Origin of the sequence: Microcoleus sp. Pol1C5, assembly GCF_036701115.1 — a bacterium.
Lineage (GTDB): Bacteria > Cyanobacteriota > Cyanobacteriia > Cyanobacteriales > Microcoleaceae > Microcoleus.
Genome location: NZ_JAUBQE010000010.1, coordinates 1 through 57,671, shown reverse-complemented (window position 1 = coordinate 57,671; position 57,671 = coordinate 1). Strand labels below are relative to the sequence as shown.

General features: G+C 47.0%; 50 protein-coding genes. 19 read left to right on the top strand and 31 right to left on the bottom strand.

Features of this window, described 5'->3' with window-relative positions:
- Nucleotides 1-87 precede the first annotated feature (87 nt).
- The gene (trxB, locus tag QUA23_RS08050) at nucleotides 88-1,458 is read right to left on the bottom strand and encodes a thioredoxin-disulfide reductase (RefSeq protein WP_333075109.1); all 1,371 of its coding nucleotides are present in this window, start codon (nucleotides 1,456-1,458) and stop codon (nucleotides 88-90) included.
- Nucleotides 1,459-2,042: 584 nt separating this feature from the next.
- Here trxB and QUA23_RS08045 point away from each other — a divergent pair.
- A complete protein-coding gene (locus QUA23_RS08045; RefSeq protein ID WP_333075108.1) occupies nucleotides 2,043-3,059 on the top strand; it encodes a methyltransferase domain-containing protein in 1,017 nt (338 codons plus the stop codon).
- 260 nt (nucleotides 3,060-3,319) lie between these two features.
- Nucleotides 3,320-3,559, top strand: coding sequence for a helix-turn-helix transcriptional regulator (locus QUA23_RS08040; RefSeq protein WP_333075107.1), 240 nt, complete (start codon nucleotides 3,320-3,322; stop codon nucleotides 3,557-3,559).
- 18 nt (nucleotides 3,560-3,577) lie between these two features.
- Here QUA23_RS08040 and QUA23_RS08035 read toward each other — a convergent pair whose 3' ends face one another.
- The gene (locus tag QUA23_RS08035; protein WP_333075106.1) at nucleotides 3,578-4,690 is read right to left on the bottom strand and encodes a diguanylate cyclase domain-containing protein; all 1,113 of its coding nucleotides are present in this window, start codon (nucleotides 4,688-4,690) and stop codon (nucleotides 3,578-3,580) included.
- A 389-nt stretch (nucleotides 4,691-5,079) separates the two neighbouring features.
- Complete coding sequence (locus tag QUA23_RS08030; protein WP_333075104.1) at nucleotides 5,080-5,574, bottom strand: DUF427 domain-containing protein; 495 nt, start codon at nucleotides 5,572-5,574, stop codon at nucleotides 5,080-5,082.
- Between the two features lie 113 nt (nucleotides 5,575-5,687).
- Between QUA23_RS08030 and QUA23_RS08025 the strand changes: the two genes are divergently transcribed.
- Together QUA23_RS08025 and QUA23_RS08020 are read left to right on the top strand one after the other, a co-directional pair.
- Complete coding sequence (locus QUA23_RS08025; protein WP_333075102.1) at nucleotides 5,688-6,938, top strand: GH25 family lysozyme; 1,251 nt, start codon at nucleotides 5,688-5,690, stop codon at nucleotides 6,936-6,938.
- 500 nt (nucleotides 6,939-7,438) lie between these two features.
- On the top strand, nucleotides 7,439-9,397 hold the full coding sequence (locus tag QUA23_RS08020; RefSeq protein WP_333075101.1) for a cation:proton antiporter domain-containing protein: 1,959 nt from the start codon (nucleotides 7,439-7,441) through the stop codon (nucleotides 9,395-9,397).
- 140 nt (nucleotides 9,398-9,537) lie between these two features.
- Here the strand turns inward: QUA23_RS08020 and QUA23_RS08015 are convergent, their stop codons facing one another.
- The 7 genes from QUA23_RS08015 to QUA23_RS07985 all read right to left on the bottom strand — a co-directional run bounded on the left by QUA23_RS08015 (nucleotide 9,538) and on the right by QUA23_RS07985 (nucleotide 17,737).
- Nucleotides 9,538-9,936 (bottom strand): response regulator transcription factor, encoded by a 399-nt coding sequence (locus QUA23_RS08015; RefSeq protein ID WP_333075099.1) that lies wholly within the window; start codon nucleotides 9,934-9,936, stop codon nucleotides 9,538-9,540.
- A gap of 139 nt (nucleotides 9,937-10,075) precedes the next feature.
- Nucleotides 10,076-10,804 carry a response regulator transcription factor gene (locus QUA23_RS08010; RefSeq protein WP_333075097.1) on the bottom strand — a complete coding sequence of 243 codons (729 nt, stop codon included), beginning with the start codon at nucleotides 10,802-10,804 and terminating at the stop codon, nucleotides 10,076-10,078.
- A gap of 632 nt (nucleotides 10,805-11,436) precedes the next feature.
- On the bottom strand, nucleotides 11,437-13,563 hold the full coding sequence (locus tag QUA23_RS08005) for a CHAT domain-containing tetratricopeptide repeat protein (protein ID WP_333110336.1): 2,127 nt from the start codon (nucleotides 13,561-13,563) through the stop codon (nucleotides 11,437-11,439).
- Entirely contained in the window at nucleotides 13,508-13,894 is a 387-nt protein-coding gene (locus QUA23_RS08000) for a tetratricopeptide repeat protein (protein ID WP_333075091.1), read from the bottom strand. The genes QUA23_RS08005 and QUA23_RS08000 overlap by 56 nt, the downstream gene beginning before the upstream one ends.
- A gap of 5 nt (nucleotides 13,895-13,899) precedes the next feature.
- Entirely contained in the window at nucleotides 13,900-14,679 is a 780-nt protein-coding gene (locus tag QUA23_RS07995; protein ID WP_333075090.1) for a DUF928 domain-containing protein, read from the bottom strand.
- 322 nt (nucleotides 14,680-15,001) lie between these two features.
- On the bottom strand, nucleotides 15,002-16,957 hold the full coding sequence (locus QUA23_RS07990; RefSeq protein WP_333075088.1) for a CHASE2 domain-containing protein: 1,956 nt from the start codon (nucleotides 16,955-16,957) through the stop codon (nucleotides 15,002-15,004).
- A 108-nt stretch (nucleotides 16,958-17,065) separates the two neighbouring features.
- A complete protein-coding gene (locus tag QUA23_RS07985; protein WP_333075086.1) occupies nucleotides 17,066-17,737 on the bottom strand; it encodes a response regulator transcription factor in 672 nt (223 codons plus the stop codon).
- Nucleotides 17,738-18,036: 299 nt separating this feature from the next.
- Between QUA23_RS07985 and QUA23_RS07980 the strand changes: the two genes are divergently transcribed.
- On the top strand, nucleotides 18,037-18,858 hold the full coding sequence (locus QUA23_RS07980; RefSeq protein ID WP_333075084.1) for a methyltransferase domain-containing protein: 822 nt from the start codon (nucleotides 18,037-18,039) through the stop codon (nucleotides 18,856-18,858).
- A 593-nt stretch (nucleotides 18,859-19,451) separates the two neighbouring features.
- Here the strand turns inward: QUA23_RS07980 and QUA23_RS07975 are convergent.
- The 6 genes from QUA23_RS07975 to QUA23_RS07950 all read right to left on the bottom strand — a co-directional run bounded on the left by QUA23_RS07975 (nucleotide 19,452) and on the right by QUA23_RS07950 (nucleotide 25,171).
- Nucleotides 19,452-20,063, bottom strand: a complete 612-nt coding sequence (locus QUA23_RS07975) for a Uma2 family endonuclease (protein WP_333075082.1) — start codon at nucleotides 20,061-20,063, stop codon at nucleotides 19,452-19,454.
- Nucleotides 20,064-20,130: 67 nt separating this feature from the next.
- Nucleotides 20,131-22,371 (bottom strand): phosphoketolase, encoded by a 2,241-nt coding sequence (locus tag QUA23_RS07970; RefSeq protein ID WP_333075081.1) that lies wholly within the window; start codon nucleotides 22,369-22,371, stop codon nucleotides 20,131-20,133.
- Between the two features lie 210 nt (nucleotides 22,372-22,581).
- Nucleotides 22,582-23,805 carry a COP23 domain-containing protein gene (locus tag QUA23_RS07965; RefSeq protein WP_333075079.1) on the bottom strand — a complete coding sequence of 408 codons (1,224 nt, stop codon included), beginning with the start codon at nucleotides 23,803-23,805 and terminating at the stop codon, nucleotides 22,582-22,584.
- Nucleotides 23,806-23,904: 99 nt separating this feature from the next.
- Complete coding sequence (locus QUA23_RS07960; RefSeq protein WP_333075077.1) at nucleotides 23,905-24,219, bottom strand: hypothetical protein; 315 nt, start codon at nucleotides 24,217-24,219, stop codon at nucleotides 23,905-23,907.
- Nucleotides 24,220-24,264: 45 nt separating this feature from the next.
- Nucleotides 24,265-24,429: a hypothetical protein gene (locus QUA23_RS07955; protein ID WP_333075075.1), complete on the bottom strand. Its 165-nt coding sequence runs from the start codon at nucleotides 24,427-24,429 to the stop codon at nucleotides 24,265-24,267.
- Nucleotides 24,430-24,604: 175 nt separating this feature from the next.
- Nucleotides 24,605-25,171, bottom strand: coding sequence for a COP23 domain-containing protein (locus tag QUA23_RS07950; RefSeq protein ID WP_333075074.1), 567 nt, complete (start codon nucleotides 25,169-25,171; stop codon nucleotides 24,605-24,607).
- Nucleotides 25,172-25,851: 680 nt separating this feature from the next.
- Here QUA23_RS07950 and QUA23_RS07945 point away from each other — a divergent pair.
- Nucleotides 25,852-26,457, top strand: coding sequence for a hypothetical protein (locus QUA23_RS07945; protein ID WP_333075072.1), 606 nt, complete (start codon nucleotides 25,852-25,854; stop codon nucleotides 26,455-26,457).
- A 138-nt stretch (nucleotides 26,458-26,595) separates the two neighbouring features.
- Nucleotides 26,596-27,972: a cytochrome P450 gene (locus QUA23_RS07940; RefSeq protein ID WP_333075070.1), complete on the top strand. Its 1,377-nt coding sequence runs from the start codon at nucleotides 26,596-26,598 to the stop codon at nucleotides 27,970-27,972.
- A 539-nt stretch (nucleotides 27,973-28,511) separates the two neighbouring features.
- On the opposite strand, the gene QUA23_RS07935 is transcribed toward QUA23_RS07940, so the two are convergent.
- Entirely contained in the window at nucleotides 28,512-28,799 is a 288-nt protein-coding gene (locus QUA23_RS07935; protein ID WP_006632921.1) for a hypothetical protein, read from the bottom strand.
- Between the two features lie 494 nt (nucleotides 28,800-29,293).
- On the opposite strand from QUA23_RS07935, the gene QUA23_RS07930 reads away from it, so the two are divergent.
- From QUA23_RS07930 to QUA23_RS07920, 3 genes are all read left to right on the top strand, one after another.
- Nucleotides 29,294-29,554, top strand: a complete 261-nt coding sequence (locus QUA23_RS07930; RefSeq protein ID WP_333075068.1) for a MoaD/ThiS family protein — start codon at nucleotides 29,294-29,296, stop codon at nucleotides 29,552-29,554.
- 370 nt (nucleotides 29,555-29,924) lie between these two features.
- The gene (thrC, locus tag QUA23_RS07925) at nucleotides 29,925-31,223 is read left to right on the top strand and encodes a threonine synthase (RefSeq protein WP_333075066.1); all 1,299 of its coding nucleotides are present in this window, start codon (nucleotides 29,925-29,927) and stop codon (nucleotides 31,221-31,223) included.
- 135 nt (nucleotides 31,224-31,358) lie between these two features.
- On the top strand, nucleotides 31,359-31,634 hold the full coding sequence (locus QUA23_RS07920; RefSeq protein ID WP_006632924.1) for a MoaD/ThiS family protein: 276 nt from the start codon (nucleotides 31,359-31,361) through the stop codon (nucleotides 31,632-31,634).
- A gap of 227 nt (nucleotides 31,635-31,861) precedes the next feature.
- Here QUA23_RS07920 and QUA23_RS07915 read toward each other — a convergent pair whose 3' ends face one another.
- From QUA23_RS07915 to QUA23_RS07905, 3 genes are all read right to left on the bottom strand, one after another.
- The gene (locus tag QUA23_RS07915; RefSeq protein ID WP_333075064.1) at nucleotides 31,862-33,745 is read right to left on the bottom strand and encodes a ribonuclease J; all 1,884 of its coding nucleotides are present in this window, start codon (nucleotides 33,743-33,745) and stop codon (nucleotides 31,862-31,864) included.
- Nucleotides 33,746-34,012: 267 nt separating this feature from the next.
- The gene (gene dapA, locus QUA23_RS07910; protein ID WP_333075062.1) at nucleotides 34,013-34,936 is read right to left on the bottom strand and encodes a 4-hydroxy-tetrahydrodipicolinate synthase; all 924 of its coding nucleotides are present in this window, start codon (nucleotides 34,934-34,936) and stop codon (nucleotides 34,013-34,015) included.
- Between the two features lie 107 nt (nucleotides 34,937-35,043).
- Nucleotides 35,044-36,087: an aspartate-semialdehyde dehydrogenase gene (locus QUA23_RS07905; RefSeq protein WP_333075060.1), complete on the bottom strand. Its 1,044-nt coding sequence runs from the start codon at nucleotides 36,085-36,087 to the stop codon at nucleotides 35,044-35,046.
- 327 nt (nucleotides 36,088-36,414) lie between these two features.
- On the opposite strand from QUA23_RS07905, the gene QUA23_RS07900 reads away from it, so the two are divergent.
- The 4 genes from QUA23_RS07900 (at nucleotide 36,415) to clpX (ending at nucleotide 40,456) form a co-directional block, all read left to right on the top strand.
- Nucleotides 36,415-36,654 carry a hypothetical protein gene (locus QUA23_RS07900; RefSeq protein ID WP_333075059.1) on the top strand — a complete coding sequence of 80 codons (240 nt, stop codon included), beginning with the start codon at nucleotides 36,415-36,417 and terminating at the stop codon, nucleotides 36,652-36,654.
- Nucleotides 36,651-38,066 carry a trigger factor gene (gene tig, locus QUA23_RS07895; RefSeq protein ID WP_333075057.1) on the top strand — a complete coding sequence of 472 codons (1,416 nt, stop codon included), beginning with the start codon at nucleotides 36,651-36,653 and terminating at the stop codon, nucleotides 38,064-38,066. Before QUA23_RS07900 ends, tig begins: the two co-directional genes overlap by 4 nt.
- 347 nt (nucleotides 38,067-38,413) lie before the next feature.
- Nucleotides 38,414-39,103, top strand: a complete 690-nt coding sequence (gene clpP, locus QUA23_RS07890; protein WP_333075055.1) for an ATP-dependent Clp endopeptidase proteolytic subunit ClpP — start codon at nucleotides 38,414-38,416, stop codon at nucleotides 39,101-39,103.
- Nucleotides 39,104-39,112: 9 nt separating this feature from the next.
- Nucleotides 39,113-40,456, top strand: coding sequence for an ATP-dependent protease ATP-binding subunit ClpX (gene clpX / locus QUA23_RS07885; RefSeq protein ID WP_333075054.1), 1,344 nt, complete (start codon nucleotides 39,113-39,115; stop codon nucleotides 40,454-40,456).
- Between the two features lie 90 nt (nucleotides 40,457-40,546).
- Here clpX and QUA23_RS07880 read toward each other — a convergent pair whose 3' ends face one another.
- Entirely contained in the window at nucleotides 40,547-42,625 is a 2,079-nt protein-coding gene (locus QUA23_RS07880) for a DNA polymerase III subunit gamma/tau (RefSeq protein ID WP_333075053.1), read from the bottom strand.
- Nucleotides 42,626-43,161: 536 nt separating this feature from the next.
- Between QUA23_RS07880 and QUA23_RS07875 the strand changes: the two genes are divergently transcribed.
- Nucleotides 43,162-44,073, top strand: coding sequence for a hypothetical protein (locus tag QUA23_RS07875; protein ID WP_333075052.1), 912 nt, complete (start codon nucleotides 43,162-43,164; stop codon nucleotides 44,071-44,073).
- A 17-nt stretch (nucleotides 44,074-44,090) separates the two neighbouring features.
- Here QUA23_RS07875 and QUA23_RS07870 read toward each other — a convergent pair whose 3' ends face one another.
- The 4 genes from QUA23_RS07870 to QUA23_RS07855 all read right to left on the bottom strand — a co-directional run bounded on the left by QUA23_RS07870 (nucleotide 44,091) and on the right by QUA23_RS07855 (nucleotide 48,689).
- Nucleotides 44,091-44,813 (bottom strand): DevA family ABC transporter ATP-binding protein, encoded by a 723-nt coding sequence (locus QUA23_RS07870; protein ID WP_333075050.1) that lies wholly within the window; start codon nucleotides 44,811-44,813, stop codon nucleotides 44,091-44,093.
- A gap of 91 nt (nucleotides 44,814-44,904) precedes the next feature.
- Complete coding sequence (devC, locus tag QUA23_RS07865; RefSeq protein WP_333075048.1) at nucleotides 44,905-46,065, bottom strand: ABC transporter permease DevC; 1,161 nt, start codon at nucleotides 46,063-46,065, stop codon at nucleotides 44,905-44,907.
- A 171-nt stretch (nucleotides 46,066-46,236) separates the two neighbouring features.
- Entirely contained in the window at nucleotides 46,237-47,880 is a 1,644-nt protein-coding gene (locus QUA23_RS07860; protein ID WP_333075047.1) for an HlyD family efflux transporter periplasmic adaptor subunit, read from the bottom strand.
- A gap of 71 nt (nucleotides 47,881-47,951) precedes the next feature.
- The gene (locus tag QUA23_RS07855) at nucleotides 47,952-48,689 is read right to left on the bottom strand and encodes a phycocyanobilin:ferredoxin oxidoreductase (RefSeq protein WP_333041658.1); all 738 of its coding nucleotides are present in this window, start codon (nucleotides 48,687-48,689) and stop codon (nucleotides 47,952-47,954) included.
- A gap of 128 nt (nucleotides 48,690-48,817) precedes the next feature.
- Between QUA23_RS07855 and tatA the strand changes: the two genes are divergently transcribed.
- Nucleotides 48,818-49,009, top strand: a complete 192-nt coding sequence (gene tatA / locus QUA23_RS07850) for a twin-arginine translocase TatA/TatE family subunit (protein WP_190734631.1) — start codon at nucleotides 48,818-48,820, stop codon at nucleotides 49,007-49,009.
- 61 nt (nucleotides 49,010-49,070) lie between these two features.
- Here the strand turns inward: tatA and panB are convergent, their stop codons facing one another.
- The 5 genes from panB to QUA23_RS07825 form a co-directional block, all read right to left on the bottom strand.
- Nucleotides 49,071-49,847 (bottom strand): 3-methyl-2-oxobutanoate hydroxymethyltransferase, encoded by a 777-nt coding sequence (gene panB, locus QUA23_RS07845; RefSeq protein ID WP_190660554.1) that lies wholly within the window; start codon nucleotides 49,845-49,847, stop codon nucleotides 49,071-49,073.
- A 510-nt stretch (nucleotides 49,848-50,357) separates the two neighbouring features.
- A complete protein-coding gene (locus QUA23_RS07840; RefSeq protein WP_333075046.1) occupies nucleotides 50,358-50,822 on the bottom strand; it encodes a hypothetical protein in 465 nt (154 codons plus the stop codon).
- A gap of 21 nt (nucleotides 50,823-50,843) precedes the next feature.
- The gene (locus QUA23_RS07835) at nucleotides 50,844-51,677 is read right to left on the bottom strand and encodes a hypothetical protein (RefSeq protein ID WP_333075044.1); all 834 of its coding nucleotides are present in this window, start codon (nucleotides 51,675-51,677) and stop codon (nucleotides 50,844-50,846) included.
- A 96-nt stretch (nucleotides 51,678-51,773) separates the two neighbouring features.
- Complete coding sequence (locus QUA23_RS07830) at nucleotides 51,774-52,208, bottom strand: hypothetical protein (protein ID WP_333075043.1); 435 nt, start codon at nucleotides 52,206-52,208, stop codon at nucleotides 51,774-51,776.
- Nucleotides 52,209-52,272: 64 nt separating this feature from the next.
- A complete protein-coding gene (locus tag QUA23_RS07825; RefSeq protein ID WP_333075042.1) occupies nucleotides 52,273-54,030 on the bottom strand; it encodes a serine/threonine-protein kinase in 1,758 nt (585 codons plus the stop codon).
- A 629-nt stretch (nucleotides 54,031-54,659) separates the two neighbouring features.
- Here QUA23_RS07825 and QUA23_RS07820 point away from each other — a divergent pair.
- From QUA23_RS07820 to QUA23_RS07810, 3 genes are all read left to right on the top strand, one after another.
- Nucleotides 54,660-56,090, top strand: a complete 1,431-nt coding sequence (locus QUA23_RS07820) for a form I ribulose bisphosphate carboxylase large subunit (protein ID WP_190660564.1) — start codon at nucleotides 54,660-54,662, stop codon at nucleotides 56,088-56,090.
- Nucleotides 56,091-56,226: 136 nt separating this feature from the next.
- Entirely contained in the window at nucleotides 56,227-56,637 is a 411-nt protein-coding gene (rcbX, locus tag QUA23_RS07815) for a RuBisCO chaperone RbcX (RefSeq protein ID WP_333041668.1), read from the top strand.
- Between the two features lie 45 nt (nucleotides 56,638-56,682).
- On the top strand, nucleotides 56,683-57,018 hold the full coding sequence (locus tag QUA23_RS07810) for a ribulose bisphosphate carboxylase small subunit (RefSeq protein WP_333041670.1): 336 nt from the start codon (nucleotides 56,683-56,685) through the stop codon (nucleotides 57,016-57,018).
- A gap of 122 nt (nucleotides 57,019-57,140) precedes the next feature.
- On the opposite strand, the gene QUA23_RS07805 is transcribed toward QUA23_RS07810, so the two are convergent.
- Nucleotides 57,141-57,518: a hypothetical protein gene (locus QUA23_RS07805; RefSeq protein WP_333075041.1), complete on the bottom strand. Its 378-nt coding sequence runs from the start codon at nucleotides 57,516-57,518 to the stop codon at nucleotides 57,141-57,143.
- Between the last annotated feature and the right edge of the window lie 153 nt (nucleotides 57,519-57,671).

Sequence of the window (57,671 nt, the reverse complement as noted above, 5' to 3'; positions counted from 1 at the left end):
GAAACCGGGTTTTTGGCAGGCGGTACGCAAGTCGAGTTTAGGTTAAATCTCTCTGGGCCAACCTCAAATCTAAACTCGCTCGAATTCCTACAAATTACTGGCAATTAACTCGCGGTACTGGCTTTTTGGCTTAACTCCCTTGAGCTCAGCCACCAAATCTTGGTCTTTGAAATACTGAATCGTCGGCGTACCAATCACGCCAGCATTTTCAGCAATTTCTGGGTCTTCTTCGATGTCAATTTCCACGTAGTGGATTTTGCCCTCGAACTCATCTACTACTTTGCTCAAAATCGGCTTGAGGCTGTGGCAAGGCCCACAACTCGGAGAGGCATATTTGACAACAATCAGTCGATCGCTATCGTGGAACAACTTCCGCAAAGCATAACCTCCTTCGTGGCGCGTGTCTTGGATATCAAAGTTCGCGCTGGTTTTGCGTACTTTTTGAGCTTCCGGCGCTGCGACGGGTTGCTCGGATTCCTCGGTTTGGCGGAATTCCTGAGCTAAACCATTGGACGACAGCCACCTTTCTGCCAGCATCGCCCCCATACAACCGCTACCGGCGGCGGTGATGGCTTGGCGAAACTCGTGGTCTTGTACGTCGCCGACGGCGTAAACTCCCTCGACGCTGGTTTCTACCGAACCGTGTTTGGTAACGATATAGCCTACTTCGTCGAGTTCTAACTGACCTTGGAACAGTTGAGTGTTGGGAGTGTGACCGATCGCGTAAAACAATCCTTTCACCAGCAAATCGCTTTCGGCACCGGTCTCGATATTTCTAATTCTCACCCCGTCCATTTTGCCGCCCGGTTCGCCCAAGATATCCACTGCTTCGGTGTTCCAGTGCACGGTAATTTTAGGATTGCTCAGCACTCGGTCTTGCATGGCTTTGCTCGCGCGCATTTGATCGCGCCGCACCAGCATATGTACGTGAGAGCCGTATTTTGTCAAATAAATAGATTCTTCCGCTGCGGTGTCGCCCGCGCCTATGACAGCTAAATCTACTCCCTTAAAAATTGGGGTAGCGCCGTCGCAAATCGCACAGGCAGAAATGCCGTGACTCCAAAATACGTGTTCGCTAGGCAGCCCCAGCCTTTTCGCCGTCGCGCCTGTAGCTACTACTATCGTGTGGGTTTTGATTTCTCTGTCTTCCGATCGCACTGTAAACGGCCGCTGGCTCAAATCTACGTAAGTTACATCTTCGGTGTATAATTCTGCACCCCAGCGCGCTGCTTGAGCTTTCATCCGATCCATGAGCTGCGGCCCGGTGATGCCTTCGGGAAAGCCGGGAAAGTTTTCGACTTCTGTGGTGGTCATCAGTTGACCGCCGGGGACGCCTCCGGCTTGGTAGCCTTCAAAGACTACGGGTTTCAGGTTTGCCCTCCCGGCGTAGATGGCTGCTGTATAGCCTGCGGGCCCTGAGCCGATAATTACTAGGTTTTCTACGGTTTCGTTGGTCATAGCTATTTACTTAAACTCATAACGACTTCGTTTTACTAATTCTAGCAGAGTTCGATCGAGTTTGGTTGGATGTCATTGCGCGATCGAGCATCTGTATCTATTTTTGAGGGTCGATCGGTCTTCGGGGCAATTTCAACTACTTTAATAAGCAAAAACAATCTAAAAGTCGATTTAGTTTTAAATGTTCGATCTATTTTGACTGCTGAAATCTTAAGAAAATCTAAAGATGACCAAAATTATTGACTTCATTCTCAATTATTTTACCTATTTACTTGCTTTGAGGCTTGTGGTAAGATTTTCACAATCCAGCGGCATTATGACAAATTTAAATTTTTGGCGCTGAAAGCTTTTAAAATCGTAAAATTAACGAACTCTGCAAATGTAACAAGTACAATTGTTTATGCAAAATCCGCATTTTATGGTTTAAGAATTGTAAAGGAGATTTGGGTTAATTTGACAAAGTACATGATTTGTGGTATGTAAGGTGCGATCGGGGGGAAATTCGATCGAGCTTTTTAACCGCAGATGTGGGCGGATGAACGCGGATGAACGCGGATAAAATAGCATTTTGTATTTGTGTCTGAATGGATAAAATCAAGATATTGTTTGTGTGCAGCCGGAATAAGTGGAGAAGTTTGACTGCCGAGAAGATATGGGAGAATGTTAGCGGCTACAGCGTGCGATCGGCTGGAACGGAAAAAGGTGCAAGAATTAGAGTAACTGAGGGTCTTGTCGGTTGGGCAGATGTGATATTTGTGATGGAGAAGAAGCATGGCGATCGACTCCGCAGCAAATTCCCGGAAAGTCTCGAAGGCAAGAAAGTTATTTGCCTGCAAATCCCAGACAATTACGAATATATGGAACCGGAGTTAGTCGAGCTTTTGCAGGCGAAACTTAACCCCTATATAAAAATGCCAGATAACGAGATAAATTTTATGCAGCGAGTTTTGGAACCTGAAGTGATGGATTCCTTGGAAGAGGCGATCGAATACGATTCGATGGATTTTGCTGAGGTTAATGCTGCTTTTGCTCAAAGTGCTGTGGCGTTGGGGCCGGTTTTTGGAAACGTTTTGGATGCGGGGACGGGTACGGCGAGAATTCCGATCGCCCTTTGTCAACTCCGGCCAGCATGGAAATTGACTTGCATCGATTTGTCGGCAAATATGCTGAAGGTCGGGGCCCAAAATGTGGAAAAGGCGGGCGTGCGATCGCAAATTCGTCTCGAATTAATTGATGCTAAGGCAATGCCTTACCCTGACAATTATTTTGACATGGTGATTTCCAACAGCATTATCCACCATTTGCCCGATCCGCTGCAGTTTTTGCAGGAAGTCAAGCGGGTGTTGAAGCCGCAGGGAGCAATTTTTTTGCGGGATTTGCTGCGGCCGGAAAAAGCGGAAATCAGGGATAATTTAGTCAATCTGTATGCGGGAGATTGCAACGCGCATCAGAAACAGTTATTTAGCGATTCGTTGCAAGCAGCATTTACGCTGGATGAAGTTGAGGAGATGATCCAAAATGCCGGGTTGGATGGGTTGAGGATTTATGAATCTTCAGACAGACACTGGACGGCAGAACGTGCTTGGTGCGAGTCTTTGTAGACTGGGGACGATCGTCCGATAATATTTTATAGGCAGTATTGCACACCTTCAAGCTAAATACTTGTCCAAATCCGACCAACTGCGATACCGACCCAGGACGCTTCTATTGTCAATTGGGAACCAGGCGAACAATAACCTAGGAATTCAGACGCTGTTTGTAAGGCATAATCGATTCATGCTCGTTTCCAAAATTTTCTAATCAATTTATTGTTTAGTCAAGATGATTAAGCATCTTATATAAAAAATGTGCGCTCAAAGTTATGCCGAAAAAGCCCGTTCCGCGACCCGAAGATGAAGAGTCGCATTTGAAGAAGCTCAGGGAAGAACTGGAGATGAGTCAGGAAGATTTGGCGCGAGAGGTTGGCGTTTCGTCGCAAACAATCAGTCGTTGGGAGTTGGGAAAGAACGTACCGACGTTCACCGTCAAGCAGATGAAAGCTTTGGAGAAATTGCTCGCTAGCATCGGTAGGTCGATCGGCGATTTGCCAGACAATCTGTGATGGAAACGATTTTCCAATCTAAAATCCATCCGTATCTAAAATTACTCGATCGCGCCCTTTGTCTTTAGCTTGATAAAGCGCACGGTCTGCGGCTGCAAGTAGGTTTTGCTGAGAAGTTGCGGGCTGAGGAAACGTGCTCGCTACCCCCAAACTCAGCGTCACGAAAGAACACACCGCTGAATTAAGGTGTTCGATTTCTAGTTCTTTTACCCAAACTCGAATTTGCTCTGCAATCCAAACAGCTATTTCAGGCGAAGTCCGAGGCAAAATCACTGCAAATTCTTCGCCTCCGTAACGGGCTACCAGAGTCTCTCCCGAAACAGCGCCTGCTGAGTAATTTACCGCTGCCAAAATAGCTTGGGCTACCTGTTGCAAGCAAGCATCTCCCGCCTGATGTCCGTAAGTATCGTTGTATTTCTTAAAAAAGTCAACATCGCATAAAATTAAAGATATTTCTGCTGCTGCTTCTCCCAATTCTTGCCATGTTTTATGTAAGTATTCGTTAAAACAGTGGCGGTTGGCAATCTGAGTTAAGCCATCTAAGTTGGCAAGGCGATACAATTCGGAATTAGCTGCTTTTAATTGAGAATTAGCTGCTTCTAACTCCGATTGCGTAAGCGATAAATTGTAATAAAGTTCGCTCATAGACCAAGTAGCTTGTTGGTGAATTTGGGATAAAGCTACCCACAGTTGATGCACGTCTAAAAGTCGGTAAACTTGAGGTTCTAACTGCACAACAATCGGCTCGTAAAGCAGTTCCGGCGGTCGCTGGACGGAGCGCTGGGCTGCCATGACAATTAAGGCTACTCCTGGTAAAATCAAAATATCGGTTTGAGCTATTTGATACAAGGCTATAATCGGTCTGCAAGCAAATATATCTACTCCGTAAGGGCGGCTCATGCGTTCCATAAATCGCCGACGCGATATCATCCCTAAAAATTCCCCATTTACGGTCAAGATAACTCCCGGAAGCAGCGGGTGAGCTTGAAAAAACCGAGCTACTTCTTTGGCGAGATATGATGAGTCAACCCCAAAATTGAATAGATCCAGATCCTTAAGAGTAGACTCTAAAGATAAATTTTTGGGTGATTTTTCTGGCGAGTTAGACGGCTCAATAAATTCAACAGACACAGCGCAGATCCGAATAAATAATAAAGCAGCAACGAAGCTAGTGTCAACTATTAACTTATATTAGTATTTATTTGTTACCATTGGTTGTATGATTTACTACATTATTTTTTATAATGGAATAAGCTACTGCGTGAGTTTTTGCCGTACCTGCATTGCATTGATTCATGCTCAATAAATTACAAATTTATTAATTATTATCAATTTTTTACTATGGGCTTTTTACGGCGTAAAAAAAACGATTGCGGCGCCAGTCCTCCGCTCATTGACGCTGCACAAAAACTAAAGAAACCGGGTTTTTAAACCTGAGTCGAGGCTGTAACGAGGTTTTGCATAAAAAAACGTGGTTTCTGCCCCTGTTCTCAACTCAAAATTCAAAACTCAACCTTCCCTCACCACCCCCAAGTTCCTGGCCCTCCCTTAAACGGGCCGACAATATCTTTGGTAATCCAGCCGCCGTAAAAATCCCCTGGTTGAGATTGCACTAATTCTCCGTCCACATAACAGGCATCCATCTTGCTCGGATAAAAAGCTACATAATCTTTAATAGCTGCAAAAACCTGATTAGGATTGGGATAAAACCAAGCAGCATTTACTACTTCCTTTTCTCCCACCGTCACAGTGTAATAACCGGCTTGTCCCTTCCACTCGCACCAAGAACCCCGTAAAGTTTTGTGCAAATATTCCATTTTGATGTCATCGGGGCAGATATAGTAGGCAGGAGGGTGACTTGTCTCCAATACCCGCTGAGGACGGCGCGTATCGGCGATCGTCACTCCATTAAAAATTATCTGTACGTGTTTGGTCGATTCCTCAAGCCGAGGGGGACGCGGGTAATCCCAAACAGACTCTTGACCGGGGCCGGGATCTATTCGATCGAAGTTCATTTGCACCATCTCCCCTGCAAAAAAAACACTTAGCGACTTAGCATTACAATTTAATGTACCCTTAATCGAGTCGCTGCTTCAGAGCAAACCAGCTTTTTTCAACTCTTCGTAATATGAGTATTCGCGGTATAGATGTTTCCGACTACCAGCCCAATGTCAATTGGCAAGCAGTTGCCCGGGATGGTATTGTCTTCAGTTTTGTCAAATCGACGGAGGGTGCAACGTTAGTTTCCCAAACTTTCGCTCGCAATTGGGAGGCGATGAAAGCGGCGGGGATTCAACGCGGTGCTTACCACTTTTTTCGACCTGCAAGCAGCATTCAAGGACAAATAGATTTGTTCTTGAAAACTGTAAAACTCGAACCGGGGGATTTGCCACCAGTCTTGGATGTGGAAACTACAGGCGGTTTGAGTGTGGATCAATTGTGCGATCGAGCCGCAATTTGGTTAGAAGCAGTCGAAAAAGCCACCTTGATGCGGCCGATTATCTACACCTACCCAGGTTTCTGGGACAACCTGGGGACAAAACGGTTTGCCGATTACCCACTGTGGATTGCTCACTATACCACTGCTGAGGAACCTTGGGTTCCCGGCGGCTGGAAAACTTGGACTTTTTGGCAGTACAGCGACACAGGCACCGTGTCGGGCGTTTCGGGCAATGTAGACACCAATATTTATGAAAGTGTCCGAGAAGGCGCCGTAAGTTATAAAGTTGCAGACATCCAGAGGGAATTAAGAATTAAAGGTTTTTATCCAGGTGCGATGGATGGTAAATTTGGAGCCACTACCACAGCGGCGCTCATCTCGTTTCAGAAATCTCAAGGTCTCAATCCAGACGGCATTGCAAGTCTCCAAACCTGGGCCGCTTTGATGCGAAAATCTCCCAAAGTAGTTGTCCCCCCTCCAGCGCCGACTCCCACTCCCATATCAGACGTACGACTGACTCAGGTATTTTCGTCTTATAAAGCTAGTGCTAGCCAAGATACAGCCTTAATTTGGCTGCAAAGTCAAGTTTCTACCTCTATTTTAGGGGAATTCGCTCAAAAATGGCGGGCAACTACCTTACCTCAAGATAGTAATTTGCGATTGATAGATGTGGGGAAATTTTATCGCGGTTTAGCACAACAAGACCAAGCTTTAGATTGGCTGCAAAAACAAATTTCTCCAGCTATTATTACCGAGTTTGCCCAAAAGTGGCGCTCTCAATCTACTGTCACTAATTCTCCGATTCGGCTAATAGATGCGTGCAAATTTTATCGGGCCGCACCCCAGCAAAACCAGGCTTTAGATTGGTTGGAAGAGCGAATTTCGCCGACCATTCTATCGGAGTTTTTTCGCAGGTGGCAGAATGCCAGTCGATTATAGATTATAGATTTTAGATTTTAGATTTTAGATTGACTCTACAGATGAATCTTGCGGTTTGACATTTTAGAGGGGAAATCTACTCTAAAGATGAGTCTGGGGGTGTTCGATTTGAGATGTGAGCTTTTTGATTGGAGATTGACTTCACAGATGAATCTGCGGGTTGAAGCCCTCTATAATGGAAAAGCCGGGAAATCTTGGTATTTGAGATGTAAGATTGACTCTCCATCAAAATTCGTCAAATCCTCTCCCTCTGTGCCCGCATCCCCATCGGACTCTCTAACATAACAGACAATCTCTCGCTTAGCTACAGCTTACTGCCATCTTTGACGCCAAGAGAATTATCTGATAAAGTTATAGCCAATATCAAGGTTTTTTAATCTTATTCGCAAAAATCCAGGGCCGTGCCGAGTTTGTAAGCTGCGCCGAAAATAGCGCCTGCACTCCAATTACCCGCGATCGAACATTTAAAACTAAGCGGGCAGCCTGTAACAATTATCTCTATGGAAATCCCCTTTAACATCACCATGTTGATGGTCATGACCGTCATCTGTGGCATCAGCGCTCAAGTTCTCGCCGCCTATCTGAAAGTTCCGGCGATCGTCTTTTTGCTGCTGTTTGGAATTTTAGCTGGCCCAGACTGCTTGGGAGTGCTGCACCCGAATCTGCTGGGCAGCGGTTTGGAAGTTATGGTATCCCTTTGCGTAGCTTTAATTCTGTTTGAAGGCGGCTTGAATTTGGAATTGCGAGATTTAGGAAAACTTTCGGGCAGCATCCGCAATTTAGTTACGGTAGGCACTTTAATTACGCTAATTGGCGGCGGAATGGCCGCACACTGGTTGGGGGAATTTCCCTGGCCGATCGCATTTTTGTATGCTTCTCTAGTAGTCGTCACCGGCCCGACAGTAATCGGCCCTTTGCTCAAACAAGTATCTGTTGACAAACAAGTCGCGGCTTTGCTAGAAGCTGAAGGCGTTTTAATCGATCCTGTCGGAGCAATTCTGGCGGTATTGGTGCTGAATATTATTTTAAACGGCAATGCTGATTTGGTGGTTTTGTTCCGAGATTTAATCGTGCGGCTTTTCGTTGGCGCAGTCGTCGGAGTTGCGGGCGGTTGGTTGCTGGGATTCATTCTCAAGCGATCGCAATTTCTCTCAGAAGACCTCAAAAACTTAGTAGTTTTAGCCGGTTTGTGGGGATTTTTCGGCTTAGCAGAAGAAATCCGCAGCGAATCGGGACTGATGGCAACTGTCGTATCGGGCATCGTCCTCAGAGCCGCTGCTGTGCCGGAAGAAAGGCTGCTGAGGAGGTTTAAAGGTCAACTGACAGTCCTGGCTATTTCCATGCTGTTCGTGCTGCTGGCGGCAGATTTATCCCTCGCTAGTGTGGTCGCCCTCGGTTGGGGAAGTTTGTTTACAGTTTTAGCTTTAATGTGGGTAGTGCGGCCGATAAACGTTTGGCTGTGTACTTGGAACAGCGGACTGAATTGGCGGCAGAAATTATTTGTTTGTTGGGTAGCGCCGAGGGGAATTGTCTCAGCGTCGATCGCATCTTTATTTGCAATTTTGCTCACCCAGCGGGGAATCAACGGTGGCGACTCGATTAAAGCCTTAGTTTTCCTAACAATTATTATGACAGTTTTCGTCCAGGGACTAACGGCCGGACGGATCGCTCAACTTTTGGGTATCACCTCAAAATCGGCAACCGGTGCTGCAATTGTGGGGTCAAATCCTTTGAGCAGATTAATTGCTCGCTTGTTTCAAGAACGCGGAGAATCGGTGGCAATTATCGACACCAACCCCGAAGCTTGTGCACAAGCAGAACGAGAGGGTTTGCGGGTGTTTTTGAGCAGTGCTCTCGACCACAGCGTGTTAGAAGAAGCCGGACTGGAATCGATGGGAACTTTTTTGGCAATGACTAACAACGGCGAGGTAAACTTAGTGTTAGCTCAGCGAGCGGCAGAAGAGTTTGCACCGCCGAGGGTTTTGGCACTATTCCCCAAAGATCCGCAAGCAAATACGCCTGCAAATCCGACTAAAATCAATCAAGCCTTTGTCTCAGATTTGTCGCTGAAGGATTGGAACGAATATTTGAGCGACGGCGAAGTGAAATTGGGGGAAACTGAGTTAAAAACAGAGGGATTGCAGTTTCAGATTGCTCACTTACAAGCTTTGGTTAAAGCCGGGGAGTTGGCGCCCTTGCTGGTGGAAAGGCAGGGGTACTTGCAAGTAGTGTCGGCGACCCAGATTTGGCAAGCAGGCGATCGAATTATTTATTTGCTGTACGATCCGACACCGAAATTGTTGAAAAGATTGTCTGGTTCGTCTCAGTCTCGTTTGACTTTGGAAAAGCATCAGGTAGTTGAAGAAGTGCCGATTCCTTCTCCGGTTTTAGAGCAGGTTTTGGAGTCAGCGGAAATAGCAAAGGATGCTAAAGTTTTGCAGCCGCCTGTTTCGCGGTAGGAGCAGTATCCCCGATCGTACTCTGTAATCTGCTTGTCGCGATCGTGGTTCTGCTTTTCTCGCTCGGCATAAAAATACAGTAGGTAAATTGACCAGACTATAGCGGTGTTCAAATTACCTGATATAATAATGATGATTCTTCAATTACAAACTACCGTGTGATTCCGAGCGATCGGATTGAAAATGTAACCGTATCCTTGAGTAGTTTTAATGAAATTCGGCACTGCGGCATCGACTTTAGCCATTTTCCTGCGAATCAGACGGATATACACGTCCACTACTTGCTCGTCTCGTGCGTCATTGCATTTCCATCCCCAAACTTTTTCGATTAGCTGTTGGCGACTCCAGGCTTTACCCGAATGAATGGCTAAAAAATGCAATAGCTGAAATTCTAAAGGTGTGAGAGCTAAAGTTTTCTCTTTCAATTTCACCTCTCTACTCATTAAATCGATCGCTAGTTCACCGAAGACAAGATTGCGGACGGGGGCGTCATCCTCTACAACCAGAATTTTGGAATGTGGAGCGGTAAATATCGTCATAATTTTTGACTCTATTGCGAATATTTCAAAGTTCAAGAAAGCGAGTAACAGTCTTTTAATTAGCCCTTAGATATCCCCTTGCCCCCTTAATAAAGAGGGGAAGATGGTTCAAAGTCCTCCTTCTTAAGGCAGGACTGTTTCAATTACAAACTACCTTGTTACTCCGAGCGATCGGAGCGAAAGTGTAACCGTATCCCCGAACAGTTTGAATAAAATTGGGAACAGCGGCATCAACTTTAGCCATTTTCCTGCGAATTTGACCGATATGCACGTCCACCACTCGCTCTTCTGATCCATAATTGGATTTCCACCCCCAAACTTTTTCGATTAGCTGTTGGCGGCTGCAAGCTTTACCTGAATGAGTTGCCAAAAAACACAATATTTCAAATTCTAAGGCTGTTAGCGTTAGAATTTGCTCCTTGAATCTCACCTCCCTACTCACTAAATTGATCGCTAATTGACCGAAGACAAGGTTGGGCGGGTTGACGGATCTCGACCGCCTCAACAAGACTTCTACTCTCACTGCCAATTCTTCAAGATTAAACGGTTTGCAAATAAAATCATCGGCACCTGCTTTCATGATTTTAATCCGATCTTCTTGGCCAGTGCGGCTGCTCAAAATAGCGACTAAAACATTAGTTTGACTCTGCATTTGTTGGCAGAGTTGATACCCAGTTGTGTCAGGTAAATTCCAATCCAATATCACCAGGACTGGGTTGAATTCCTCAAAAATTTCGAGAGCAGTTTTGCCGTCTTCCGCAACTTGTACTTGATATGTCTGGTTCAAAAAGCGGTAGACGAGAGTGCGGACGGGGGCGTCATCTTCTACAAGCAGAATTTTGTAATTTTTAGCAGCAGATATTGTCATAATGTTCGACTATCTTGTGAGTTAATTGTGCAAAGTTAGGAAGTGTAGGTTCAAACTATTTTCTAATTAGATTCATTCTTTAATTAAATCTTAAGCAGCTCATATCAAAAAATCATTCGTTCTACCCACAGACTTGATGAAGTATCAGGTGCAAACTTGATTGCGGGAAAGTGCAACGTATGTGAATATCAGGACTTACGCATTGGGACATAGTTCTGTCATTCTGAGTGAAACGAAGAATCTCCAGCCCTATAAAAAGTTAAACCGATAGTCCGGCAGGGGTCAAAACCCCTGCCTCCAAGGGAAAGTCCTCGCTATGAGGGCTGAGAAGAAAAGTCCGGGTTTTCCACCCCCTTTAGGATTTGGCGGTTGAAACCGCTACTAGACACACGAAGTCTGCCGACGCAGACTAAGAAATAAAGAGAGTATTTAAGTCAGATTTGGTATTAGTCCTCATAGCGAGGACTTTCGCTAGAAGCCCCGTGGAGTTCATTCCCTGGCGGACTACCCGGTGGGCGGGAGGACTGGGCAGATGACAGCTTCAGATAAACCTGCAAAAGTGCTGTAAAAACCAACAATTGCGATTAAAATTTAGTAGAAAAACATTGAGCTGATTCGCTATTCATAAAAACTTACTCTGATTCCCCAATAAGAGTAAATGCCGCCCAATTTCGCGGCTGGGGATGAGTTTTCATCGTGGTTAACATTGCTTGCCGCAATGCCTGTGCTTTGTCGGGATTATTTTGCAAGTTTTGGTAAAACGATCGCATCAATTCGGATGTCGGCGCATCGGGAACCGCCCATAAAGAAACAATTACACTCGGCACTCCTGCTGAAATCAAAGCGCGCGACAAGCCAATCACGCCATCCCCGGTAATTCTGCCTTCTCCAGTGTTGCAGGCACTCAAAACGACTAAATTTGCTTGCAGTTTCATATCGAAAATCTCTTCTGCGGTCAATAAGCCGTCATCGCTGCCAGAGGGAGCCAGCGCGATCGCACTTCCCAATCCGCGCACATCATCCAGCAATCCATGTGTTGCCAGATGAATAATCGATGCTTGGGGCATTTTTGGGACGATCACAGCTTTTGTACCTTGAGCGCCTGTGATGGCTTGGGTTTTGAGCAGAGGCGCGATCGCTCTGGCTTCGGCTTCGGCTCCAGGTAGAGCAGACAATTGCCGTTTGGGTTCTCCCGGAGAGAGAGACACACTCGGCATCGTGGGATTGCCCAAGACTAGATCGTTACCGCTATGGGATGCCTGAGATGCTAACTTCTGTCGTTGTTGTCGGGTTAATGCCAAAGCTTGAATCGAAGGTGCAGTTAAGATGGTGTGTTTCTCGATTAAGTAAGTGCCGTTGGCATCTTGCAGGGCGGGGAAGGGCACTTGGAAGAGCGAAGCTTGAGGAATGAAAATGACATGGGCATTGGGATCTTTTGGTAGAAGCGTTTGAATTGGATCGATCAGCAGTTGATGCAGCGTCGGTAAATCGGGTTGGGTTTGAAGAACGGGGGAACTGCCACGACTGCGGACGGCAAGGAATTCTTGATTGCCAATAATTAGATCGGCTAGGGAGACTTTGTGCTGCTGCCAGAGGGGTTTGAGGTCAACTTGGTGGAAGGTGATTTTGTCCGTAGGTTGAATCACCCAAATGTAGAGAGCGGATTCTCGCGCTTCGCTTTTTCCCTGAATCTGGAAATTGTCATAGATGATGGAATACTGCACCAAAGTGGCGTTCTGTGCTTTGGCGATTTGGTGGATTTGCTCCCGATCGGGAGCAGTGGCGATGACCGAACTGGGATTACCAGTTGATAAGCGCTGTGTGAGTAGATCGACAAAGGCACGAGCACGTCCGCGTTCGGCAATTTCTAAAGCGGCGATCGGGTTATTCTGAGCCACCCGGACTTTTTGTAAAGTCCGATAAGTGTTAGCTTGTCCTTCAAAGATGGAGACTTTATTCGCGTCGTTGGAGCCGAGCATTTGCCGCATCGATTCCCAAACTTGAATCCCATTGATGAGCATTTTTTTAGATTCTGTTGGGTTGCCAGCTTGCAAGAACGCCACTCCGAGGTTGTTGAGTGCATTACCCTCCTGAAGGCGGTTTTTAATTTCGCGGGCGATCGCTAACTGTTGCTGTGAATACTCGATCGCTTTGGCATAGTTGCCCAGAGAGTGGTAAGCAACTCCGAAAGTCTCCAATGCCACACTCTCCCCAAGGCGGTCTTTAATTTCGCGTGCGATGGCTAAACTCTGCTGTGCATACTCAATGGCTTTGGCATAGTTGCCTAGAGAATGGTAAATGACTGCCAAATTTCTCAGTACCCCACCTTCCTCTTGGCGGTCTTTAATCTCGCGTGCGATGGCTAAACTCTGCTGTGCATACTCAATGGCTTTGGCATAGTTGCCCAAAGAACGGTAAATGACTGCCAAATTTCTCATTGCCCCACCTTTCCCTTGGCCGTCTTTAATTTCGCGGGCGATGGCTAACTTTTGCTGTGTATACTCAATGGCTTTGGCATAGTTGCCCAAATAGAGGTAAGCGCCTCCCAAATGGCCCCGTGCTGTCCCTTCTCCATGGCGGTCTTTAATTTCGCGTGCGATGGCTAAACTCTGCTGTGTATACTCAATGGCTGTGGCATAGTTGCCCAGAGATTGGTAAGCGATTCCCAAATTGCCTAGTGCTGCCCATTCTCCGTCGCGGTCTTTAATTTCGCGGGCGATGACTAAACTTCTGCTGCATATACTCAATGGCTTTGGCATAGTTGCCCAGATAGCGGTAAGCACCTCCCAAATTGTTCAGTACCCCACCTTCCCCTTCGTGGTTTTTGAGGGCGCGATAAATTTGCAGTGCCTGTTGCCAAGAATTCAGCGCTGCTGGGAATTGGCGAGTCTGAAATTGTTGGTTGCCCTGCTGCCACAGTTGATCGGCCTCTGCTTCACGGGCATCGGTAGTTTGAGCAATAGCCGGGAGTTGAGAGTGTCGAGGAATGTAAAAGGCAACAGACAACAGGCAAAAGGCGAGGGGAAAGAGGAAGCGCGATCGCACTTTACGATTACTGGATTTGAGCAGTTTTAGCGAGAAAGGCTTCATGGGATTTAGGGTTTGGGTTGAGGGGGCTGGCGCTGTTCTTGACGTTGTTGTTCGATCGCCCTAATTTGTCGTAATTGATCGCTCCAGCCTTTCAAAGGTTCGGCTTCTGAACTAGCAAGAGCATCTAGCAATTCCATTACGGCCGCTTGGCTTTGAGAAGTCTCAGAAGCTTTCCGCGCTTCTGCCATCGCGTCATACCACAGCCCAGACTCCGCATACAGGTCGATCCGCTGTTGGGGAGTTTGCGCCGCTGCAAGTTGAGTATGCAACGACGTTGCAGGCCCAACGACTTGGATTTCTGCTGCCGCCACCACATTGCTCAGAGGATCATCCGGATCGCAGACCAACACCACTTGCCACTGATAGGATTGCCCGATCGACAGTTGGGGCAGATTTGAGGGCAAAGCAAGCGACATTATTCCTGGCTGACTCTGCATCTCGGTTCTGTAGAGCAGTTGTCCCGTGCGAGTAAACAGCCGGAATTGCAGCGGACGAGGAGGGCTATCGGGTACAAACCAGGTAAATGTCGGATGCCCAGAAATCGTCTCTGCCACATGGCTAAACGGCACTAAGGCAGTCAATCTCGCCGATGAATTACCTTCACAACTGCCGCTGCGAGTGGTATTCGTCCCCGTTTCTTTCGGTTTAGAAGGGTTTTGAGGAGGAGTGTATGTGGCCAGCGCTACAGGAGCGACCCAGAACGAAACACTCAGCATTAAACTCGCAATGCCGGCAGAGTAAACGGTTCGACGCTTCAACTCGTGAGTCATCATCTGAATCCTCATCTGTAACTATCTTCTAGAGTAATCAAGAATACACAAACACAATAGAGGACTGTCCGCAAGCTTCGTTTGCGGGAAGGTGCAAAGATATTGGGAATCGAGCATGGGGCATGGGGCATTGGGAATAGTCCTGGACTATTGGTGACAACTTAAGCCTGAAACCCTATGTATCTCTCCCTGGTAGCCGAGTCTCGCTCCCCCTCTAAATCCCCCTTAATAAGGGGGACTTTGACCAAGTTCTTGTCCCTTCCTTATTAAGGGGGGCTAGGGGGGATCGAACCCTAACCGTCTTGACGGTTGATATAACAAGCGTGAGCCACACCGATCACCAGAACCACCGCCGTTTTGCTGCCCAGGTTAACTCGCACACTGTCCCCTTCGGTTGATTCGGGTAGCGCCGAAATGCTCCGCCTAATTGTTTGGCTAAGTTCTTTGCAAGCTGGGTTCCTAATCCTGAAGGTTGAAGTTTAGGGTTTGGATCTTCGGTTATTTCCCTGTCTCGATCCATTGCAGCCAAGCTAAGCGTTTCTGACGGAGACTGTTTCCCCCTACCATTATCCGCCACCCGAATCACCTGCCGATCGCCTTCTTGAGTGCAAATTACAGTCAAGCGAGTGGCTTCGATCGCGTGTTTCCCCACATTGCAGAGCGCTTCTTCCAGAAAGCGGCAGAGTGCTCGCTTTTGTTCCAACCGCAGATGCGAGGTGTTCAAGGGATCGAACTGCACAATTTTGAATTTGATCGTTTTGAGGTAAGGCAGTTCTTGTTCGAGCGTGTTGGAATAGACTTTGTAGAGCAATTCATGCAATGGAGCCTGCAGGGCCAATTCGATCGCGCTTCCCATGCGGAGATGCGGTTCATCTGCGATCGCTTCTCGTTGCACTGAGCCGTAAACTGCCCGCAATTCTTGATTCAAGCGTTGCAACTCCGGTAGAAATGGCGGTGGTGTTGCTTGTTCCTGAGCGCTTCTCAAAATCCCCACCAATGTTTGTAAGGGCCCACTATGAATTGCATTAAAGGTCTGCTCGATCGCAAACTGACGTTCCTCCAACCGCAGTCGGAGTTCCTGTTCGTGGCGATAAAATAACGCTGCCGTCAACCCAGCCCCATTCAACACGAGTACGAGCAACACAGGCACGATCGGCACCCACCATCCCAAAAGAATCAGCCAGTAACAGAGCGCGATCGGGCTAGTGCTGGCGACTAAGAGTCCGATCAAAATTTTCCAGGGCGATCGCAGAAATTGTCCCAAACTCATCCCCAAGAGTCCCCAGACCGCAATCCAGAGCGTTTCCCAGCCCTCCCCCCAAACCTGAAGCAACGGCCGCCGATCGAGCACCGCGCTAATCATCTGGCTGGTTTCGTGGGCTTGCATTTCGACTCCGTAAATCCGTCCGGGATTGATACCTGCGATCGCGCCCGAACTTGCCAGATCCTTCGCGCTAAAAGACATCATCCCAATCAGCACAATTTTGCCTCGAATCCAGTTCGGATCTACTTGTCCCGCCTTGATTTGCTGCAGGGAAAGCACGGGAAATGGCATTGTCCCGCTGCGAACATTCACTAAAATTTGGTTGCCGCCTGCATCCGCCCCCACATATCCGCCAGAGTTTGACTGCACTCTGGTAAATTCAATGCTGCCAAACCGCATCGCCTCCCGATCGCGAATTCCATTACCTAGCTTAATTCCTCGGGTTGCTAAATAGCGCTCTGCCAGACGGATTGCGAAGGAAAAACGGTATTCCTGCTGATGGCTACCAGCGCCCAATAAACTGCGGCGCTGGTAGCCATCAGCATCGAGAACGGCATCTGCAAAGCCAACCTGTTCGGGTGGTAGCGCGGGCGGAGGTTTGACGATAAAGCCACTGCGATCGGGCAAAGCAATCTCCACTCCGATCGCATTCTTGCTGCTGCGAAACACCGATGTTAGTTCAGCATGACCTGGTTCCACCGGAATATCGCGGACAATATCCAGCCCGATCGCGATCGGTTGATAGGCCTGCAAGCGTTTGAGTAAATCGGCAATATCGCGATCGGGAATCGGATAAGTTCTAGCGCGTTGAATATCTTCCTCAGTGATGCCGACAATTACAATCCGTTCATCCATTGGCTCAGGAGGACGCAAACGCAAAAATTGATCGAACGCAACCAACTCCCAAAACTGAAGCGCACCGCTCAATCTAGCCATCATCACAGCGACAATCACCATCACCCCTGGAAGCGCTCCTCGTCCCCAAGTCGTGACGCCCGCTTTCACTGCTTGCCATTGATCGGGCTTCATAATAATGTCCGGTTGAATAGTTATAATACTTTTGTACGACTGTTTGGCCGATGCCCGATGCCCGATGCCCCTACAGGATTTATAAGTAATTAACCAGACTTGATATCACTAATCAATCAATCCTTCTTCCCTAGCTCGCACTTCCGTTTGAATCCGCAGATTCTTATCATCATCAGGATACACCTCTAGCACATCTCGAATCTTAGTCCAGTAATACTGCACAGTGCGTTCAGAAACATTCATTCGTTTGGCGATCGCAGTATCCTGCAAGCTCTCTTGAAAAGCAAATTGCAACACCTGCATCCAGGCGGGTTTGAGTTGCAGCCCATTGCGGATCTCTCTGGGTGTATAAATCCGCTCGTGCAGCGCCCAATCAACCATTGCCACCAAGTCTTTCATCGGCTGGCTCTTATCGACAACTGTGAAGCCGCCCATGTGATTGTCGATCGACGGTTTCAGCCAAACTAAAGTCCGAACATGGGCACTCTGCACCACAATATTCAGACTCGGATACTGCTCCATCAACGTTTTGAGGAGTTGAAGCCCTGAATTCGCTTGAGCTGTTTCGCCGATCGTCTCTGGCATCACCAGATCCACAATCACCAAATCCGGCGTCGTCTGCGCTATTTCCTGAAGGGCTGCCTGAGCAGTCGGAGCCGTCAGAATGTCTGCCTCTGGATATTCTTGCTTCAGAATGTTAAGCGTGCCACCTAACACCATCGCATGGTCATCCACCACTAAAAATGTTCGTTTCTCCGGTTGAGGTAAAGTCTGGGGCATAATTTATTCGTTGCCACACAACATCGTCTGTTTAGGTAATCCGTCCACCCTTTTTAGATTTGGAATTTACAATTTTCGATTTGTGACCTAGTTGAAACTAGGGGTTTTAAACCGCTGAAATTCTCATTCAAAATCCCAAATCTAAAATCGTCTCGGTCATCTTCTTACAATAGAGGAATTACCTGGCTCCCGTCCTGCATCTGTCCGCCAACTGGCGTTGTGGATGTCCGCAACGAGAATTGCGCTAAAGCGCAGTTCTATTATAATCTATGTGTCGCAGCAGGAAAAAGAATGATTTTATGATGGCAGCAGAAGGTTCGTATCAAGCCAGCACGTACAATCTGGAACTTGACGCAGAAATCCAGCGGTTAAAAGGTCAAGTTCTCCTCAGTTGGGAAAAGGAGGCGCGTAATTTAACTTGGTTCGGTTTAGCTGACGGGATGAATGTTTTGGAAGCGGGTAGCGGGCCGGGATTTTTCACTGAAAAACTGTTAGAATTGCTGCCAAACAGTGCCGTAACAGCGGTAGAAATTGACCCGGTACTGCATGAAAAAGCAGTAGCATATTTGCAGGACAAAGGGGGCGATCGAGTAAATCGCATTCAAGCATCGGTAGCGGATACTGGTTTGGATGATAACACCTTTGACTTTGCGATCGCCCGTTTGCTGTTCGTTCACCTCCCAGATCCCGTCGCAGCAGCTAGAGAAATATTCCGCATCTTGAAACCGGGCGGCAAACTGGTGATTATTGATAGCGACGCGGATTTGTTTTGGCTGACAAATCCACCTTGGTCAGTCGAGATTGTCAGGGAGAAATTCAAGCAGGTAATGGCATCGCGGGGCGGCAATTTATGCGTCGGGCGAAATCAGTGCCGCATTCTCAAAGAAGCTGGGTTTGGTAGCGTTGATTTAGAAGCGGTTGTCAGCCACAGCGATTTAATTGGAATTGAAGCGTTTGAACCTTTGCTGGACTCCGGGCCCATTTTGCAAATGGTCAAACAAGGGTTGATTTCCGAGTCGGAAATAGAAAGCTATCTGGTTTCGCGGGATGAGTTTGTAGCTGCGGGCGATCGATCGATGATGAGTTTTTGGTTGATGGCTTGCGGGGAAAAAAACAAATAAAATTAAGACAATTTTTTTACCACACATTGATGTTCTGCCGCATCCAAAACTCTAGCACTATCGCTAAATTTCGAGTTAACCAAGCCAACTTATCTAACAGTAAAATACAAAAGAGTTCCGAATAAATTCTCCACTCAGAATTAGGTTAAAGCTGCACGTATAGCTCTAGAATGGTATCATATGAAATCCGGTAGCATCGTCGGGGGTCAAATCTATCAATAGTCAAAAATCACGAACGGTGCAACCGGATTTGAGATAATTCATCTGTGTTAATCTGTGTTTATCTGCCCTCATCTGCGGTTAAAAAAAGAGAATGTATTAACCGCCGAGGACAATGGATTGACGCTGATTCATGCAGAGGTCGAGAAAAGAGATAGGAATAATTCGGATTCTAAAATATTTCATATAAAAGCTATAAATTTTCATATTTTTGAGCTTTGACTTTACACCTACCAGTCTAACAAATCCTTGGAGCAGATCGCGCCAAGGCTGTTTGTGAGAGCCAATGATTGTCTGTCACATTTTAGCTTAACCAATCAAGTTCTTAGCGAAGCCCTCGTAGACGATCGCACTTTTTACCAACTCCTCAGCCTTCAACCCACTTGCCGAACCCCATTAAGAAACTCCGTCCTTGCCTCAATTATTGAAGGCATTAAAACGCAGCGTACCAACAATTCTAAATCCAACTCCGGCAAAAACTCACTTCTTGAAACTTGCTGGTAATCATCCTCGCGCAGCCGATAGACAGCAAGCTGATTATTTTCCCAAAACCAAACTTCAGCAATGCGAAGTCGCAGATATTTAGCTAGTTTATTTGTGCTACCGCTAGTAATCGTTACTTCCACGGCTAGATCGGGAGGCTCTTTTCTTGAACCTATATAATAAGACTCGTCTGGTTCAAATGATACATCTCTTGCCCGGTCTCTGCGAGTTGCACTCCCTACAGGAAAAAATTCAATTCCGAGTTCAAAAAAGTATGCTTCCAGTAATATAGCGAGCGCTTTTTTAAAGCTTTCATGTGCTTCGCCCCGTGTCATAAACTCGATCCACCCATCAAGATAAGTTATCCGTAAACCCGGAGAGTCGGCCATCAAAGATTCGATCGCCTCAAATTGCTCCCAAGTATAATAACCGGGGAGAATCAATCGCTGTTCTGCAAGCGTACCTATTTCTTCTAAAATTTTTCCTGTGATAGGTATCACCATCCTATTTTAAATATTACTAGCCCCTACCCAGTACAAACCAGGCAGGGGCATTCACTCACATTGTAACTTAATGAACTAGCTCGATCGCCCTTTTAGTCAACGCCTCAGCAGTCAACCCATTAAACGCCATCAACTGACCAGCACTAGCAGTAGTTTCCCCCCGCTTCCAAGCGAAAGTATCCCGCTTGCAATTGCTGCGGAGCATCACTGGTTCCAACATCCCAGAAGCACCGCCTGTCACGCCAATCAAGGCATCTCCGCCAAACAATTCAACAAATTTCTCATCGCTCAAAAAGCCGCCGTCAGCTTCCGAACAAGTATCCCAAGCAACATCGCTAGCACGATACAAACGCCGGGGATTCACAATAGAAACAATCCGCACTCCAATCCCTTCTGTTTCCAAAAATGCCGCCGCTTCAAACACTGGCATTAACGTCATGTCGCCGACAACTGCAAACACAACTTTCTTGCTCCCCCCTTGATTCTGGGAAGCTTGCGGGGAATCGACTTCGTGCAGCACTATGGCACCGTCTTGCAAACCTTGGCGAGTCTGTTCAAAAGTAGTGCGAATTGGCAGCGGCGACTTGCTCGCAGTAATCACAACTCCCTTATTTTTAGCAGTCAAAGCCCACTCGTAACAAGCTTGAATGCTGTTAGCATCCGGTGGAAACAAAGGAAACACATTTCCGTTCCGCATCATCGCCGCAAAATAAGCCTCAATTTCCGGCCGCTGGTGCGTCCAACCGTTGCGGCCTTGTTCCAATGCGCCCGCTGTAAATAAGGTGACAGTTGCCGGAGTTGGACGGCGCAATTCTGCCATTGCTTGGGTTACAGTTTGCCAAATTGGTAAACCGTTGATCGCAAAAGATTCGTAGGAACACCACAAACTCCGCGCTCCAAATAGCGATAAACCTACGGCTAAACCAGCGCAAGCATCTTCGCTCAAAGGTTCGTAAACTTGACCGTTTGGCGATTGATTGTACAGGTCATCTGTCGTCGGGTGAATAATCTTGAGAGCTTGGTTGATATTGGCAATTGCCGATGCTTCATTGCCGTCAGCATTAGTGACAATAAAAGTACGATCGCGCTCGCCCACTTTCCCTACCAAAACCCCCATTGCTGTTGTCGAAATCTTCGGTTCTCCCCCAACTGCAAATTCTTCTAAAGGCAATTCGCCTAAATCGGCTAGGGGCAATGTAAACTCAGTAACAACTGTTTTCGCCGCCGGCCCGCCGCCCGCACGCTCGCTATTTGTCCGTACCAACTCCCAAGCAGCAGCAGGCAAAGCGCGCTCTTTTAAAGCACTGATAATGTGCGGAGCATCCAGCGTATCTTTCGGATAAAGGTTGTGAGATTTTGCTCCGCGCGCGTGGACGCCGGCACCTTTCAACTGTTTGATAATAAACACAGTTAATTTGCCGCCGAGAGCAGATTTTGCCGCTTTGTCAACTCCTTGTAAAACAGCTTTGGTAAATGCCATGCGCTGTTCGAGCGAAAAAGCAGTGCTGTCAACATAATCTTCCGGCTGATTTTTATCGTCAAATTCCTTAGCATCAACTAAGATAACTTCTTCAAAACCGTTGCCTTGCCAATAAGCAATCATTTCAGCATTAGTTTTAGTCGAAACCATGCTGTGATGTTCCTGAGAATATCCGTTCCAAACTAACACTGGCAAAAAGTTAGTAGCTTTGGGATAAGCAGTGTGGAAATGCGCCATGCTGCTCATCGGATACGGTTCGCCCATGCCACCGTCGCCCATTGTGAAAGCAAACAGTTTTTCGGGGTGTAAAAGCGCTCCAGCCATTGCGAAATGCTGCCCTTGTCCGAGGGGGCCTGCCGGCGCTAAAAGGCCGGGAATGAAACCGGAAAGATGTCCTAACAAACCGTCTTTTTCTCGGAATTTATCGCGTACTTGCTGCACGTTGAAAATTCCCATATCCTCCAAAGATCGATCGAGAAACATCGCACTGTAAAATCCCGGCGCGTGATGGCCGACTTCGGTGACAATGTTCTTGTGTCCGAGCATCACCAAAGCGGCATAAGCCTCAGCTTGGCTAGCAAAACCTCCCGGATGTCCCGATGCCTTGCTGGCGGTAACTTGCAGTGTCAGGTAGCGCAGGGCGTCTGCTCCCAGCATCGTTTGAAAGACGGCTGCAGGATCGGCAGGATCGGCGATCGACTTGCTCCCCTCGGCGATCGCAGGTGCTTTCCCGTAAGTCTCAAAACCAGGGAGTGTTTCCGAAAAATATTGAATGCCTTCGCAAAAAGCGGGCGTTGTTGACGTTGCCTGCGGGGTAGTTGCTGTCATGCTTGATACCTAAAAAATTTGAATTCGATTAATGTAAGAGTAATTTTATAGCTTCCGCGTTCCAAAAAATCATGAGTTCTATTATGTCAATGATAAATAAGTAAAATATCTCAATTTTTAAGCTAATAAGTAGTTGTTTGAGAAACCCGACTTTTTGCATAAGTCGGGGTTCTGTGTTTACCCATTACTAATCCATCTCAAATCCCAAATCTAAAATTGTTCCAGCCGTTCCCGGACATCGATATAAAGCGCAGTACCGCTTTCAGAAAGAGAAGGCACAGCCTTTTGATTCCCCAGCCAAACAAAAAAACTGCTAAGTACAGGAGTCGGATCTTGATCGCGGCGCAGCGTGTAGATCAAACCTTCGCAAGGCCCATTAACACGGCTTGTAGTGCAAATCGCTTTCTGGTTATTTACAATACCCACCGTGACATAATTTAGCTGTTTATTTCGGTTATAATTTTCAAGGCGCTGAGTCACTTGTTGGCAGCGAGTTAGAGGATCGTAGCCCGAACTAGAAAAGAAATTAGAATTCCAGCGAATCCAAGGCTCCCTGAACCCTTGCGGATTTTGATACACAGTGACGGGCTCGCCCGTCGAGGTATCGCACACAAATCCTCCATAACCCAGACTCGGCTGGTTTTGACCAGAGGCGGTGCTGATTGAAAGATTGCTGAGAATATCAAATCCGTTACGCTTATTTTGTGATAGCAACTCCCTAAAAGCATCGATCGGGATTGCCGCGTTCAACCCCGTTTTTATCTCCTCAATCTGACCGTTCCACTGACTTCTAATTGTGCCAACAGTATCCCCCTGGCCGTGAATTCCTACCACCCTGCCATCAGCATCAAATACAGGCCCGCCACTCATCCCGCGCCTGGTTACAGCTTGGTAGCGCAGACGATACCCCGATGAGGCGCTGCCCAAGCGAGAAGAGATGATACCAGCAGTAAACTCAAGTTTTCGTTCAAATCCCGAAATTGGCAGCGGATAGCCAGAAACGTAAATAGCAGAACCAACAACAGCACGTTCTGACTGGCCCATTGGTGCTACTGGATACTGTTCTCGGCTCTGAAACTGTATCAATGCCAAGTCTATATCCCTGTCATTTTTCGGTAGTCGCTGTATTCTAATCGCAGCATAGTCCTTCTCCAAATGAGTGCGAATGCTGTATTTTTGAGCGAGGCTTGCCACCACATGATTAGCTGTCAGAACAGTGTAAATATTGCCCTGTTTGGCAATAATTACTCCCGATCCACTAGCAAAAAAACCCAGCGTATTGTTGACTTCCACAGTTGTCAAGGTCGCTAGCTGGGCAATTTCTTCGGCTGTTTTGGCACAGGCAGCATATTGTTGGCTGACAACCGCCGTCACTGTTAATGCACCTGTCAAGATGATTGTTAGCGCGTCAAACCGCAAACTCCACACATTCATCGATAACTCCCTAGATAAGACGAGGCGAACTGCAAGTATATACCGAGCGGAATTCCCCAACTGGATTTAACCATTTTCTTCCATAATTCCGCTATTAATTCATATCAAATCCGGGTACATCGGAATGATATAGAGGAAACGGCACTGATGTTTCCCTACAATTAATCGCGGTAGGGAAACGGCACTGCCGTGTCGAAAGCTGTGGGTAATATTAATTTCGATGCTACCGAATTTGATATCACTTCCATCTTCAAAAGCATAGACGCCAAAATTTGGATCTCGATACTTGCCCCTACCGTTAATCCCAACCAAGAAACCTTTGACATTAAAAATCGGGCTGCCACTCATGCCGATTTTAACCTCATTTGTATAGCCCAAGCTATAACCTTGAGACAAAGATTTGGGTAGCAGCACCGAAACGAAGCCCGCCCCGCCGCCCAAGCCCCAACCTCAGCAACCCTAGGAGACTGCCAGCACGGGATCTGACACCGCTCCTGGCTCGCTGCTGAATGGTGCTATTTTATACTCGATCGCGCTGGGAAACTGAACGCTCGCCAGATCGATATCGCCCAGCCGCCTCAGAACTCCTAGCAGTGGGTGGAGGAGACCGTCGTCGGTGACCATTGTCCGATCGCCACAACCTACCAGCTAGTCAGCACTCTATAGGTGTGGCCCTGCTGCCGGACGATCGTCCCCGAACCCCAAGATTTCCCCGTCTGGATGCGTACCGCTGTTTAACGTGCCAAGTTTTCCACATCCACCCTTGGAATTGGTGACGAAATGGAAAATTTTTCCATCTTTAAGGCATTCCCGACGGCGGGGAAAAAGGGGGCAGTTGCGCCTCATCATCCATTTTTTCCCCTAGCTTTTCCCTGACATCAATGTAAGGAATTTTACTGGTTTCATCAAAAGACGGCATCCCGACATATCCTTGGCGCCAAGCCAACAAATTATACAAAGAGCCGATCGGGTCTTGGCCGGGTCTGAGGGTATAAATCAAATTTTGACACAGCCCATTGACTTGATTCGCCGTGCATATGACGTTCTGGCCGTTCATTTGGCCTGCAGTAATGTACTTAAGCATTCGTCGGCGGCGATAGGTTTCGAGGCGTTGACTCACTAATTGACACCGAGTTGCCGGATCGTACCCAGAACCGGAGAAATAATCGGAAGTCCACTCAATCCAAGGCTCTACGGCACCTTGAGCGTTTTGGTACACCGTCACCGGCGCACCGGTCGAGGTACTGCACCAAAATCCACTTTCCCCCTGTGCTCGCCGACCGTAACTCGGTTGAGAAGCAACCGTCAGGCCGGTGAGGGCGATCGCTGTTGCCAGCAAAACTTTTGTCAATAATTGCTGTTTCATGATGTTTTCACTGTGTTTTATGAGATTTGGCACAAAATCAGCGAACGCTGCGATAACACCCTTGACACGCCTGTTCGTTACAGATCGGCTGACTGGGGAATTATGTGATTCACGATTTGACCAGAAAGCAGTTTTTTTACGGAAATACTTCGTTGCAGCCCTTATGCCTGGTTAAAAAACCCGGTTTCTTTGCTCTTGATTCGTAAGTTTTGATATCGTTCGCGACTTGCACATTCCCTCTAACGGCGATTTCGGCGCTGTTAAAAAAGCGCTGCGAAGGCGAGCTTAAAATGCGCCCGCCAGTCTGAATTATGTTGTCATTACTACTAATCCAACTCAGGCTGTCGCAAACCGGAAAGAGGCTCTTGGTCTCAGACATTGGGATGGCTCGAATTGCAACGGTACATCAGACCACTGACACGGTATTTGGTATCACTTAGGCTCTAGGTCGCTAGCTTGATCTGCTGAGATACGGAGACGCCTGGGTTACACAGATGAGGGGTATTACCCTATGTGCCTGATCGAACACTAAATTGAATGTATTAACCAGAACTCTTAACTTGTTTTCATCTCCGGATTAGGGATACCTAGAAATACTTCTAAGTGAGTGTAATCAGGGAGTAAGTGCTTTCTACCACCAAAGTTCATCCTCGGTACACTAACGTTGAGTATTAAAAACTATGAACCGTATCTGCAAACAGTTCGGGTATTTAGCGACTGGATTAATTCTGACTGGCGCTAGCAGTTGTTCTAGCTATGATGCAGCTAACTCGGCCGAAAACCAGAGGCAATTCCCAGCAAGCGCGCGTCAGTTCCCACACTTACAACTAATGGGAAATCAAATTGAGACTCGATCTAGTCAATTAACGCCACCTTCTAACTCTGTTGACTCAGTTTTAGGCAGTGCTGCCCTCTCAGAAAATACTGCCACCGTTACGGTTTATAAGGTAGATAATTTGTGTCAAACTCTGAAGCCGGAAACAGTTACAGGTCCAGAGATCCAGTTAATGTCATCGGCGGTTAATGAAGTGTTAAAGCAGCAGATTTTCGATAGTCTTGGTTTGGCTGGTTATCGCCTCAAGATCGATCGCAACCTCGGAATAGCTACCGTGGATCTGCGAGCCTCCGGAAATTCGCGGCAGAAATTGCAAAATCTGTCCAGTTGTCAGATGTTAGGTTTGTTCGGGGGCGTGCGCCAAACTTTAACCAGTTATGCTCCTTGGCAAATCAAAACTGTTCGTTTTACAGAGCTTGGAGAGGATATTTTGAGTACCGTTCGAGAATAAGCTATTAAAATTATTGGAGATGGGACTTACGCAATTCTCCCCTTAAAAACAAGGGTTGGGAGGGATTGAACCAACCTTCAAACCCTTTGAAATTTGTTGATACTGCTAAGTCCTGTAACCCAAACCCCGGTAACTCCTATGACACTACCTAACGGCCCCAAAGCTCCACCCCTTGTGCAGCTAATTCAATGGATTGGCGATCCCCTGACATTCATGGATAAATGTGCCAAACAATACGGGGACATTTTCACAGCTCAAGTGAACAACGGGAAACCATTGGTGATGATCCACCACCCGCAAGCTGTCCAGGAGATGCTCAACAGCATCGCGTTTCACGCTCCAGGCCGGCTGAATAGTATTCTCAAACCCATGCTGGGAGAACAATCCATGATTATGCTCTCAGGAGAAAGGCACAAACGCGAGCGCCAATTATTGATGCCACCCTTTCACGGGGAACGGATGCGGAATTACGGCCAACTAATTTGCGATATAGCTCAAGATGTTGCCAGCAAATGGTCGGTCGATCGACCTTTTGTGGCCCGCAGCGCGATGCAGGAAGTCACCATGCGGGTAATTTTGCAAGCTGTCTTCGGCATGGATGACGGGCCGCGGTTACAAGCACTCAGACCACTGCTTGCCTCAGTCCTCGATATGACCAACTCTCCCCTGCGATCGAGTATGCTGTTTTTCGGCTGGATGCAGCAAGATTGGGGATCTTGGAGTCCTTGGGGACGCATGAAACAGCGGCAGCGGAAAGTTGACGCACTGATCGACGCGGAAATTGAAGAACGCAGACAGCAACCAGACGCCAACCGCACCGACATTCTCAGCTTAATGATGGCCGCCCGCGACGAAAACGGGCAACCAATGACCAATGAAGAATTGCGCGACGAGTTGATGACGCTGCTGTTTGCAGGCCACGAAACCACAGCAACGGCCCTAGCTTGGGCGTTTTACTGGATTCACCACTTGCCCTCGGTGCGCCAGAAGTTGCTGCAAGAATTGGACAGTTTGGGGGAAAATCCCGACCCGATGGAGATTTTCCGCTTACCTTACCTGAGTGCAGTTTGTCAGGAGACGCTGCGAATTTACCCCGTGGGAATGCTGACGTTTGCGCGAGAAGCGATCGCGCCCGTGGAACTGATGGGATATCAACTCGAAGCGGGCACGGTTGTCGTCGGCTCGATTTATTTGACCCACAGACGGGAGGATTTGTATCCAGAACCGCTGCAATTTAAACCGGAACGGTTTTTGGAGAGGCAATTCTCGCCTTATGAGTATTTGCCCTTTGGAGGCGGCAGCCGCCGCTGTATCGGCTTGGCGCTGGCGCAGTTGGAGATGAAACTCGTGCTGGCAACCATTTTGCGGAATTTCGACCTTGTATTGACCGAGAAAAAGCCCGTACAACCCAAACGCCGAGGGGTGACTTTAGGGCCTGCCGGCGGCGTGCGGATGGCCCTGCTGGGGCGGCGGATGCGGCAGCAGATGCCTGAACCTGTCGCTAGTGGGGTTTGATGTCGCAGCGGTGGCAGCGGGCGATCGAACTTTCAGCTTTGAGTGCAAACAATTTAGCGAGAATGTGCGATCGTCCGCAAATGCCACCATTTTTTGTAGCACCCGCTACAGATAAATAGCTAGAATCCTTAACCTGTAACCATCGCCCCTCTCTATTTTCAAATTTTCAGTCTAAAATGATATGAACCTTGCAAACACAGCCTAAAAGCAAAAGTGGGTGATTGCAATAGTCCTCTTGATATCTCAAAAGCCTGCCTGCCATACTTTAAAAACATATGCATACCCTGTTATTCAGCAAGGTCGGAAGCGTGTTGGCATTGCCAGCAATTTTCCGGCCTCTTTATTTTTTGGGCTACTTGAGGCATTGGCGACAAGATGTAGAAGGCAAGGCAAAAGTATAAATTCTCGCCCTGTCCTCGTCTACCCCTGTCCCCAATCTAGAGCTTCTGCCTTTAATTCCAATAGAATCCGACAGCAAGTTTAAGGAATCACTAAGGAATAATTAATGACTTGTTAAATTATCTCCTTCTGTCCTTCTCTCAATCTTCTGTTTTCAGAAATTCCGATACCGAGACAGACTTCGGAAGACTCTCCAGATCTTGAATTTCGCTTTCGTGGGCAAAGAACTCGACTTCTTTGTCGTCAATCTGGATCTGATAGCTAGCGGTAGCTGTCACAACCCGTCGCTTTTTTTTATCTTCTATTAAAACCCAACACACGACTGGTCTTACCCATCTCTCAACGTGCTGGCTTTGCTTCGTACTCCCAAAGGCATACCAGCCTTTAGCTTCAATAATTTGAAGCACTTTAAAATCGTTATTTGCCATATATTTCTATCGCGTTAACTTCAGTATTCTTCTTAGATAGAACTGCTAGCTTACTAAGCAGGGCAAAGGTTTGGCAATTCCAGCCCGCACTTGATAACCTGATTTTTTGTCAGGAGAAGCGGGTTGACAAGGCCTTGTCTGCGTTGTTGCCTGCTAAATGTAGTGCGAGCTTTTTGTACTCTCCCACAATTACCGTAAAGTATCTATACCGCATCCTCAAAAAATATTCTCGCATTAGCCTCAACAGCAGCCAACTAGACCTTAGCTAGCTGCATCTAACTGGATGCCAACAGCTTCTAACGCCTGGTTGGTGAGAGCGATCGGCATACAATCTTGTTAAGACTTTTTGCTGCAATCAACTATCATCTTTACCCGCTGGGGTAAAACTTAACTAGAGGTTGCCGCTTTCAATTCTAAGCCTCGGTGCGCCTAATTCCTAATTAATTGTATGGTGTAGTTGATAATTGCCAAACCGTCGATCGCACTCAACAGCCGTGTCTAACTCTTTGATTACCATCACCGTTAAACTTTTCGCCGCCTTCGGTGAAGCCTACGGCGTTTCGGAACTTACATTAGAACTTCCTCCCGAAACCCCAGTGTCTCAAGTGCTCGAAAGCTCGATCGCCCAATATCCTCAATTAGAACAATGGCGCGATCGCACCCGCTTCGGCCTTAACCTGGAATTCGTCTCCCCCGACACCATCCTCCAAGACGGCGACGAAGTTGTACTCATCCCCCCCGTCAGCGGCGGCTAGGGTAAGTTGGTTAATCAAAAATTCGAGGTTTTGTAGTTGTGTTCGATCGCACGACTGCCCAATTCTGATCCCAAAAAAGATTTATTAAGTTTTGTAACAATTCCGTCGGCAAATCATCCTTGATCTCGATCGGGCTCGCGTGCGGGCCTGACAATCTGGATTCCCAGCCAGAGCCTGAAAACAAGTCAAATCCTTGTGGAGTGGGCGTTCTGCTCGCCCAAATATCAAAGTTAAATACACTACTGTTTAACTCAAAAGTAACTGAAAAATTAATCCCGACTAAAAAAATCGGGTATGGTTGACGGGCTAAATTGACCGTGCTAATCTTGCACAAGACTAAGAAAACATCGCAAAACTAGAGAGTTGAGCTATGACCCAGGCGACCAGAACCCAATCCACAGCAGCAACCTTCACAGCCCTTAAATGTAAAGAATGCGGTGAAGAGTACGAACTCCAAGCCAAGCACGTCTGCGATTGCTGTTTTGGCCCGCTTGAAGTCAAGTACGACTACGACGCCATCCGCCGCACCGTCACTCGCCAAACCATCCAAGCCGGCCCCAACTCGATCTGGCGCTACCGCGCATTTTTACCAGTCGCTACAGATAACGTCATTGATGTCGGCACTGGGATGACTCCTCTATTAAAATCCCACCGCTTGGCGCGCCGCCTCGGTCTAAAAAATCTTTATATTAAAAACGATGCCGTCAATATGCCCACTCTGAGCTTTAAAGACAGAGTGGTGTCAGTCGCCCTCAGCAGAGCCAGAGAATTGGGTTTCACAACGGTATCCTGTGCCAGCACCGGCAATTTAGCTAACTCTACGGCTGCGATCGCCGCCCACGCCGGACTCGACTGCGTAGTGTTCATCCCCTCCGACTTAGAAGCAGGCAAAGTCCTAGGCACTCTGATTTACAATCCAACTGTCATGGCAGTTCACGGCAACTACGACCAAGTTAACCGCCTCTGTTGCGAAGTCGCCAATACACATGGCTGGGGATTTGTCAATATCAACTTGCGTCCCTACTATTCCGAAGGCTCAAAAACCCTCGGCTACGAAGTTGCCGAACAGCTAGGCTGGCAATTGCCCGATCACATCGTCGCTCCCCTCGCCTCCGGCTCTTTGTTCACAAAAATTTACAAAGGCTTTAATGAATTCATCGAAGTCGGTTTAGTTGATGAAAAGAAAGTACGGTTCAGCGGTGCCCAAGCTGACGGCTGTTCCCCCATCGCCCAAGCATTCCGCGAAAACCGTGATTTCGTGAAACCGGTGAAACCGAATACAATTGCTAAGTCGATCGCGATCGGCAATCCAGCCGACGGTATGTATGCCTTGGAAATCGCCCGCAAAACAGGCGGCAACATTGAATCCGTCAGCGACACCGAAATCATCGAAGGCATGAAACTGCTAGCAGAAACCGAAGGCATCTTCACTGAAACCGCAGGCGGCACAACAATCGCAGTCTTGAAGAAACTCGTAGAAGCAGGTAAAATCAATCCCGATGAAACCACTGTCGCTTACATTACCGGCAACGGTTTGAAAACGCAAGAAGCAGTTCAAGGCTACATCGGCGAACCCATCACCCTCGAACCGAAACTAGAAGCGTTCGAGCGCGCCCTAGAACGCGCCCGCACGCTCGAACGCTTAGAATGGCAACAAGTTTCGGTTTAACAGCTATTAGTCAGTAGTCGGTAGTCATTAGTCATTGGTTGTTAAGCTGTTGACTGATGACTACTGACTGATTACTGAGGACTAATGACTGAGGACTAATAACTAATAAATGACTACTGACTAAGGACTAAAAAAATGACCGTCAAAGTTTTAATTCCCACTCCCCTGCAAAAATTTACCAACAATCAAGCCACCATCGAATGCGCCGGCGATAACATTTCCGAACTAATTGAATCGCTGGAAACAAATTGTCCCGGCATCAAAAAAAGCCTGTGCGACGAAAAAGGAGAACCCCGCAGATTTCTCAACTTCTACGTCAACAGCGAAGACATACGCTTTTTGGATGGCTCAAAAACGGCTCTCCAAGATGGCGATGAAGTCAGCATTGTTCCAGCAGTTGCTGGTGGCTGATTTTGCAACCGCAGATGGTGGTAGATAAACACAGATGAACGCAGATAGAATTAATTACTATCTGCGTTCATTTGCGTTTATCTGCGGTTAAAAACAATTCCCTCACTTAGTGAGGAAATCTATTTATGAAATCAAATCTAGGCTTGTAGTTGCGCTTGGGCATCCAAGCGCAACTACAAAACCTAAAACTCCTTTCTTGGTTCGCAGTACGTCCGAGAATTACTGCCCTAAGAAGCTGCCCTTGCAGCAGTCCGGGGACGGCGCCGGCCTGTCACCTGATTGGCAGGAGATGGCAAGGATGGGGATGATGCCGATGATGGCGTTGCCGATGATGGGGAGGATAATAGCTTAGGTGCTTCCAGGGAACCGGGAGATGCTGCTACTTTTTCCGATCGCACTGCTTCTTCAGGAATCTGCATCAGAAATACCAGTAGCGGATTGCTTTGAAGTTCCCGGCGCATCACTCGCTGAATAGCCTTTTCTATTTGCGTTTGCACTCCTACCCAGTCAACATCAACTTGCGAGTCTGAAGTGGCGGGTTTGACAAATTCTGACCAGCGATCGCTCAAAACTGTTTCAATGGTTTGAGTGATTAATTTGATCACCTCCGCGCGATCGGCTGATGTCACTACACCTTTCAAGTGAACTTCTGGTTTGGCAACTAATTTGCCTTCCCAATTCAAAGCCGCCGCTACAGTTACAACGCCATCTCCCGCCAACTGCTGACGTTCCTTGAGGACGCTGGCTTTGACAACGCCCGATCGAGAAGAATCTACTAATTCAATTCCTGAAGGCACTTGACCAGCGACTCGCATTGAATTTTCAGTTAATTCTACGACATCGCCGTTATCAATAATCACCATATTGCTAGCGGGAATGCCCATGCTTTGAGCCGTCTTGGAGTGCTGGATCAGCATCCGGTGTTCCCCGTGCACTGGCAAGAAGAACTTGGGACGAGTCATGTTAATCATTAACTTTTGGTCTTCTTGACAGCCGTGGCCCGAAACGTGAATGCCTTTGTCGCGGCCGTAAACCACGTGTGCTCCCAGCATCATCAGTTTATCGATCGTGTTTACCACTGCGATCGTATTTCCCGGAATCGGATTAGCTGAGAAAATGACTGTATCGCCCTTTCTGATTTTCAGTTCGTGATGTTCGCCGTTAGCAATGCGAGTCATCGCCGCCATCGGTTCGCCTTGGGAACCTGTAGTTAAAATTAAAACCTTGTCTTCAGCCAAATTGCGGATTTCTTTCAGCGGTTTGAAAATACTATCTTCGCATTTGATGTAGCCGAGATTGCGGCAGTGAGCGATGACGTTAAGCATCGACCGGCCAACCACTCCGACATACCGATTGTTTTTCTTAGCCAAGTCCAAAACAATTTGCAATCGGTGTACCGACGAAGCAAAAGTCGTCAGCATTACCCGTCCGGGTGCTTGAGCGATAATTCTATCTAAATTCGGCGCCACAGAACTTTCCGAAGCGGTAAAACCGGGAACTTCCGAGTTAGTAGAATCGCTGATCAAGCACAGCACGCCTTTCTCACCGTACTCCGCTAGCTTTTGCAAATCAAAATGCTCGCCGTCTACAGGAGTGTGGTCAATTTTAAAGTCGCCGGTGTGGATCACAATTCCGACGGGAGTGTGAATTGCCACAGTAAAACTGTCGGCCATCGAGTGAGTGTTGCGGATGTATTCGACTAAGAAATTCTTGCCAATTCTTACAGTATCCCTGGGTCGAACCGTTCTCAATTCAGTGCGGTGAGACACTCCCGCTTCTTCCAATTTTCCGGCTAGCAAAGCCATCGCCAAACGGGGGCCGTAAATGACCGGAATTTCAAATTGTTTGAGGTGATAAGGGATGCCACCTATGTGGTCTTCGTGACCGTGAGTCACGATCATACCTTTAATTTTGTGGCTGTTTTCCCGCAGGTAAGTCATGTCTGGGAGGACAATATTTACCCCGTGCATTCCATCTGTCGGGAACGCTAAACCGGCATCTAAAAGAATTATTTCGTCGCCGTACTCGAACACACAAGTGTTTTTACCGATTTCGTGCAGCCCGCCGAGGGGAATTACTTTTAGAGCAGATGCAGTTGTATTTTTGATCATGCGTATCCTTTGTTAGTTATTTTTGTTATTGGTCTGTGGTCTGTGGTCTGTCGTCTTTCGTCTTTTGTCTACTGTTCGTTGGTAGGGCGATATTTTTCCAAATATTTATGGAAAACTCCCTGGCGGGTTTTACTATCCCGTACAGTCAGTTGTCTTGGGTCTTCATTCTTCTATCTTCAGTCTTTAATCCTTGACTGTTAGCTACTTACTAACACTTAATTACTAATGACTGATGACTCAGAACTAATGACTGATAACAACCAATATTCAGTTGTCTGAAAACTCGTTCTCGCTCGTCTTGCTAGCTGATACTGCTGCTAGCTGACTCAGTACGTCCTTTAACTTTTGAGTTACCTCAACGGGCGGATCGCACAGGGGCGGACGGGTGGAGCCTACATCCCAGCCTTGAAGTTTGAGAGCTGTCTTGACGGGAATGGGATTTGTGGTGAGAAAAAGAGCTTTAAACAGGTCAAAAAGTTGCAAGTGAATCTGGGTAGCGACTTGAACTTGACCGGCCTCGAAAGCTTTAATCATCTGTTGCAGTTGCTCTCCTACCAGATGGCTGGCTACGCTAACTACACCAGATCCTCCTACCGCCAGCATTGGCAAAGTTAGGGAATCATCTCCAGAATAGATGGCAAATTCAGGGGATGTCAAGCACCGAATTTGACTTGTTTGATCCAAGTTGCCACTTGCTTCTTTTACGGCCACAATGTTGGGGATTTCTGCCAATCGAGCCACCGTCTCCGGCAACATATTCTGACCAGTGCGACCGGGGATGTTATATAACATTATAGGCAATTCAGGAGCAGATTGCGCGATCGCCCGAAAATGATTGTATAAACCTTCTTGCGGGGGTTTGTTGTAATAAGGAACCACCTGCAAACAGCCATCTAACCCGAGTTTAGCTGCTTTTTGGGTAGCTGCGACTGCTTCTGAAGTAGAATTCGATCCGGCTCCTGCGATTACCAACGCCTTACCGACCACCGCCTTTTGTACCACCTGAAATAATTCGTACTCTTCATCCCAGGTCATAGTGGGAGACTCGCCAGTAGTGCCGCACACTACCAAGCTATCTGTACCGCGATCGGCTAAATGAACTGCCAATTGTTCTGCTACCGCATAGTTAACACTGCCGTCTTCCTTAAACGGCGTAATCATTGCAGTCAGAACCCGTCCAAACTTTACCACACTTTCTCCGATTTTAGACTGTTGATTTTTGATTTTAAATTTTAGATTTCAGATGAAAGGTTTATCTAAAATCCCCAATTTGAATTTCCCAATTGCCAGGGTTCCCCCTAATTAGAAGCCGCCGCCACTTGGGTTCGCAACAAATTTTTTTCTACCAGCAACTCAGCTATCTGCACCGCATTTAAAGCCGCCCCTTTGCGGATTTGATCGCCCGACAGCCACATTTCCAACCCGCAGGGGTGAGAAATATCTTGACGAATCCTGCCAACTAACACCTCATCCTTACCGCTGGCTTCTGCAGGCATCGGGAAATAATTAGCTTGCCAGTCTTCTACCAGCTTAACCCCGCTTGCCTGCTTTAAGATTTCCCGGGCCTCGCTCGCGCTAAAAGGCTCTGCAAACTCTAGATTAATCGCTTCCGAATGAGCCCGTAGTACGGGAACCCGCACGCAAGTTGCCGTAATTTTAATCTCGTCCGTACCAAATATCTTCCGAGTTTCGTTTACCATTTTCATCTCTTCTTCACAATACCCCAAATCGTTAATCGGGGTGTTGTGCGGAAACAAATTAAATGCTAACGGGTATGGAAATATATCTGTTTTGGGCGTTTCCCCCTGCAAAATAGCTCTTGCTTGAGCTTTCATTTCCTCCATTGCCCTTGCCCCCGCCCCGCTGGCAGACTGGTAAGTCGCTACAACGATGCGCTGTATCGGCCTAACTTTGTGAAGTGGCCAAACGGCAACTGCCATCAAAATAGTCGTGCAGTTGGGATTAGCAATTATACCTCGGTGAGCTGCTGCTGCTTGGGGATTGACTTCGGGAACCACTAGCGGTACCGTCGCATCCATGCGGAAAGCGCTAGAATTGTCAATTACCACTGCCCCGGCTGCCACCGCTTGCGGAGCCCATAACTTAGAAGTAGAGCCGCCGGCAGAGGCGAGTACCAAATCTACATTATCAAACGATCGCGCCGAAACTGCTTCGACCGGCAGCATCTCGCCGCCAAAAGGCAAAGTTGTGCCTGCTGAACGTTCCGAAGCCAGCAGCTTCAACTTAGAAATCGGAAAACTCCGGCTGTGCAATAGTTCTAGCAACTCGGCACCGACTGCGCCGGTAGCTCCTAAAATGGCAACTCGATAGGATTGAGACAAATTAGTTTCCTCCAAAAATTAAAGTCTAAAGGATCGAAATCAAAAATTTAAATAACTGCAATTCTCAATATCAAACTTAATTAATGTTATGCGATATCAGGAGCATGAGAGGATAGCAATGGTGCAGTTAACCTAAAAGGGCGATCGAACTTCCCGATCGATCCGTGCGATCGTAGCCAATGCCAGTTTAGCATCTTTTGCCGCTCGCCCACGCCCAATCCGCATCCGGTTAAGTTTTGCGATATATCTGCATTTTCGCAGGCGCATCCATTGACTTTAACTAGCCGCAGAGGGCGGCAAGATTGACATCACAGGGCGATATGTGCTATGGTGCATCGGCAATTAGTGGACTTAACCTCCACATTCCTAGCAGCAAAAGCTAGTATCCTCAAACCAAAACTATTTGGCAAGAGCCAAAAAAGTAGCCGGCAAGGACTTACAGTCTCATCCGGTAAAGGTGTTGTAGTTGTGCCGTTACGAGTCAAAGCGTACAAAATTAAAATGCAGGCAAAGTCAGATTTGTATGTATTTTATTACACTATTGTTAAATATCACAAAAGCCGATGAAAGTAACCCAGGAAAAACTTCCAGCTAGCCAAATTGGTCTGGAAATCGAAGTACCGTCAGAAAAGTCAAAACAAGCTTACGAGCAAGTAATTAAACAATTTGCTCGCGAGGTTAATATTCCTGGGTTCCGCAAAGGCAAAGTTCCCCGTCAAGTTTTGCTACAGCGCCTAGGCCAGACTCGTTTGAAGGCGACGGCTTTGGAAAATTTGATTAATGATTCCCTGCAAAAAGCCCTCGAACAAGAAAAAATTGCTGCAATTGGCAGTTTTGAACTTCGCACCGAGTTTGAAGAATTACTAGCTAAGTTCGATCCAGAACAGCCTCTGATTTTTTCAGCGAAGGTTGACGTACAACCCGAAGTGAAACTGGGTCAGTACACAGGTTTGCAGCTTCAAGCAGAAGAAGCTAAGTATGATGAGGCTCAGGTAGATGAGGTACTGGCAAAATATCGATCGGACAAAGCTGCTTTAATCCCCGTAGAAGGCCGGCCGGCTCAGTTGGGAGACATGGCTTTGGTTGATTTCTCCGGTAGATTTGCGGAAGCACCAGAAGGCGAAACTCCCGCAGAAATTCCCGGCGGTCAAGCAGAAGATTTTCAAGTAGAATTATCGGAAAATCAGTTTGTACCGGGCTTTATCCAAGGCATGATCGGGATGAATCCAGGAGAAACTAGAGAAGTTTCCGTGCAGTTCCCAGATGAGTATAGCAGTGAAGAACTAGCAGGAAAACCCGCAGTCTTTACGATTACTCTCAAAGAACTTAAGGAAAAAGAATTGCCGGAGTTGGACGACGACTTCGCCCAAGAAGTCAGCGAGTTTGAAACTTTAGCAGAACTGCGCGAATCGCTCGAAACTCGGTTTAAAGCAGACCAAGAAAACAAGACATCAGCTAATAAGGAAAAAGCTATATCAGCAGCCCTCGCGCAGCTAATAGACGTGGAAATCCCAGAAACAATGGTCGATCGCGAAATCGATTATTTGTTGAATCAACAAGCCGTCCAATTGAAAAATTACGGCATAGATATCAACCAACTGTTTACCGAAGAAAATATGGGCCCGATGCGGGAACGCTCGCGCCCGGAAGCAATCGATCGCCTCAAGCAGAATTTAGCTCTGGCAGAAGTAGCCAAGCTGGAATCCTTATCTGTTGAACCAGCAGAAGTAGCAGCCGAAGTAGCAAAAATCAGAAAGCAGTTTCCCAAAGGAGATTTTGACCCCCAAAGGTTGCAGGAATTTGTAGCAGAAGACTTGCTCAAACAAAAAACCCTGAAATGGTTGGAAGAAAAAGGAACAATCGAACTCGTACCTGAAGGCTCTCTGACTCCTGCTGCTGCAGAATCAGAAGAATCAGACGCTGAAGATTCAGCAGAAGCAGCCACGAGCGTTGAAGTGGAAGTCGTAGGCGAAGAATAGAACTTAATGTGTTCAAATGTCCTAATTGGGGGCATGAAATGAACCGCGATTTTAACGGCGCACCCAAGCCTTAACTACAAGCTCCGGGTGCGCCCGATCCTTACTAAAAGCTCGCGGTGTCCACTAGAAGCAGCGATGATTTACCAGTAAGTATTATAACTCATTCACCCCGCGAGCCTTGCGAGTCACTCCAGCGTTGCGCCCACCGCAGAAAGCACTTTCAAAACTCAAAACTCCCCATTCCCCCGATATCCGTTCAGAAGAGGCATAATAGTTAAAAGCTGGCGGCTTAATTTAAAGCTTTCATCAGCAGCAGCAAATTGTCTAGAATCCTTGACTGGTGTCTTATGGTTGTATCTCAATCTTCCAATTACCTAATTACAAGCTATAACGATTTTGATGTCAGTTCCAGCCCCAGCAATGTAGTGCCGATGGTACTAGAACAGTCGGGGATGGGCGAACGGGCTTTTGACATTTACTCGCGCTTGCTGCGGGAGCGAATTGTGTTTTTAGGAACTCCCGTAACCGACGAAGTTGCTGACTCGATAGTGGCTCAGCTATTGTATCTAGATGCCGAAGACCCAGAAAAAGATGTCCAAATGTACATAAATTCCCCCGGCGGCTCGGTGACAGCCGGCATGGCAATTTATGACACAATGCAGCAAATCCGCCCAGATGTGGTAACGATTTGTTACGGTTTGGCAGCGAGTATGGGCGCATTTCTACTGACAGCAGGAGCCCACGGTAAGCGGATGTCTCTTCCGAGTTCCCGGATTATGATCCACCAGCCGCTTGGAGGTGCTCAAGGTCAAGCAGTTGATATTGAGATTCAAGCCAAAGAAATCCTTTATCATAAGCGTAAGCTGAATCAACTGCTAGCGCACCACACAGGTCAACCGATCGACAAATTAGAGGCTGATACAGAGCGCGACTTTTTTATGTCAGCCGAGGAAGCCAAAAATTACGGTTTGGTCGATCGAGTTATCGCTAAAGAAAACCTTCCGGCGGCGGGAGAGAATGTCACTGCACTGAATTAAGAGGCTGTTATGTCTAAGTACGACTCCCATCTAAAATGTTCGTTTTGTGGCAAGTCTCAAGAGCAAGTACGCAAGTTGATCGCAGGGCCCGGGGTGTATATCTGCGACGAATGCGTAGACTTGTGCAATGAAATTTTAGATGAGGAGTTGTTTGATTCGAGTGCAGTGCCTGCTGCTGCGGTGGCTCCGAAGCAGGAAACGACGCCAAAGCGCCGCGGTAGCTCGGGCAAAAGTATGTCCCTGAGCCAAATTCCCAAGCCGAGGGAAATTAAAAATTACCTCGACGAAAACGCGATCGGGCAAAATGAGGCGAAAAAGGTGCTCTCGGTGGCTGTTTACAACCACTACAAGCGCCTGAGCTTTATCCATGCCAAAAATAGTGGCAAGCACCCGCCGGAAGAAGTAGAACTGCAAAAATCGAATATTTTGTTAATCGGGCCGACGGGCTGCGGAAAAACTCTGCTGGCTCAGACGTTGGCGGATATGCTAGACGTGCCGTTTGCGGTGGCTGACGCGACGACGCTGACGGAAGCGGGCTATGTCGGGGAAGATGTGGAAAATATTTTGCTGCGGCTGCTGCAAGTGGCAGATATGGACGTGGAAGAGGCGCAGCGCGGAATTATTTATATTGATGAAATTGACAAAATAGCCCGCAAGAGCGAGAATCCATCGATTACGCGGGATGTGTCGGGTGAAGGCGTGCAGCAGGCGCTGCTGAAAATGCTGGAGGGGACGATCGCCAATGTACCTCCCCAAGGCGGCCGCAAGCATCCCTACCAAGACTGCATCCAAATTGACACTAGCAATATCATGTTTATCTGTGGCGGTGCTTTTGTCGGTCTGGAGAAAGTAATAGAGCAGAGAACTGGCAAAAAGTCAATGGGTTTTATTCAGCCCGGAGAAGCTCAGCCGAAGGAAAAGCGGGCTGCTGATGTACTCAAGCAACTGGAACCGGATGATTTGGTGAAGTTTGGGATGATTCCTGAGTTTATCGGGCGGGTGCCAGTGGCGGCGGTGTTGGAACCGCTGGATGAGGAAACGCTGATGGCGATTTTGACTGAGCCCCGAAATGCTTTGGTTAAGCAGTATCAAAAGCTGCTGAAGATGGATAATGTGCAGTTGGACTTTAAGCCGGAGGCAATTCGGGCGATCGCCCAGGAGGCATACCGCCGCAAAACTGGAGCACGGGCGCTGCGCGGAATTGTCGAAGAATTGATGTTGGATGTAATGTACGAGTTGCCGTCGCGCAAGGATGTTGCCCGGTGTACGATTACTAAGGAAATGGTCGAGAAGCGATCGACCGCCGAGTTGTTGGTACTTCCGTCTTCGCTGCCCAAGCCAGAGTCAGCTTAAAAGTTTTCACTCGAAATATTGATAATACCGACAAATTGAAACCGTCGCTTAGATACCCGACTTCTTCAAGAAGTCGGGTATCTAACAGATTTAAAAATCTACGATCTCATCCTCATCTAACTCAGAAGATAACTCGGGAAAATCCGGTTCAGGTTCCAATCTAAAAGTTTCCGACTCCCAAATCTCCAAGTCATCCGACAAATCGACTACTTCCCCGTCAAACATAGCAGCCAATTGCCTAGCCGTATTCGCGACATCTTGAGCATCAGCACGCACCGCTATAGCCTGAGCGTTAAAGTCATTTTGAGAGTCTGTAGAGCCGTTTGTGAGCGATCGCGATTCATAAATTGCCGGCACATTAACGGCGGTATTTTCAGCCGCTGGCGGGTATTTTTGTTCTTCTCCACCATTCCCCAAAAAATTATCTGTAATCTCAGAATCCGCCGAGTTTTGCACCTGTTGGCCCGCATCATCCGCAGGAGTAGAATTCCTAGGATTTTCGCCAACACGTCCGTTAGAAGTTGCCAAATTCTTGGCGCGGGAACTATTAGTTTCAGCGGGATTTGTCAATCCCAATTTTACTATTACTCGACGGTGAAAAACTTGCAAAAAAGCTTCTTCAAGATTAGCTACTTTGCCTTTAACCATATCGAGCAACGGCTGCGAACTAATCTTAACATAAGCAGCCTCATTGCTAAAAATTACTAGCTGTCCATGTTGGCGAAGCAGTGCTTGAGTGCCATTCGGTCGCACGCGGTCAAGTACCTGTTCCCACACTCGATTTAAATCGATTTCATCGCCTGAATTAGTCGGTGAATAATTTGTTTGATTCGTTTCAGCAGTTGGTACAGGTGCGGGAATCGCTGCAGCAGGTGTGCTTTCTATTCGATTAGCCACAGGCGGCGATTGAGGCGGAGGATTTTGCGAATTGGGAACTGAAGATTGTTCAATATGAGATGTCTGGCTTCCCCCCGATTGTAGGGGCGGTGCCCCCGTGCCCGCCCTGGGTTGGGAGGGGTGAATTTGTGATGGAGTAATATTTTTAGATGGTTCCGCTGTTGGTTGCTGCTGAGTTCTAATTGCTGAGGGCAACAATCCCAATAGCGTTACTTCCAGCCACAAACGCGGCTGAGTAGTGTTTTTAATTTGCACTTCGTGGGTTTGCAAATGTTTCTGACCTGCCAAAATCAACTCGGCATCCCAATTGCGAGCAAAATCCCCCAGTTTTTCCCAAGTTGCAGATGTTAAAGCTACTAAATCTGACCGTTTCGGTGCAGCTTTGGCTATTAGCAAATCTCGGTAAAAGCTCGCGAGACTTTGCAGCACGATTAGCGGTTCCCGACCGCGATCCATGAGGTGTCGGGTCATGTCTATTAGGGCTGTAGCGTTATCTGTATCAATAGCTTGTAGCAAATCCATTAAGTCATTTTCTGGGACGGCACCGACTAAATCCCAAACTTTTTCGACTGTTACTTCACCCTGAAATAAGCTCAGTTGGTCGAGCAAACTTTCGGCATCTCGCAGACCACCTTGGGCGATTTGAGCAACCATTTGTACTGCATCACTGGCAATATTGATATTTTCTAATTTGGCAATTTTGTGCAAATGGGCAATCATTGCATCGAGGGGGATGCGACGAAAGTCGAACTTTTGGCACCGAGAAATAATAGTTGGTAATACTCTTTGTGGGTCGGTTGTGGCGAGGACGAATACAACGCGATCTGGCGGCTCTTCTAATGTTTTTAATAAGGCATTAAATGCCTGGGTACTGAGCATATGAACTTCGTCGATTACATATACTTTATAGCGGCATTGTACGGGAGCAAATTGAGCTCTTTCAATTAAATCCCGAATGTTATCTACTCCCGTGTTGCTGGCGGCGTCAATTTCGATGACATCTAGTGTCGAACCTCGGGCAATTTCTTGGCAAACGTTGCATTTGCCGCAGGGTGTGGGTGTGGGGGCAACCGTAGAAATACAGTTGAGGGATTTGGCGAAAATTCTCGCACTAGATGTTTTACCGGTGCCTCTGGGGCCGGTGAATAGATATGCTGGTGCTATACGCTCTTGTAGGATGGCGCTGGTGAGGGTTTGGGCGATCGCCTCTTGACCGACTAATTCGGCAAATGTCTGAGGGCGATATTTGTGGTGCAGGGGTTCGTAAGTCACGATCGAATATGGGTGGTATTAGCTGTAATCTTAGCTAAGGAGACGTTGTTCGATCGCACCACAGCTCGACTTTCACAGCAAGCCGCCCGGTGGGCTGGCACGGCGGGAGTCAGCCAACAGTAGGAATTATCACTCTCCAACGTCCGCCCCTCGATCGTCCGGGCGATCGGCTGTTCTCCTTGATGTTTTCCGCTGCTGGCTCCCAGAGTTACTATTAATTTATGTGTATTTCTTTTTATTTTGCTAGAAACGGAGACCGTCGAACAAACATTTTTTTAGCTGTATAGGTATAATATATTACAGACAATTCACCATTTCTATTGGCCAGTGCCAGCGCGCGATTTTCCGATATTTCGGAAACCTGCTTGCAGTTAAAGATAAAGTATTAATTAGAGGGTGCGTGCTCCAGTTGCAGAAATCCAGTTGTACCAAGATGATGGTGGAATGATGTCAATGTTGGTTGATCCAGTTGCACTACCAGCTCTACTCTGGAGTCCTGTATAAATATAGCGTCAAATTTTACCCTTTAAAAGCCCATGTCAACCCAAATAATCCTTGTAGAACCAAGGTTGGCAGTAGCCTCTCCCAAACCTAAAAAGGCTAAACCCGGAGATCCGTCCTCAGACCAACTCTTAATGGGAGGGTCGGGATTACTGTTGTTATTGCTTATCGGTTTAGCGGTGTTTACCAAGCTAAAACTCGACGATTTGAGTAAAAAGCTCAAATTTGAGGAGTTTAGAAATCGAGAACTCCAGAAAAAATACAAAATGGCTCTGGAAACCATGTTAAAGATGGAAAAGAATCCCGACCTTATCCACTCGCGAGACTTTAATTTAGACTACCTGAGAATGCGGATGGCGGAAGAAGTCTTTCACTTTGCCATTGTGAACCAGATCAAGGTAAAAGTTAAAGAAAAAATTAGTATTGCCCTGCGTCCGACTCAGGGGGCAGTGGGAGATAAAAATGGGAATGCGGGCAGCGGCAGGCAAGTCGATTCGATGTTTGATATCGAATACGAAACTGGCGATCCGGCAATAAAAATAGAAAAACGCGTGCTGTTTCGGATTCAAATTAAGCTGATGAAACTGCCGACTCAGGCAACATCGGCGACAATTAATCAAATTATTGACTGTTTGGAAACTTATCTAAGTCCTTCAGACGATCACGACAGTTGGCAGCCAACAATTCAAGGTCGCATCGTTCATATTGAGTGGGATCAAAAAGCCAAGCCGACGCCGATGTTGGTGCTGGAACAGTCGAATGAAGGGGTGAATGTTACCTTTAGGACTACGAGAACGCCTGCCGGCAGACCTACAAATGCCAATGATAGCCAATTGGTAGGAGCTAAGGGTCAAAAAAGTGGCAAAAGTAGTTCTAAAACTCCAGCCAAAGGTGCAACGAAAAGTCCTGCCAAGGTAGGAGCAAAGCGTCCCGGTTCTCGGAAATAAGTTTAAGTGGATTAATATTATTTTCCCGAAAGAATGCCGGTTGTCACCGTTGTTGATGTGTCTTGTGCGAGGTAGCCGTCTTCCATGTGAATAATGCGATCGGCTATGTCTAAAATGCGGTTGTCGTGGGTTACAAGCAAAATAGTGCAGTGCTGTTCTTTTGCCAAACCTCGCATAATTTCTACCACATCTCGACCTGATTTACTATCTAGTGCTGCTGTGGGTTCGTCTGCTAAAACTAATTTTGGCTGGCTGACTAATGCCCGGGCGATCGCAACTCTTTGTTTCTGGCCACCAGAAAGACTGTCCGGGTAATAATCTATTCTTTCTCCCAAGCCTACAGCTTGCAGCATTCCCTCTATTTTATAATTAGTTTCTTGGGGAGAAAGATGACTGTGCAATTCTAAAGACATTTGCACATTTTGCCTAGCTGTCAAGCATTTGAGCAAATTGTGAGCTTGGAAAATATAGCCGATGTCGCGCCGGACTTTAACTAATTTATTTTTCGGCGTTCCCCGCAATTCTTGGTCGAGAATTTTAAGACTACCTTCTTGGATCGATCGCAAAGCTCCAATCAAGGTTAACAATGTTGTTTTCCCAGACCCCGAAGGGCCAGTCATCAGCACGATTTCGCCCGGATAGATTTCTAGGTTAATGTCAAATAAGGTCTGTTTACGAAGTTGTCCTTCGCCGAAGGAATGATTGAGATTTTTAATTGAGACAACTGGTAAAGTATTCATTGGTAATTTGTAGCTGTTAATTCGTAATTGGTAATTGGTATTTCCTTCTTCCTTCTTCCTTCTTCCTTCTTCCTTCTTCCTTCTTCCTTCCTTAAAAAATATCCGCCGGGTCAGCCGCCTGCAACTTCCTAACTGCGATCGCCCCCGACACAGCACACATGACAACTGTCATAATAAAAACAGTCATAGCTTTCGCCAAAGTCATATACATCGGCAAACTCGTAGCACTTCTCCCTAAATTGTACAGCACCAAAGAAACTCCAAACCCTGGCAAATAGCCAAGAATTGCCAAAATCAAAGCCTCTTGAAACACCACACCCAAAAAGTAAATATCCTTATATCCCATCGCCTTGAGCGTAGCGTATTCTGGTAAATGATCGGTAACATCAGTATAAAGAATTTGATAAACAATCACTATCCCAACGATAAACCCCATTGCCGCGCCGAGTGTGAAAACAAATCCGATGGAGGTACTTTCCTGCCAATATTTTTTTTCAAAATCTACAAACTCTTCTTTAGTAGAAATTATCACATCTTTCGGCAAAGTTGCCCTCATTTTATCAACAACAGCCTTAACATCTGTTCCCGGCTGCAAGTGAACAATACCTATATCGATTAAACCTCTTGTTCTCCGCGTCGAAAAAATCCGCATAAAGTTCAAATCGCTGGTGACAAGATTTCCGTCGGCACCGAAAGAGGCCCCTATAGTAAATAAACCATCTACCCTAACGCGGCGATTGTCAACTTCAGTTTCAACAACTTTTCCCTGTTTAAAATATTCTGCTACCGGCCCAAACTCCGGCCGGGAAGCTTGGTCAAATAAAACCACATCCGAAATTTTGATTTTGTCCAAATTATTTTGGATTTCAGGCAGATCGAAGATGGGATGAGCAGGGTCAAAACCGATTACCATCAATTGGCGGGTATTGCGCTGGTTGGGGTCGGGATTTTTCCACAATCCAAAGCCTAAATATACGGGACTAATTGCTGTAACGCCGTCAAAACTCAAAGCTTGATACAAGCGACGCTGGGGAAAACTTTTCATGGCTATTAAAGCCGTAGATTGAGTGCTGGTGATAAAAATATCCCCTTTTAATTGCGAGTGAAAGGTGATGGAGCTTTCAAATAGCGCGTCTCTAAATCCAAACTGCATAAACATTAGCAAGTCAGCAAATCCAATGCCGGCTAGCGCGATTACTAAGCGCATTCTTTCGCGGGTTAATTGTGCCCAAGCTAGTGGTATTTTTGCCATAAGAGTCTATTTTAGATTTTAGATTTTAGATTTAGGAGGGAATAATTTTAGGACTTAAGCACGGGTGTTGAGAAACCTGTTTTTTTCCCCTTATATTTGATTCAAACCCTTAATATCCGTAAAATACCCGGTTGCTTGAGTCCCCATCCGTAAGTTGTCTCAACGTAAAATTTAGATATTTATTTTGACTTCAACCTGCAAGTTTGTTAGGGTTGCAACTTTCTTGCTCGATTCCGGATCGAGGCGAATTCTAACTTCGATAACTCTCGCGTCGGTGTCGGCGGCGGGGTCTGTATTAAGGACATCTTTTTTGCTGATTTGTTTGCCGATGCGATCGACTGTTCCTTCCACAGTGCCTGTAAAAACCGGGCTGGTGACTGTTGCGCGCTGACCGTTTCGCACTTTGGCGATGTCGGTTTCGTAAACTTCTGCTACGGCGTACATTTGATCGGTGCCGCCTAGTTCTACGATGCCATCTTGAGTGTTGACACTTTCTCCTTGTCGGCTGTGAACTTTGAGGATGTAGCCGGATACGGGTGCTTTGACGTAACTTAGATTTAAGTCTACTTGAGCTTTTTGTTTGGTGGCGATCGCACTTTCGACGGCGGCTTGGGCGGCTTGCACGTCTTCGGGACGGACTTCAGCAATTTGGTCTAGATTTGCTTTGGCTTGATTGATTTGTTCTTGGCCAGTTTCTGCTTTTTGTTTTAGTATTGCTTCGGCTTGATTAATTTGTTCTCGTCCTGTTTCTATCTTTTGATTTAAGGTGGCTCTGGCTTGGTTAATTTCCTGCCTGCCTGTTTCTAACTTGCGTCGGAGATTGGCTCGGGATTGATTGATTTCCTGCTTGCCTGTTTCTACTGTTTGTTTGATTGTTGCTTTCGTTTCGACTATTTGCTCTTGCAGTGTTTGCACTGTTTTTTCTAATATAGCTTGCGCTTCTTTTACTCTCTGGCGAGCCGTCTCTGCTGCTAAGCGTTTGGTATCGTAGGCGGAAGCAGAAATTGCGCCTGTTTCTGAGAGTTCTTTATTGCGTTGTTCCTCGGCTTCGGCATTGGTTAATTCGGCTTTTAGCCGATCGACTGTAGCATTTTGAGAGGCAATTTCGCCGCGCAATTGAGCTTCTAGCCTAGCCAATTTGGATTGCTGCACCTCTGTTTCTCTTTGGAGTTGTGCCTCAAATTTGGCAAGATTAGCTTGTTCGGCTTCGGTTTCTCTTTGCAGCGCGGCCTCGAATTTGGCGACGTTAGCTTGTTCGGCTTCGGTTTCTCTTCGCAGTTGAGCTTCTAAGCGGGCGACATTCGCTGCTTCGCCTTCGGTTTCTCTTTGCACTTGTGCTTCAAACTTGGCAACTTCTGCTTTTTGAGCGCCGACAACGCCTGTTTTTGCGCCTGCTTGAATTTTCGCTAATTCTGCTTGTTTGACTTTGACTTCTTTGTCGGCTTGTTGGAGGATTGCTTGGAGCCGATCGCGCGTATCGAGAACTGCTATGATTTGTCCTTGACTGACTCGATCGCCCTCTTCCACCTGCAACTGTTCAATTCTTGCTCCCTCCGACGCAGAAGGGGCTGACAATTTGATAACTTCCCCCTGGGGAGTCAACCTACCCAAAGCGGTAACACTGTTGCGGGTGGCGACGGAAGTTGCAGCAGCCGCAGCAGCCGCTGCCTTTAACTCTTCGGCTTTTCTAAGTTGAGATACTTGCCAAAAACCGACTCCTGTGGTAAGGAGAGTGGCGGCGATCGCTAAACCGATGACTCCTCGCCCTGGGGGTTTTAAAAATGATTTATCCTTGACCCGTGATTCCTTTCCCATTACTTATAAAGTAGGTGATTTCCTGATTAAGTTTTTTTCACCCACTGTGAAGTATTGTAAACCAATTTCAGCTATTTAGGGATATCAAAAAGCACCTCGGTCATGTAATGTTCGGCCCAATCTTGACCGAAAGCTTTTTCGAGTACGCGGCGGGTTTTGTCGTTTTGCTGCTGCTGGGTGCAGTAGTAAATTTGAGCGTCGAGAATTTTCGATGCTTCGGCGGCAGAGACTGGTTCGGAAGCGACTGCCTGTTTGCAGTGAATTTCAACGTAGGATTCAACAATATCCAAAAACCGACTGTTTTCTTCGATCGACTCTGGCCGCACAAACAGACAAAATTCTGAGAAAATATCCCCCCATTCGGGAATTTGGCGGGGACAAGAAAATTGATCGATCGGCAATATTGCCAGTTGGGTTCGGTAGGTTTCCGACAAAGTTCGATCGGGATTGAGGGGAGAAAGGTCTGCGATCGCGGCGCTAACTTGGCCTTTGCCTGCTACTATATCGGTACCGAACATCGGCAAAGCATAATTCGGTCTGGGAAACATCACGCAGTGCAGAATGTCAAGCAAGGGCCCGACTTTAGCGAGTTCGAGGTGTATTTTGCGGAACTGGGGCGTTTGATAGCAGCGGTTTTCAATGATCAGTTTTTCTCCTTCCAAGCGGCCTTCTACATATCCCAACTCAGCGGGCAGGTGGTAGGGTTCGAGGTCTAGATAGCGGTGCCATACTGCTTCCATCCGGTCTGCTAAATCGCGGATGAGATGGTGCTGTTGGTCGCGCAGAGAAGGCTGGGATATTTCTAACATTCGTATTTATCGGGGGATAGCTTAATAAAACTTGATTCTACTGTTGCAAGATGCAGGAAAAAAGGTAGATACTTTAACAATATCAGTAGATTGACTTACGATCGAGCAAGTTTTACAGGAGATTTTGTATGTTTGGTCTGGGATTGCCTGAAATGGGCATTGTTGCGGTGGTGGCTATTCTAATTTTCGGCCCCAAGAAGATTCCTGAGTTAGGAAATGCTTTGGGCAAAACGTTGCGGAGTTTTAAGGAAGGGGTTGGTCAATCTGAGGATGAAGCTGTTGAGAAGGATAAAGAGGAAGAGGGCCAGCCGAAAGTGTAAATTAGGTTTGTAGTGAGGATTTTAGTCCTCTTTTTTAAGGGCTCAAGCCCTCACTAAGAACCTATTCGGGAAATTTGCCTTCTCTAACTTCGAGGGAATAATCTTTCACAGCTTGGGTAATTGTTTCTCGCAAATTGGCGTAAGCTTTCGCAAAAGGCGGCTGTTTTTCAGAAAGTCCCAACAAATCGGAAGTAACTAAAACTTGGCCGTCGCAGTGCGGCCCGGCGCCGATACCAATGGTGGGAATAGTTAGTTTTTGCGTAATTTGAGCGGCTAAGTCGGCGGGAATGTGTTCTAAGACTATCGCAAAGGCACCTGCTTCTTGAAGCGCGATCGACTCTGCTATGATGCGATCGGCTGCTTGGGCCGTTTTTCCTTGTTTTTTGTAGCCGAGTTGGTGTACCGATTGCGGAGTTAAACCAACGTGCCCCATCACCGGAATTCCGGCGGATGTTAGCTGCGAAACTGTGGCAGCCATTGCTGGATATCCACCTTCCAATTTTACAGCTTGAGCGCCAGTTTCTTTCAAAGCTCTCCCGGCCGAGTGCATGGCTTGCTGGGGACTTTCTTGGTAAGTCAAAAACGGCAAATCTACAACAATTAATGCTTGTTTAACTCCACGGCGCACAGCTTTAGCGTGGTGCAGCATTTCATCGAGGGTTATGGGTAGGGTTGTGTCGTAGCCTAAGACTGTCATGGCGAGGGAATCGCCGACTAGGATGATATCTACGCCTGCTTGATCGATGAGTTGGGCGATCGCATAATCATAAGCTGTCAGGGCAACAATTGACCGCCCTTGTTGTTTCCACTGAATTAATTGATGAGTAGTGACTGACATTTTAGTGCAAAAATATAATATTTTTTCTGGGTATTACTTATGATATCAAATCCGGGCGATCGCAGATTATATTATCGATCATTCTGCCATTGAAATCGCTTAATAGTCCAACTTTCCTTCCAGCAGAGGCGGACTAAGAGTAAGACGAGAAAATTAGATAAATTGTATACGCGAAAATAACTTTGCATTCCCTCTGCGGGCAAAAGAATTAACCCCTGATTTTTCAAGTCCCCTTCTCAACCCAAATTTTCCTGGATAATTAAGCCAAGTCAAGGTTCTTCTCCTGCAGGACTTTCTACACAATCATACCTGCCTTCTCGTCCAGCTACGGCAAAACCAACATTTTCTGGTTCCTATTGCTGGATTTCCTGGGACTTCACCAACTAAAGTTAAACTTAACTGAGCGATCGTACAATTCAGGGTACATATTATATCTATGTTTTAACAATATTGGTAACTGAGAGCGCTGTGGTTCTTTATTGTTTAATTTTGGTTGACAATTGTTGCACATTAATAGCAATAATGCTCTCTAATTATTGAATTACGAAGCTTCTGCCATTCTTGTTTAGAAACATCTGCACGAGTTTTGTCACCCGATGGATCGCGGATATCCCAAATTGTATCTGCAATCCGATCGAGCGATCGCCCATGAGAACGATAATCGAAGTCCCAGAAAGCATCACCGACGCAATCTCCTTGTGTAGTAATCATTTCTCGATCCACTGTATTACGAATAGCATTCCATTCGCGGATGTAGGCAGAAGAATCGTCAGATCGCAATTTGCGGCCTCCTAATTGAGGATTCACTCTATAAAAAAACCAATCCGTAAACCTATCCACAGCTTGAGTTCGTGATTCATAATCGCGCGCTGTAGCACAGTCTAGATTGGCAACACCGAGTACAAGGGCTATAGCTAATGCACACACCCCTAAAAACTGCGATTTTGACTTAATTGAAAGTGATTTAATTAGCACGATTAAACCCAATTAAAATTATCAATCTCCCCGATATCGCTGGTGATAAATCTTTTGTTGCCATCCATCTCTAGAACAAGAACTTCCTCCTGTTTTAGGTGCGATAGTAGATAAGCACCAATAAATTTTTCCATCAAAAATAACGCCTTTTTTGATATGTTGTAACTCAGAGAGAGGTTGCCACGGTCGCTCGATATTAGACTCATCATAATATCGATATTGTTTTCCCTTGACCTCTAAACCCTGATCCGTACCTCCCAACCAATAATGACCTTCTTGAATTATGTTTGATGAAGATTTTTGTTGATTGCTATCTGTCTTTTTCTCAATCCACCAATTCCTCACAAAACGTTTTGTATTTTCAGAAACTCTGGTCGTAGCGACGATAACTAGCAGTTCTCCTGGTTGATTGATAAACTCAAAACGACAAGGCCCCTCTCCTGTACCAGAACAATCCTTAATCTCTTGATATCCTAAATCAAATAGCTCTTTAACCGAACGATCTCTGAGGTTGGGTTGACCCTGTAAGCTTGGCTGCCACCGTTGTTGAATCAGGATTTGACGCGCCTCTTCGTATGACATACCTTGTTGAAGAGGTATTTTTTTATTGGAATTTACAGAATTTTCAAGACTGACTTGAACCTTTTCACTTAAAGCAACGATTGTTGAATTTTCTTCGGGATTATTGAGGATTTTTTTTTGACTGGCTGTATCGATTTTTGCACTATTTATGCTGGAAATTTGTTGCTGTGGGGCAGCACGGGCAAAACTTGTATATCCAATGGCGATTAGTCCAAGCCAGGCTGCAATAATTCTGGTTGTAACAAGAGTGCGATCGCATATCCAACTTTTCATACTCATCGGTTTAAAACCTTTCTTTTTACAGAGTTGTGTAGAAATGACCTCTAGGAATTATCTTCGATCAATGCTGCGGTGTAAGGCGATCGAGTCTCACAGTCCACAATTGGAAATATACATTTCGCGTCGAATTGCTGACCATTCACTAATGCCGATCCGATCGCTTTTGGGAATTGGCTGTCCGGTTCGTTGAGGATGGCGGCTGTAAAAAATTGTATCTGCAAGTAAATCGTAGGTTTGTTCGTAGGTTTCGCCGTTAATTGTCGTGAATTCCCATCCTGTATCTCCTGGGGCGGGCCTAAAGCAGACTTCTTGTACCGACTTAACTCGCGGATCGATCGCTTCGCGCAATCTCCGCCATTGATTGCTATATTCGCGATCGCCAGCTTGCAGTTTGCGATTGTTTAACTGAGGATTAACCCTGTAGAATAAGAAATCGGTCAATCGATCGACGGCTTGTTCTCGCGATTCGGCTTTGGCTAGATTGGGGCTGCTGAGGACAAGGGCGATCGCCAGAGCACCAACCATTGAAAATTTTGAGACAGACTTAATTGATAACGACTCGATTAGCATAGTGATTTGGTGTTAATTCCTACCGCCAGCCCAACCACCTGAGCACGGGCACAACTAAATAATGACTAACTCCCAAACAAAGCCCGATCGCACTTCCCAACAAACCAAAAAACACAATTGAACCCCAAACTTGCAGCCAGCCGAAGGTAACGTTAGACAGTGACAAAATCCCAAAGAAACTCCCCGGAAAAATGTTCCAAGCATTCAGAAACAGAAACATTCCCGTAGAAAAAACAGCCACTACCAAAGCGTGAACTAATTGATGGCTCCGCAAACCCATTCCCACAGTCAAAGATGCGATCGCAAAAGCTCCCAAAATAACCCCCTGCACACCGCTAGAAGCTGTTGCTTCCATCCAGCACAAACCCGCCAACAAATAACCCTGAGCTCCCATCAATCCAGACAGCCAATACTGTTTTTGCTGGCGAAAACTCCCCGCATCAGTCAAACCGATCGCAGTTCCCAATCCCGCAAACCCAAACAGCAGCACTTCCGGCCCGACAGCGAAAGTCATGTTAGGAATTAATTGCTGCAAACCTTCATTCAGAAAACTGGCAATTTCCGGGCCAATAGGCGAAGCATAACCCAAAACCAAACCGCCGATCGCCCCCGCACTTCCACCAACGGCACCGAGCACCATTTCCCAGCCGGTATCCAGAGAAGCTACCACGATTTGAGCGATCGCGCCGAACACAACACCAGTCAGGCTGACAGTTTTTTGCGCCCCCGCCACCACTATTTGCCGGCAGAATTCTAAAATAGCTTGACCGATTGGGGCGATCGCGATTTTGCCCTTACTCCTAGCATAAATCTCCTGCAAACGCGCCCGAACATCGCCAGCCGTCGCCGGACGCTGCTGCACGTTCGATCGCACCATATCGTCCAACAAATTCGCCAAAGCCGGACTCACAGATACAATGTGGCGCCACCGCAACTCTCCCGTCATCGGATCTTCAATTTCCGCCGGATACTTCCCCGTCAGCAAGTGAATGCAAGTCCGCCCCAGGGCATAAAAATCCGTCGCCGGCACGACACCGCCTCCCACAATTTGTTCCGGCGGACTGTACCCGGGCGAAATCAACCGCGTCGAACTCCGAGAATCTTTTCCCGCGGATTCGACACCGCCCATCTGTTTAACTCCCCCAAAGTCGATCGTCACCAATTGCAGTCCGCCCAAACCCTTACTCAGCAATACTTGGGGCGATGCCGGGTCGCGCAGCATCAAATTTGAGGGTTTAATGTCGCGGTGAATAATCTGACACCTGTGCAACTCCTCTAAAATTTCCACAGCTTGACTCAGCCAACTAAACACCCATTCCTGCGGACATCCTTGGGGGTGCTCGTCGAGAACCTCTTCTAAAGTTTTGCCGTGAATCTTTTCCATTACCAAACAAGGCAGGCGCCTCGCCGCAGGATTTCCCTCGCCGCCTGCAAAATTTTGGGTTTGGACGTGAAAATAACCGTCAGGCTCGACTCTAGGGACGCCCGGGTGCCGCAAAAGTGCCAAAACCCAAGCTTCTTGCTCGAACAGTTTCAGGGCTTTCGGGGAAGTTTCGAGCAACACTTTCAGGACGCGCTCGGTTTCTGTTTCTGTGTCCCAGACTGTGAAAATTGCTGCAAAACCCCCGGAACCGAGGCTTTCTACAGGCACGTAGCGATTTTTTAGTCGCAGGGGAGCCCCGCAACTATGACAAAAATTGTTGCCCCAAGTCTGAGGGTAGGGCCTTGGGCAATCTGGATTGATGCAGTGGACGGCTTTTGAAGGGGGGTGAGGCACAACCAGAGTAAAAATGGGGCTAAATATCCATAGTAGACTTACGCGCAGCTAACACCGAAACCCGGTTTTCAGCGAGGTTAAATGGCTGTAACGACGGATTTGGTTTGAGAAACGAGCTTGCTCTTGCTGCACAAGTCCTGTCCATATTATGTGGTATGCTGTCGATTTTTGAGTTGAGGGTCTGGAAGTCGCGGGATTTTAGATTTTAGATTTTGGATTTTGGATTTTAGATTGCATACTAGATTGCTGTTGAGATCGATCTCAACTGCCATCCACAACTTTAGGTATTTCTAACTACTTAGCCCAGACCCATTACCCCTTACTAATTCTGATTTTTAAGTATTAAATTCTTTACATAAACCGTATTGATTCGCTGTTCGGCTCGCTGCACCATATCTTTCGCTCAAGCGAAATTCCTCCCCGCTCTGCGATCCCCAGCCTTTCCTCCTGCATCCTTCGCCGCTGGCTTTTCATAAGATATGTTACAAATATTTGCCTAATGTAAAGCAAAATAAATAATACTTATGATGATTAAAAGAATATTAAAATTTGAGAACGCCACTTTATTGATATATTTTTAACAGCCTGCGATCGGGCAAAAAAATTAAGCGAATACTAGGAAGCGAGATATGGCTTACGCGCAAACCCAAACTCAATCAAAGGCTGGGTATAAAGCCGGAGTTCAAGACTATAAACTAACGTATTACACGCCGGACTACACCCCAAAGGATACAGATGTTTTGGCGGCTTTCCGGGTAACACCGCAGCCGGGAGTACCCCCTGAAGAAGCCGGCGCTGCTGTGGCTGCTGAATCTTCCACAGGTACATGGACAACTGTGTGGACTGACCTCCTGACCGACCTCGACCGCTACAAAGGTCGCTGCTACGACATCGAGCCAGTTCCCGGTGAAGACAACCAGTACATCTGCTTCATTGCCTATCCTTTGGATTTGTTTGAAGAAGGTTCCGTCACCAACTTGCTGACCTCTTTGGTTGGTAACGTGTTCGGTTTCAAAGCTCTGCGCGCTCTGCGGTTGGAAGACTTGCGGATTCCCATTGCTTACCTGAAAACCTTCCAAGGCCCTCCTCACGGTATTACCGTTGAGCGGGACAAATTGAACAAGTACGGTCGTCCTTTGCTGGGCTGTACAATTAAACCCAAATTGGGTCTGTCTGCTAAGAACTACGGCCGTGCCGTTTACGAAGTTCTGCGCGGCGGTTTGGACTTCACCAAAGACGACGAAAACATCAACTCGCAACCGTTCATGCGCTGGCGCGATCGTTTCCTGTTCGTTCAAGAAGCTATTGAAAAAGCCCAAGCAGAAACCGGCGAAGTCAAGGGTCACTACCTCAACGTAACTGCCCCCACCTGCGAAGAAATGATGGAGCGGGCTGAGTTCGCTAAGGAAATCAAAACCCCCATCATCATGCACGACTACCTGACCGGTGGTTTCACTGCTAACACAACCTTGGCTAAATGGTGCCGTCGCAACGGTATTTTGCTGCACATTCACCGCGCCATGCACGCAGTTATCGACCGTCAGAAAAACCACGGTATCCACTTCCGCGTGCTTGCCAAGTGCTTGCGGATGTCCGGTGGCGACCACCTGCACTCCGGTACAGTTGTGGGTAAACTCGAAGGCGAAAAAGGCATCACGATGGGCTTCGTAGACTTGATGCGCGAAGACCACATTGAAGAAGACCGCAGCCGCGGTATTTACTTCACCCAAGATTGGGCCTCCATGCCCGGTGTCATGCCGGTTGCTTCTGGTGGTATCCACATCTGGCACATGCCGGCTTTGGTGGAAATCTTCGGCGACGACTCCTGCTTGCAGTTCGGCGGCGGCACCTTGGGCCACCCTTGGGGTAATGCACCTGGTGCAACTGCTAACCGCGTTGCTTTGGAAGCTTGCGTCCAAGCTCGTAACGAAGGCCGCAACTTGATGCGCGAAGGCGGCGACGTGATCCGCGAAGCTTGCAAATGGTCTCCTGAACTGGCTGTTGCTTGCGAACTCTGGAAAGAAATCAAGTTTGAGTTCGAGGCAATGGATACCCTTTAAGGATTTTTGGTTGGAGATTTTAGGTTTTAGGTCGCAAACTTGCTAGGAAGTCTTTATCTTTGAAGAAGATTTACAAGTAAGTTTGCATCCAAAATCTAAAATCCAAAATCTAAAATTTGAGGGGGCTGGGGTCAAAATGGATCTCAAACAAGTTGCGAAAGACACCGCTAAGGTGCTGGCAAGTTACCTAACCTATCAATCCGTGCGGATGGTGGTCGCTCAGTTGAGCGAAACCAATCCTCCTCTGGCAATCTGGTTGAATGATTTTTCCACGAAGGCCAAAATCCAAGATGGAGAAGCCTACATTCAAGAGTTGCTTTTGGAAAATCAAGATTTAGGATTTCGGATCATGACTGTGCGAGAGTATCTGGCTCACGATGTGACAGAATATTTGCCAGAAATGGTTTGTACTGGCATTCAACAGGCGAATATGGAACACAGACGCCAGCATTTAGAGCGAACTACGCAACTTAATTGGTCTGTTCCTAGCAGTAATCCTGAAACATCAATAGATTCTGAACCGAATCTGGATAATTTGTCGAGTTAATCGATCGACAAGTGCGATCGAACACACACCTTAGAGATACAAAAAATGAAGACTTTACCTAAAGAGCGTCGTTACGAAACTCTGTCCTATTTGCCCCCGCTGACAGACGCCCAAATTGCCAAGCAACTCCAGTACATCCTGGATCAAGGCTACATTCCCGGCGTAGAATTCAACGAAACCTCTGCCGCTGAAATGCGCTATTGGACTCTGTGGAAGTTGCCTTTGTTTGGTGCTCGCAGCGTCCAAGAAATCATGACAGAAGTTCAAGCTTGCCGTCAAGATAATCCTGGTTGCTACATCCGCGTCATGGGTTTTGACAACGTGAAGCAGTGCCAAGTGCTGAGCTTCATTGTCCACAAGCCTAACACCAGAGGCTACTAAAAAGTATTGGCTGGCTAATCTAACTTTTAGGTTAACAGTCATGGCAGATTGGAGGCGGGGAATTTTCTCTGCCTCTTTTTTTATGTTTGTACTAAGGACTTTAGTCCTTCTTCTTCCTTCTGCTATAGCTTACAAATAGCTTTTAAAACTTGCAGCAACAAAACTGAAGGTTCGGGTTCCATCAAAGTCAAAAATGGCATTAGCTGATAGGTTGGGGGATTTCCTCTGCGGATATTGACGAACTGATAAAACTCTCCGCTAGTCGCCAGCCCCCAAACAGACTCTTGATATTCTAAACTTTTAGAGGGGTAAGTTAGAAGTTGGGGCAAACCAGCGCGGGGAGCAATTAGACTATTTTTAGATTCTATTACTAAAATCCAAAATAGTATATCAGCGGCAATTTGTTTCTCTTTATTGATTGCTAAAATGTCAAATCTGCCTGTAATCGTTGTGTCTTCATCTTCTATAATTATGTTAGCAATGTCTTGTTCTAGACTCATCTTGATTGGGCGGCGGTAGAAGCCAGCCAATCGCATTAAGGGAAACGTAGTTAAAGCTTGTACCAGTCCTTCAGAGACCTGGGGGGGTGACAAGGCGGTCAGGAGCTAGATAGAATCTGGGCGAGAGCCTTCATCCCCCGTTGATAAAAATGG

Coding starts and splice junctions, on each gene's coding strand:
- trxB (WP_333075109.1), bottom strand. CDS start 1,458: ATGACCAACGAAACCGTAGAAAACCTAGTAATTATCGGCTCAGGGCCC.
- QUA23_RS08045 (WP_333075108.1), top strand. CDS start 2,043: ATGGATAAAATCAAGATATTGTTTGTGTGCAGCCGGAATAAGTGGAGA.
- QUA23_RS08040 (WP_333075107.1), top strand. CDS start 3,320: ATGCCGAAAAAGCCCGTTCCGCGACCCGAAGATGAAGAGTCGCATTTG.
- QUA23_RS08030 (WP_333075104.1), bottom strand. CDS start 5,574: ATGAACTTCGATCGAATAGATCCCGGCCCCGGTCAAGAGTCTGTTTGG.
- QUA23_RS08025 (WP_333075102.1), top strand. CDS start 5,688: ATGAGTATTCGCGGTATAGATGTTTCCGACTACCAGCCCAATGTCAAT.
- QUA23_RS08020 (WP_333075101.1), top strand. CDS start 7,439: ATGGAAATCCCCTTTAACATCACCATGTTGATGGTCATGACCGTCATC.
- QUA23_RS08015 (WP_333075099.1), bottom strand. CDS start 9,936: ATGACGATATTTACCGCTCCACATTCCAAAATTCTGGTTGTAGAGGAT.
- QUA23_RS08010 (WP_333075097.1), bottom strand. CDS start 10,804: ATGACAATATCTGCTGCTAAAAATTACAAAATTCTGCTTGTAGAAGAT.
- QUA23_RS08005 (WP_333110336.1), bottom strand. CDS start 13,563: ATGCCAAAGCCATTGAGTATATGCAGCAGAAGTTTAGTCATCGCCCGC.
- QUA23_RS08000 (WP_333075091.1), bottom strand. CDS start 13,894: ATGAAGCCTTTCTCGCTAAAACTGCTCAAATCCAGTAATCGTAAAGTG.
- QUA23_RS07995 (WP_333075090.1), bottom strand. CDS start 14,679: ATGAGGATTCAGATGATGACTCACGAGTTGAAGCGTCGAACCGTTTAC.
- QUA23_RS07990 (WP_333075088.1), bottom strand. CDS start 16,957: ATGAAGCCCGATCAATGGCAAGCAGTGAAAGCGGGCGTCACGACTTGG.
- QUA23_RS07985 (WP_333075086.1), bottom strand. CDS start 17,737: ATGCCCCAGACTTTACCTCAACCGGAGAAACGAACATTTTTAGTGGTG.
- QUA23_RS07980 (WP_333075084.1), top strand. CDS start 18,037: ATGATGGCAGCAGAAGGTTCGTATCAAGCCAGCACGTACAATCTGGAA.
- QUA23_RS07975 (WP_333075082.1), bottom strand. CDS start 20,063: ATGGTGATACCTATCACAGGAAAAATTTTAGAAGAAATAGGTACGCTT.
- QUA23_RS07970 (WP_333075081.1), bottom strand. CDS start 22,371: ATGACAGCAACTACCCCGCAGGCAACGTCAACAACGCCCGCTTTTTGC.
- QUA23_RS07965 (WP_333075079.1), bottom strand. CDS start 23,805: ATGAATGTGTGGAGTTTGCGGTTTGACGCGCTAACAATCATCTTGACA.
- QUA23_RS07955 (WP_333075075.1), bottom strand. CDS start 24,429: ATGGTCACCGACGACGGTCTCCTCCACCCACTGCTAGGAGTTCTGAGG.
- QUA23_RS07950 (WP_333075074.1), bottom strand. CDS start 25,171: ATGAAACAGCAATTATTGACAAAAGTTTTGCTGGCAACAGCGATCGCC.
- QUA23_RS07945 (WP_333075072.1), top strand. CDS start 25,852: ATGAACCGTATCTGCAAACAGTTCGGGTATTTAGCGACTGGATTAATT.
- QUA23_RS07940 (WP_333075070.1), top strand. CDS start 26,596: ATGACACTACCTAACGGCCCCAAAGCTCCACCCCTTGTGCAGCTAATT.
- QUA23_RS07935 (WP_006632921.1), bottom strand. CDS start 28,799: ATGGCAAATAACGATTTTAAAGTGCTTCAAATTATTGAAGCTAAAGGC.
- thrC (WP_333075066.1), top strand. CDS start 29,925: ATGACCCAGGCGACCAGAACCCAATCCACAGCAGCAACCTTCACAGCC.
- QUA23_RS07920 (WP_006632924.1), top strand. CDS start 31,359: ATGACCGTCAAAGTTTTAATTCCCACTCCCCTGCAAAAATTTACCAAC.
- QUA23_RS07915 (WP_333075064.1), bottom strand. CDS start 33,745: ATGATCAAAAATACAACTGCATCTGCTCTAAAAGTAATTCCCCTCGGC.
- QUA23_RS07900 (WP_333075059.1), top strand. CDS start 36,415: ATGGTGCATCGGCAATTAGTGGACTTAACCTCCACATTCCTAGCAGCA.
- tig (WP_333075057.1), top strand. CDS start 36,651: ATGAAAGTAACCCAGGAAAAACTTCCAGCTAGCCAAATTGGTCTGGAA.
- clpP (WP_333075055.1), top strand. CDS start 38,414: ATGGTTGTATCTCAATCTTCCAATTACCTAATTACAAGCTATAACGAT.
- clpX (WP_333075054.1), top strand. CDS start 39,113: ATGTCTAAGTACGACTCCCATCTAAAATGTTCGTTTTGTGGCAAGTCT.
- QUA23_RS07875 (WP_333075052.1), top strand. CDS start 43,162: ATGTCAACCCAAATAATCCTTGTAGAACCAAGGTTGGCAGTAGCCTCT.
- QUA23_RS07870 (WP_333075050.1), bottom strand. CDS start 44,813: ATGAATACTTTACCAGTTGTCTCAATTAAAAATCTCAATCATTCCTTC.
- devC (WP_333075048.1), bottom strand. CDS start 46,065: ATGGCAAAAATACCACTAGCTTGGGCACAATTAACCCGCGAAAGAATG.
- QUA23_RS07860 (WP_333075047.1), bottom strand. CDS start 47,880: ATGGGAAAGGAATCACGGGTCAAGGATAAATCATTTTTAAAACCCCCA.
- QUA23_RS07855 (WP_333041658.1), bottom strand. CDS start 48,689: ATGTTAGAAATATCCCAGCCTTCTCTGCGCGACCAACAGCACCATCTC.
- tatA (WP_190734631.1), top strand. CDS start 48,818: ATGTTTGGTCTGGGATTGCCTGAAATGGGCATTGTTGCGGTGGTGGCT.
- panB (WP_190660554.1), bottom strand. CDS start 49,847: ATGTCAGTCACTACTCATCAATTAATTCAGTGGAAACAACAAGGGCGG.
- QUA23_RS07835 (WP_333075044.1), bottom strand. CDS start 51,677: ATGAAAAGTTGGATATGCGATCGCACTCTTGTTACAACCAGAATTATT.
- QUA23_RS07830 (WP_333075043.1), bottom strand. CDS start 52,208: ATGGTTGGTGCTCTGGCGATCGCCCTTGTCCTCAGCAGCCCCAATCTA.
- QUA23_RS07820 (WP_190660564.1), top strand. CDS start 54,660: ATGGCTTACGCGCAAACCCAAACTCAATCAAAGGCTGGGTATAAAGCC.
- rcbX (WP_333041668.1), top strand. CDS start 56,227: ATGGATCTCAAACAAGTTGCGAAAGACACCGCTAAGGTGCTGGCAAGT.
- QUA23_RS07810 (WP_333041670.1), top strand. CDS start 56,683: ATGAAGACTTTACCTAAAGAGCGTCGTTACGAAACTCTGTCCTATTTG.
- QUA23_RS07805 (WP_333075041.1), bottom strand. CDS start 57,518: ATGAGTCTAGAACAAGACATTGCTAACATAATTATAGAAGATGAAGAC.